The sequence below is a fragment of the Enterobacter cloacae complex sp. IR5401 genome, assembly GCF_049238425.1.
Classification (GTDB): domain Bacteria; phylum Pseudomonadota; class Gammaproteobacteria; order Enterobacterales; family Enterobacteriaceae; genus Enterobacter; species Enterobacter hormaechei_C.
Genome location: NZ_JBMKHN010000008.1, coordinates 1 through 56,210, shown reverse-complemented (window position 1 = coordinate 56,210; position 56,210 = coordinate 1). Strand labels below are relative to the sequence as shown.

58 protein-coding genes are annotated in these 56,210 nt (G+C 56.2%); 40 read left to right on the top strand and 18 right to left on the bottom strand.

Annotation, left to right across the window (positions count from 1 at the left end):
- The first annotated feature begins 371 nt into the window (after window positions 1–371).
- A complete protein-coding gene (locus ACOTX1_RS13645) occupies window positions 372–2,129 on the top strand; it encodes a DUF4153 domain-containing protein (RefSeq protein ID WP_023314956.1) in 1,758 nt (585 codons plus the stop codon).
- Between the two features lie 122 nt (window positions 2,130–2,251).
- On the opposite strand, the gene hslO is transcribed toward ACOTX1_RS13645, so the two are convergent.
- From hslO to ACOTX1_RS13625, 4 genes are all read right to left on the bottom strand, one after another.
- The gene (gene hslO / locus ACOTX1_RS13640; RefSeq protein WP_006812239.1) at window positions 2,252–3,136 is read right to left on the bottom strand and encodes an Hsp33 family molecular chaperone HslO; all 885 of its coding nucleotides are present in this window, start codon (window positions 3,134–3,136) and stop codon (window positions 2,252–2,254) included.
- Between the two features lie 18 nt (window positions 3,137–3,154).
- Window positions 3,155–3,556 (bottom strand): ribosome-associated heat shock protein Hsp15, encoded by a 402-nt coding sequence (gene hslR, locus ACOTX1_RS13635; protein WP_003861618.1) that lies wholly within the window; start codon window positions 3,554–3,556, stop codon window positions 3,155–3,157.
- On the bottom strand, window positions 3,553–4,236 hold the full coding sequence (gene yrfG, locus ACOTX1_RS13630; protein WP_023314955.1) for a GMP/IMP nucleotidase: 684 nt from the start codon (window positions 4,234–4,236) through the stop codon (window positions 3,553–3,555). Before yrfG ends, hslR begins: the two co-directional genes overlap by 4 nt.
- Window positions 4,237–4,300: 64 nt before the next feature.
- Window positions 4,301–6,439, bottom strand: coding sequence for an intracellular growth attenuator family protein (locus ACOTX1_RS13625; RefSeq protein WP_023314954.1), 2,139 nt, complete (start codon window positions 6,437–6,439; stop codon window positions 4,301–4,303).
- A gap of 327 nt (window positions 6,440–6,766) precedes the next feature.
- On the opposite strand from ACOTX1_RS13625, the gene nudE reads away from it, so the two are divergent.
- The gene (gene nudE, locus ACOTX1_RS13620; RefSeq protein WP_003861622.1) at window positions 6,767–7,327 is read left to right on the top strand and encodes an ADP compounds hydrolase NudE; all 561 of its coding nucleotides are present in this window, start codon (window positions 6,767–6,769) and stop codon (window positions 7,325–7,327) included.
- Between the two features lie 94 nt (window positions 7,328–7,421).
- Here nudE and mrcA read toward each other — a convergent pair whose 3' ends face one another.
- Window positions 7,422–9,974, bottom strand: coding sequence for a peptidoglycan glycosyltransferase/peptidoglycan DD-transpeptidase MrcA (mrcA, locus tag ACOTX1_RS13615; RefSeq protein WP_023314953.1), 2,553 nt, complete (start codon window positions 9,972–9,974; stop codon window positions 7,422–7,424).
- Between the two features lie 120 nt (window positions 9,975–10,094).
- Between mrcA and pilM the strand changes: the two genes are divergently transcribed.
- From pilM to trpS, 12 genes are all read left to right on the top strand, one after another.
- Window positions 10,095–10,868 carry a pilus assembly protein PilM gene (gene pilM / locus ACOTX1_RS13610; protein ID WP_023314952.1) on the top strand — a complete coding sequence of 258 codons (774 nt, stop codon included), beginning with the start codon at window positions 10,095–10,097 and terminating at the stop codon, window positions 10,866–10,868.
- Window positions 10,868–11,359: a PilN domain-containing protein gene (locus ACOTX1_RS13605; protein ID WP_023314951.1), complete on the top strand. Its 492-nt coding sequence runs from the start codon at window positions 10,868–10,870 to the stop codon at window positions 11,357–11,359. The genes pilM and ACOTX1_RS13605 overlap by 1 nt, the downstream gene beginning before the upstream one ends.
- Window positions 11,360–11,635: 276 nt before the next feature.
- A complete protein-coding gene (locus tag ACOTX1_RS13600; protein WP_022651950.1) occupies window positions 11,636–11,815 on the top strand; it encodes a hypothetical protein in 180 nt (59 codons plus the stop codon).
- Window positions 11,805–12,209 carry a HofP DNA utilization family protein gene (locus ACOTX1_RS13595; RefSeq protein ID WP_003861627.1) on the top strand — a complete coding sequence of 135 codons (405 nt, stop codon included), beginning with the start codon at window positions 11,805–11,807 and terminating at the stop codon, window positions 12,207–12,209. Before ACOTX1_RS13600 ends, ACOTX1_RS13595 begins: the two co-directional genes overlap by 11 nt.
- Window positions 12,121–13,359: a DNA uptake porin HofQ gene (gene hofQ, locus ACOTX1_RS13590; protein ID WP_023314949.1), complete on the top strand. Its 1,239-nt coding sequence runs from the start codon at window positions 12,121–12,123 to the stop codon at window positions 13,357–13,359. Before ACOTX1_RS13595 ends, hofQ begins: the two co-directional genes overlap by 89 nt.
- 286 nt (window positions 13,360–13,645) lie before the next feature.
- The gene (gene aroK / locus ACOTX1_RS13585) at window positions 13,646–14,167 is read left to right on the top strand and encodes a shikimate kinase AroK (protein WP_003861630.1); all 522 of its coding nucleotides are present in this window, start codon (window positions 13,646–13,648) and stop codon (window positions 14,165–14,167) included.
- A gap of 57 nt (window positions 14,168–14,224) precedes the next feature.
- Window positions 14,225–15,313: a 3-dehydroquinate synthase gene (gene aroB, locus ACOTX1_RS13580; RefSeq protein ID WP_003861631.1), complete on the top strand. Its 1,089-nt coding sequence runs from the start codon at window positions 14,225–14,227 to the stop codon at window positions 15,311–15,313.
- 92 nt (window positions 15,314–15,405) lie between these two features.
- Window positions 15,406–16,695, top strand: a complete 1,290-nt coding sequence (damX, locus tag ACOTX1_RS13575) for a cell division protein DamX (protein WP_023314947.1) — start codon at window positions 15,406–15,408, stop codon at window positions 16,693–16,695.
- 67 nt (window positions 16,696–16,762) lie between these two features.
- Window positions 16,763–17,575, top strand: coding sequence for an adenine-specific DNA-methyltransferase (gene dam / locus ACOTX1_RS13570; RefSeq protein WP_003861633.1), 813 nt, complete (start codon window positions 16,763–16,765; stop codon window positions 17,573–17,575).
- A 39-nt stretch (window positions 17,576–17,614) separates the two neighbouring features.
- A complete protein-coding gene (gene rpe, locus ACOTX1_RS13565; protein ID WP_003861634.1) occupies window positions 17,615–18,292 on the top strand; it encodes a ribulose-phosphate 3-epimerase in 678 nt (225 codons plus the stop codon).
- Window positions 18,285–19,046 (top strand): phosphoglycolate phosphatase, encoded by a 762-nt coding sequence (gene gph, locus ACOTX1_RS13560; RefSeq protein ID WP_023314946.1) that lies wholly within the window; start codon window positions 18,285–18,287, stop codon window positions 19,044–19,046. The genes rpe and gph overlap by 8 nt, the downstream gene beginning before the upstream one ends.
- Window positions 19,039–20,043, top strand: coding sequence for a tryptophan--tRNA ligase (gene trpS, locus ACOTX1_RS13555; RefSeq protein WP_022651949.1), 1,005 nt, complete (start codon window positions 19,039–19,041; stop codon window positions 20,041–20,043). The genes gph and trpS overlap by 8 nt, the downstream gene beginning before the upstream one ends.
- Window positions 20,044–20,115: 72 nt before the next feature.
- Here trpS and ACOTX1_RS13550 read toward each other — a convergent pair whose 3' ends face one another.
- From ACOTX1_RS13550 to tsgA, 5 genes are all read right to left on the bottom strand, one after another.
- On the bottom strand, window positions 20,116–20,286 hold the full coding sequence (locus tag ACOTX1_RS13550; protein WP_003861638.1) for a YhfL family protein: 171 nt from the start codon (window positions 20,284–20,286) through the stop codon (window positions 20,116–20,118).
- A 143-nt stretch (window positions 20,287–20,429) separates the two neighbouring features.
- Complete coding sequence (gene cysG / locus ACOTX1_RS13545; RefSeq protein WP_023314945.1) at window positions 20,430–21,803, bottom strand: siroheme synthase CysG; 1,374 nt, start codon at window positions 21,801–21,803, stop codon at window positions 20,430–20,432.
- A gap of 134 nt (window positions 21,804–21,937) precedes the next feature.
- Window positions 21,938–22,264 (bottom strand): nitrite reductase small subunit NirD, encoded by a 327-nt coding sequence (gene nirD, locus ACOTX1_RS13540; protein WP_022651948.1) that lies wholly within the window; start codon window positions 22,262–22,264, stop codon window positions 21,938–21,940.
- Window positions 22,261–24,804 carry a nitrite reductase large subunit NirB gene (nirB, locus tag ACOTX1_RS13535; protein WP_023314944.1) on the bottom strand — a complete coding sequence of 848 codons (2,544 nt, stop codon included), beginning with the start codon at window positions 24,802–24,804 and terminating at the stop codon, window positions 22,261–22,263. Before nirB ends, nirD begins: the two co-directional genes overlap by 4 nt.
- Before the next feature lie 260 nt (window positions 24,805–25,064).
- A complete protein-coding gene (gene tsgA, locus ACOTX1_RS13530; protein WP_023314943.1) occupies window positions 25,065–26,249 on the bottom strand; it encodes an MFS transporter TsgA in 1,185 nt (394 codons plus the stop codon).
- Window positions 26,250–26,527: 278 nt separating this feature from the next.
- Between tsgA and ppiA the strand changes: the two genes are divergently transcribed.
- The 4 genes from ppiA to argD all read left to right on the top strand — a co-directional run bounded on the left by ppiA (window position 26,528) and on the right by argD (window position 29,692).
- The gene (ppiA, locus tag ACOTX1_RS13525) at window positions 26,528–27,100 is read left to right on the top strand and encodes a peptidylprolyl isomerase A (RefSeq protein WP_003861649.1); all 573 of its coding nucleotides are present in this window, start codon (window positions 26,528–26,530) and stop codon (window positions 27,098–27,100) included.
- Between the two features lie 105 nt (window positions 27,101–27,205).
- Window positions 27,206–27,790: a putative adenosine monophosphate-protein transferase Fic gene (locus ACOTX1_RS13520; RefSeq protein ID WP_003861652.1), complete on the top strand. Its 585-nt coding sequence runs from the start codon at window positions 27,206–27,208 to the stop codon at window positions 27,788–27,790.
- A 30-nt stretch (window positions 27,791–27,820) separates the two neighbouring features.
- Entirely contained in the window at window positions 27,821–28,384 is a 564-nt protein-coding gene (gene pabA / locus ACOTX1_RS13515; RefSeq protein ID WP_003861654.1) for an aminodeoxychorismate synthase component 2, read from the top strand.
- Between the two features lie 87 nt (window positions 28,385–28,471).
- Window positions 28,472–29,692 (top strand): bifunctional acetylornithine/succinyldiaminopimelate transaminase, encoded by a 1,221-nt coding sequence (gene argD / locus ACOTX1_RS13510; protein WP_003861656.1) that lies wholly within the window; start codon window positions 28,472–28,474, stop codon window positions 29,690–29,692.
- Here the strand turns inward: argD and ACOTX1_RS13505 are convergent.
- Entirely contained in the window at window positions 29,689–31,776 is a 2,088-nt protein-coding gene (locus ACOTX1_RS13505) for a YccS/YhfK family putative transporter (protein ID WP_003861657.1), read from the bottom strand. The two genes, argD and ACOTX1_RS13505, sit on opposite strands and share 4 nt — an antisense overlap.
- A gap of 57 nt (window positions 31,777–31,833) precedes the next feature.
- On the bottom strand, window positions 31,834–32,466 hold the full coding sequence (gene crp, locus ACOTX1_RS13500; RefSeq protein ID WP_000242758.1) for a cAMP-activated global transcriptional regulator CRP: 633 nt from the start codon (window positions 32,464–32,466) through the stop codon (window positions 31,834–31,836).
- Window positions 32,467–32,776: 310 nt separating this feature from the next.
- Between crp and ACOTX1_RS13495 the strand changes: the two genes are divergently transcribed.
- Window positions 32,777–33,181: an OsmC family protein gene (locus ACOTX1_RS13495; protein ID WP_022649609.1), complete on the top strand. Its 405-nt coding sequence runs from the start codon at window positions 32,777–32,779 to the stop codon at window positions 33,179–33,181.
- Window positions 33,182–33,247: 66 nt separating this feature from the next.
- Here ACOTX1_RS13495 and ACOTX1_RS13490 read toward each other — a convergent pair whose 3' ends face one another.
- From ACOTX1_RS13490 to ACOTX1_RS13480, 3 genes are read right to left on the bottom strand one after another with little or no spacing between them, the layout of a single operon-like run.
- Window positions 33,248–34,117 carry a phosphoribulokinase gene (locus tag ACOTX1_RS13490; RefSeq protein WP_003861663.1) on the bottom strand — a complete coding sequence of 290 codons (870 nt, stop codon included), beginning with the start codon at window positions 34,115–34,117 and terminating at the stop codon, window positions 33,248–33,250.
- A 30-nt stretch (window positions 34,118–34,147) separates the two neighbouring features.
- Window positions 34,148–34,366 carry a YheU family protein gene (locus ACOTX1_RS13485; RefSeq protein ID WP_003861664.1) on the bottom strand — a complete coding sequence of 73 codons (219 nt, stop codon included), beginning with the start codon at window positions 34,364–34,366 and terminating at the stop codon, window positions 34,148–34,150.
- Window positions 34,363–35,385, bottom strand: a complete 1,023-nt coding sequence (locus ACOTX1_RS13480; RefSeq protein WP_023314942.1) for a hydrolase — start codon at window positions 35,383–35,385, stop codon at window positions 34,363–34,365. The genes ACOTX1_RS13485 and ACOTX1_RS13480 overlap by 4 nt, the downstream gene beginning before the upstream one ends.
- 228 nt (window positions 35,386–35,613) lie before the next feature.
- Here ACOTX1_RS13480 and mdcA point away from each other — a divergent pair, with 228 nt between their 5' ends.
- From mdcA to mdcH, 8 genes are all read left to right on the top strand, one after another.
- Entirely contained in the window at window positions 35,614–37,269 is a 1,656-nt protein-coding gene (gene mdcA / locus ACOTX1_RS13475) for a malonate decarboxylase subunit alpha (RefSeq protein WP_023314941.1), read from the top strand.
- Window positions 37,269–38,126: a triphosphoribosyl-dephospho-CoA synthase gene (locus ACOTX1_RS13470; protein ID WP_023314940.1), complete on the top strand. Its 858-nt coding sequence runs from the start codon at window positions 37,269–37,271 to the stop codon at window positions 38,124–38,126. Before mdcA ends, ACOTX1_RS13470 begins: the two co-directional genes overlap by 1 nt.
- 9 nt (window positions 38,127–38,135) lie before the next feature.
- Entirely contained in the window at window positions 38,136–38,435 is a 300-nt protein-coding gene (gene mdcC / locus ACOTX1_RS13465; protein WP_000411786.1) for a malonate decarboxylase acyl carrier protein, read from the top strand.
- On the top strand, window positions 38,428–39,261 hold the full coding sequence (locus ACOTX1_RS13460; RefSeq protein ID WP_003861672.1) for a biotin-independent malonate decarboxylase subunit beta: 834 nt from the start codon (window positions 38,428–38,430) through the stop codon (window positions 39,259–39,261). The genes mdcC and ACOTX1_RS13460 overlap by 8 nt, the downstream gene beginning before the upstream one ends.
- On the top strand, window positions 39,261–40,061 hold the full coding sequence (gene mdcE / locus ACOTX1_RS13455; RefSeq protein WP_032634616.1) for a biotin-independent malonate decarboxylase subunit gamma: 801 nt from the start codon (window positions 39,261–39,263) through the stop codon (window positions 40,059–40,061). Before ACOTX1_RS13460 ends, mdcE begins: the two co-directional genes overlap by 1 nt.
- Before the next feature lie 123 nt (window positions 40,062–40,184).
- Complete coding sequence (locus ACOTX1_RS13450) at window positions 40,185–41,144, top strand: AEC family transporter (protein ID WP_023314938.1); 960 nt, start codon at window positions 40,185–40,187, stop codon at window positions 41,142–41,144.
- Between the two features lie 2 nt (window positions 41,145–41,146).
- Window positions 41,147–41,764, top strand: a complete 618-nt coding sequence (locus ACOTX1_RS13445) for a malonate decarboxylase holo-ACP synthase (RefSeq protein ID WP_126497760.1) — start codon at window positions 41,147–41,149, stop codon at window positions 41,762–41,764.
- Window positions 41,764–42,660: a malonate decarboxylase subunit epsilon gene (gene mdcH / locus ACOTX1_RS13440; RefSeq protein ID WP_003861680.1), complete on the top strand. Its 897-nt coding sequence runs from the start codon at window positions 41,764–41,766 to the stop codon at window positions 42,658–42,660. Before ACOTX1_RS13445 ends, mdcH begins: the two co-directional genes overlap by 1 nt.
- A 39-nt stretch (window positions 42,661–42,699) precedes the next feature.
- Here the strand turns inward: mdcH and ACOTX1_RS13435 are convergent, their stop codons facing one another.
- Together ACOTX1_RS13435 and ACOTX1_RS13430 are read right to left on the bottom strand one after the other, a co-directional pair.
- Complete coding sequence (locus tag ACOTX1_RS13435; RefSeq protein ID WP_023314936.1) at window positions 42,700–43,632, bottom strand: LysR substrate-binding domain-containing protein; 933 nt, start codon at window positions 43,630–43,632, stop codon at window positions 42,700–42,702.
- Window positions 43,633–43,647: 15 nt separating this feature from the next.
- Window positions 43,648–45,552, bottom strand: a complete 1,905-nt coding sequence (locus ACOTX1_RS13430) for an ABC transporter ATP-binding protein (protein ID WP_023314935.1) — start codon at window positions 45,550–45,552, stop codon at window positions 43,648–43,650.
- Window positions 45,553–45,681: 129 nt separating this feature from the next.
- On the opposite strand from ACOTX1_RS13430, the gene kefG reads away from it, so the two are divergent.
- The 4 genes from kefG (at window position 45,682) to slyD (ending at window position 48,940) form a co-directional block, all read left to right on the top strand.
- Window positions 45,682–46,236: a glutathione-regulated potassium-efflux system ancillary protein KefG gene (gene kefG / locus ACOTX1_RS13425; RefSeq protein WP_059288194.1), complete on the top strand. Its 555-nt coding sequence runs from the start codon at window positions 45,682–45,684 to the stop codon at window positions 46,234–46,236.
- Window positions 46,236–48,041, top strand: coding sequence for a glutathione-regulated potassium-efflux system protein KefB (kefB, locus tag ACOTX1_RS13420; protein WP_003861688.1), 1,806 nt, complete (start codon window positions 46,236–46,238; stop codon window positions 48,039–48,041). Before kefG ends, kefB begins: the two co-directional genes overlap by 1 nt.
- A gap of 13 nt (window positions 48,042–48,054) precedes the next feature.
- The gene (locus ACOTX1_RS13415) at window positions 48,055–48,255 is read left to right on the top strand and encodes a YheV family putative zinc ribbon protein (RefSeq protein WP_003861689.1); all 201 of its coding nucleotides are present in this window, start codon (window positions 48,055–48,057) and stop codon (window positions 48,253–48,255) included.
- Between the two features lie 94 nt (window positions 48,256–48,349).
- Window positions 48,350–48,940: a peptidylprolyl isomerase gene (slyD, locus tag ACOTX1_RS13410; RefSeq protein WP_003861691.1), complete on the top strand. Its 591-nt coding sequence runs from the start codon at window positions 48,350–48,352 to the stop codon at window positions 48,938–48,940.
- A 51-nt stretch (window positions 48,941–48,991) separates the two neighbouring features.
- On the opposite strand, the gene ACOTX1_RS13405 is transcribed toward slyD, so the two are convergent.
- The gene (locus tag ACOTX1_RS13405; RefSeq protein ID WP_003861693.1) at window positions 48,992–49,210 is read right to left on the bottom strand and encodes a protein SlyX; all 219 of its coding nucleotides are present in this window, start codon (window positions 49,208–49,210) and stop codon (window positions 48,992–48,994) included.
- A 238-nt stretch (window positions 49,211–49,448) separates the two neighbouring features.
- Between ACOTX1_RS13405 and fkpA the strand changes: the two genes are divergently transcribed.
- The 9 genes from fkpA to ACOTX1_RS13360 all read left to right on the top strand — a co-directional run.
- Window positions 49,449–50,267, top strand: coding sequence for an FKBP-type peptidyl-prolyl cis-trans isomerase (fkpA, locus tag ACOTX1_RS13400; RefSeq protein ID WP_003861695.1), 819 nt, complete (start codon window positions 49,449–49,451; stop codon window positions 50,265–50,267).
- A 167-nt stretch (window positions 50,268–50,434) separates the two neighbouring features.
- The gene (locus ACOTX1_RS13395; RefSeq protein ID WP_003861697.1) at window positions 50,435–51,157 is read left to right on the top strand and encodes a helix-turn-helix transcriptional regulator; all 723 of its coding nucleotides are present in this window, start codon (window positions 50,435–50,437) and stop codon (window positions 51,155–51,157) included.
- Window positions 51,157–51,543, top strand: coding sequence for a sulfurtransferase complex subunit TusD (gene tusD, locus ACOTX1_RS13390; protein ID WP_003861699.1), 387 nt, complete (start codon window positions 51,157–51,159; stop codon window positions 51,541–51,543). Before ACOTX1_RS13395 ends, tusD begins: the two co-directional genes overlap by 1 nt.
- A complete protein-coding gene (tusC, locus tag ACOTX1_RS13385; protein ID WP_003861700.1) occupies window positions 51,543–51,902 on the top strand; it encodes a sulfurtransferase complex subunit TusC in 360 nt (119 codons plus the stop codon). Before tusD ends, tusC begins: the two co-directional genes overlap by 1 nt.
- A 7-nt stretch (window positions 51,903–51,909) precedes the next feature.
- Entirely contained in the window at window positions 51,910–52,197 is a 288-nt protein-coding gene (tusB, locus tag ACOTX1_RS13380) for a sulfurtransferase complex subunit TusB (protein ID WP_003861702.1), read from the top strand.
- Window positions 52,198–52,321: 124 nt separating this feature from the next.
- Window positions 52,322–52,696, top strand: coding sequence for a 30S ribosomal protein S12 (gene rpsL / locus ACOTX1_RS13375; RefSeq protein WP_000246815.1), 375 nt, complete (start codon window positions 52,322–52,324; stop codon window positions 52,694–52,696).
- A gap of 96 nt (window positions 52,697–52,792) precedes the next feature.
- A complete protein-coding gene (gene rpsG / locus ACOTX1_RS13370) occupies window positions 52,793–53,263 on the top strand; it encodes a 30S ribosomal protein S7 (protein WP_003861706.1) in 471 nt (156 codons plus the stop codon).
- Window positions 53,264–53,359: 96 nt separating this feature from the next.
- On the top strand, window positions 53,360–55,474 hold the full coding sequence (gene fusA, locus ACOTX1_RS13365; protein WP_022651946.1) for an elongation factor G: 2,115 nt from the start codon (window positions 53,360–53,362) through the stop codon (window positions 55,472–55,474).
- A gap of 69 nt (window positions 55,475–55,543) precedes the next feature.
- On the top strand, window positions 55,544–56,210 hold a 667-nt coding region (locus ACOTX1_RS13360), incomplete at its 3' end, for a GTP-binding protein (protein ID WP_180238619.1).

The following is a 56,210-nucleotide window of genomic DNA, read 5'->3' as shown; positions in this document are numbered from 1 at the left end:
TGCTCCTTAGCCAATATGTACTGCCTGAAATTGTAGGGTTTTTCTGGGGATGTTAACCGCGACGGGGCTCATAGATTTACGTATCTGGTCAAAACCCTTACTAACGGAAAACGCTGCGACTCCAGTCACAGGGCGGGCAGATTATCGCAGGAATCGCTTTTTGGATGGGGAAAATGTTCTTAAAAGGTTAATCTCTGGTGAATTTATCCAGAAGAATGTGAATGTAATCGCATACATGTAAGAAAATTACGTAAGGGTTACACTGGGAAAACGATTCAGGTCTCTTGGGTCAGCTATTTTCAGAGTTTGAGGTGGGGGCCAGAGTTTTGCTTTGATGAGACAATAGATTTTTCATGAACAAGGGATGAGAAATGGAAAACCGTGAGACGTTATCCGCTTTAACGCGCGTAGCCGTCGTGCTGGCGGGGGCTCTACAGGGCGTAATTTGCTATGTAATCACGTGGTATATCGAGTACGCAAAATTGCCATCGGATACGCTGTGGCTGATGTGTGTAGTACCTGCCACCGTGGTAATGACAACCACGTTGTCTCTTGCCATGACGTCATTCAGAAAGCCATTTTTGTGGCTGTCACTCGGGATGATCGGCGCGGCAGTCGCGGGTATGGGCGGCTGGCTTAAGTGGAGCGTTGCAGGACTCGAAAGCTGGAATCTCAGAGATGAGATGCTCGTTTTCGGCTTTCATCTGCTGCTGATGACGCTGTTCGTGTTGCCATGGCTTCAGCGGCGTCTGGATCCCGTCCCGACTACCTCGTTCTACAGCGACTTTTATCAACGAAACTGGCATAACGCGCTGACACTGCTCATTATTTTTGTTTCGAATGGTCTCTTCTGGCTGGTGCTTTTCCTCTGGGCCGAGCTTTTCGAACTTATCGGCATCGGCTTTTTTGATCGGCTTTTCTTTCATTCTGACGGGTTTATTTCAGTGGCGATTGGCGTGGTTTCAGCCAGTGCGGCTGTGCTCACGCGTATGCAGGTAAGGTTAATCCTTGCCCTGCAAAATCTGCTGACCCTCATCGCCACCGGTCTGCTTCCCCTGATGGCGGCGCTGGCGCTGCTCTTTATTGGCGCGTTGCCTTTTGTCGGCTTTGAATCCATTTCAGCCAGAATATCCGCCGCGGGCTTGCTGACCACCTTAGCGCTGCTGCTGTTATTCCTGGTGACGATAGTGTGGCATCCACAGCGTCAAACACTGCCTTACTATGCCCCGCTGCGAGGGATGATTCGCCTCGCTGTGGCTATCGTACCCGCGTATCCGGTTCTGGCGGGGTGGGCGCTGTGGCTACGCATTTCGCAATACGGCTGGTCACCCGAGCGTCTGTACGGGGTATTGATAACCATCGTGGCGCTGGTCTGGGCGATCGGTTTTTGCGCCAGCGCTCTGATTCAGCGCCGTGAACCGCAGAAGATCCATGCGTACGTCATCCCGGCGACCGGGCTGCTTTCCCTCATTTTCCTGGCGTTGGTCCATACCCCCGTGCTGGATCCGTGGCGAATAAGTGTTGCAAGCCATATGGCCCGCTATCAGGACGGCAGAATAACTGCGGATCAAGTCAGCCTGTATATGCTCAGTAACGCTGGACGAAAGGGGCGGGAGGCGATGCTCACGCTGCAAAACGATCCGCAGTTTATCTCTAACCCAAAACGCCAGCGTGAAATAAATGGTCTTCTCTCCAGGAATGCTGGCGGAGCAGGTAAGATGACCGCCGCGATGCTGGAAAAACAGGTCCAGCTCGCACCGGGAATGGCTCATCCTGATAAGACATTGTGGCAAGCCATGCTCAGCAATCAGTATCGCTTCGAGAGCTGCGATAGCGCCCAGAGTAACTGTTTACTTATGCCGCTGGATCTTAACAGCGACGGCAAGCCGGAAGCCGTGCTATTTCAATTTACCGATCGCACGATCGTGGCTTACACACAAACTAACACGGGCTGGAGGATCGCCGGGGACGCGTGGAAAATGCCGGAGGCATTGACCAGAGGAGAACTTGACCGCGCATTAAGGCAGAGGAAAGTGAAATCTGTCGTGAAGCCCTGGGCGGATATTGAGATTTTTGGGGAGCGTGTCGATATGAGCTACGACAGTTACAATAATGCGCAGTGGCGTTAGTGCTTTTTCTTGCCGGGTGGCGCTACGCTTACCCGGCCTACAATTAGCAATCATATCAAAAAATTGCACAATTCATTGTAGGCCCGTGCGAGCATAGCGCCGCCGGGCATCAGGCTCAGAGCTTAGTGAACCTGCGGATCCGCCGGAGAGGCGTTATTGCGGATCTCCGCGATATCCATCGAATTGAACACGTAGTGCGTACCGCAGTAGTCACAGTGCATATCGATTTCACCGTCTTCCGCCATGATGCTGTCGATCTCTTCATCCGGCAGCGTTTTCAGGGCACCAGCACAACGCTCGCGGGAGCAGGTGCACTTAAATTCCACCGCCTGCGGATCGTAAACCGTCACTTCTTCTTCGTGGTAGAGACGCCACAGCACGTCGGTCGCCGACAGGGTGAACAGCTCTTCCGCTTTGATGGTTTCCGTCAGCGTTGCCAGATGCTCGAAATCATTGGTCTGTGCATCCTGCGCAGGCAGAACCTGAAGCAGCATACCACCGGCAGCAGGCTGACCATCTACTTCACCGGTGCGGATGAACAGGCGGGTTGGCAGCTGTTCGGAACGCATGAAGTAATCTTCCAGGCAGGCGGCAAGCGTATCGCCTTCCAGACCGACAACGCCCTGATAGCGCTCACCCTCTTCAGGCGAAATCGTGATAACCAGGTAGCCATTTCCGACCAGCGTTTTCAGATCCGCATTTTCAGGGATATCGCCCTGAACGCGCGCCACGCCGCGCATTTGCTGCTGGTTATTACCGTTGATCACCGCCAGCGACATCGGGCCATCACCCTGCAACTGAACGGTAATATCGCCAGCGAACTTCAGCGTGGCGGTCAGCAGGCTGGTGGCCACCAGCAGTTCGCCCAACAGGGTTTTCACCGGCAGCGGGTAGTTGTGGTTTTCCAGAATCTGTTTCCAGGTTTCGGATACGGTGACCAGCTCGCCGCGCACGGCGAATTGTTCAAACAGATAGCGGTGTAATTGGTCGTGTTGGGCCATTTTCATCTCTCGTGCAGGTGAGGGTTACTCGCTCTCACCGTGTTTAAATTTCATCAGATCGCGGCGCTCTTTTTTATCCGGTCGCCGGTCCGGGTGAGGCATAGTTAGCGCGTTCATTTTGCGCGCCAGCGCGGTTTTCTCGCGCTTCTCTATGCTTTCGGCCGTCTCTTCATACAGCAAAACGGCTTCGGTTGCGGGCCGCCGTTGTTCGGTAATGGCTTTCACCACCACCGTTTTCTCATCGTTGCCCTGGCGAAGCGTTAACGTGGCATTCAGTTCAACCAGCTTGCTCGGTTTGCTGCGCTGACCGTTGTAATGCACCTTTCCGCCGTCAACCATTTCACGGGCAAGGGCGCGCGTTTTGTAAAAACGGGCGGCCCACAGCCATTTATCCAGTCTTACCCCATCAGAGGGTTTTTCTTTCATGGCGTCTCCTTCACGGTGAGTGAGGGGATCATCCGGCGATAGTCGTTCAGCCCCGGATGTCGCAGATAGCTTTTTTCAGCCAGGCCGGAATCCGGATTAGTCACGCCCAGACAATAGCGAATGCCAAAAGCGGCCGCAGAATCCAGAATCGGCTCGCTGTCGTCAATAAACAGCGTGCGTTCCGGCTGTAAACCGGTCTCTTCCACCACGGCATGCCACAACCGCTGATCCTCTTTCGGATAACCAAATGTGTGGGTGGAAAGCAATAAATCAAGGTGCGAAGCAAGACCGGTATGTTCCAGCTTCACGGCCAGGTTATGGGGATGCGCATTTGTCAGCAAAATACGGCGCTTACCGCAGGCTTTCAGCGCGTCCAGGAACGGGACCGTATCTTCGCGCAGTACGGCGCGTGCGCCCTGGGCGGTGGTCATGGCACAAATATCCAAACCGAGTCGCTCGCTCCAGTAGTCAAGACAGTACCAGTTTAGCGTATGCTGCACCGCGCTATATTGCGAACGAATGAATTCCTGCGCTTCTGCCGGGGAGATCCCCTGCTGTTCACCGTAAGTTTCCGGGACCAGCTTTTGCCAGAAATAGTTATCAAAGGCGAGATCAAGCAGCGTGCCGTCCATATCAAGCAGGACGGTATCGACCGCCTGCCAGTCGATATCAAGATGCATAAGGGGGAACTCCAGCCAGAAGAAACGTGCGCGACAGGGTAGCACAACTTGTCGCGCAGGGACGTTATCCGATCAGGCTCTCAGAAGAGGAGATCAGTTTCGGGTTAAGGCAATTTTCGTAGTAGGCCTGGATTTCTGCCAGCCGCGTGCGGGAACGCTGATAGCGGCGTACGGCCTGATAACCGTTCCAGACGATGCACGCCAGCATCGCAATCAGCAGCAGGGATGTCCCTATATAGCGCCACAGGCCAGCGCTATCCGGCATACGGTGCAGGCCAATATGACGCGTGCCGTTGGCGTCGGTGAAGAGGGTGGTGACGATCCCTTCCGCGCTGAATGGCGTCTGCATCAGCATCTGCGCCAGACGCTGGAATTCGCTCCACTGCTCCTGGGCAGGATAGTCATACAGCGAAACCTGCGGATAAGGTTGATCCACCAGGTCGCTGCCTTCATCGCTGGCAATCACAAAACCGCCCGGCGCCGGGCTGTTAAGCGCCTGGGCGGCACGGGTGGTTTCACGCATCACGAAGGGGGCGGTAGAGGTCGCCACCAGATTATCCAGCGACTCGGCGCTGACCGGACGCAGAAGCACGTTCACACCGTCCAGGCGTCCCGCTTCGGCGCGTTTCACCAGCGCGTCCCAGTCTTTGCTGTTGCCGAGGTTGACCAGCGCGTTCTTCAGCCGGATACAGTCATCCTGGGCGGAACAGAGATCCTCGGTTTTCAGGACGATTTCGCCAAAGTCATCCAGCAGCACCATGCCCGACTTCTGAATAGCCGAACGCAGGGCAGGGCTGACGCGAGAATCATCATCCGGTTTTGGATGGAGCTGGCGATTAATCGTCTGGGTGAGCGCAGTGGCCTTATTGACCACATCCGATTCCGGCAGCGGCAGCGGAGAGGCGTCATTCCAGATGATCTGAGAGCAGTCGAACGGCGCGAACGGCGAGTTCTGGCGCGTGTTCCAGGCACCCGGTGAGTGGATATTACACATCCCGGTGCCTTTCAGCCGCAACGTATCCCCCACGCGTACACCCGCTTCTTCGAGCTGCTGTACGCTGGTGGCTTCCACGGTTTGCGCCCCTTTAATCCATGACAGGGTAAATTTAATTGGCATATCCAGCGGCACGAAAAGCAGCAGCATGAGGAAGATTAACGCGGCGCCACCGGCAATCACCGCGCTGCGAAGCCAGTGCTGAAGCGGGAAGTTTTTTACTTCGTCGTGCAGGGATAAGTAACGTCCCTGGCGTACAACGTGGCGGTCGAGATAGATATCAATATCCGTTTTGTGGCCCAGGTCCTGCGCAATCCACGGCTGCCAGTGGCGTGGATAGATAAGATCGATGATCCCGAGCGAGATATTGTTGATATGTTCCTGATCGTTCTCACCGAACAGTCCCCAACGTTTTGGGGTTCCGCGCAGGCAGTGAATTTCGCGTAATGACGTTTTTGCCGGCGGGGCAAATATGCCCCACAGCCCGGCGGCCAGAAGCAGTACTGCGCCACCCGCGAGCCACGGAACAAACACGTCCGGCGTCAGCAGGCAGATGAAAAAGAGCAGGAACGAGACGACAATCAGCACCGCTTCGCGAATGCCATCCGGGCGGCTCAGGACGTACTCTTCATGCGTTTCCTGGCGGATGTTGAGCAGTTCAATCTGCTCTGTCTCTTCACCACGAATAGAGGCCTGCGTTCCGCTCGCGCGTTCCAGCGCAAAGCGTGGCGCTTCCTGAACATATTCGCTCAGAGTATGACCATTGAGGGAGATAACCAGCGGCAGCGTATCGGTATGGATGAGCTCGACGCTGTTTTCGTCGTTAATATACTGTTCCCAGAAGGGAGGCAGGTGTACTTCAACAGAGTCGAGATAGTAACGCCATTTGTTGGGATCGTCGGTTGTGATGCCATAGCGGGTAATGGAGCGCGTCACGCACAGAACGGTGTCGCTTTGGGCGTTAAGGTTGAGCGATACGGGGGCGGTGCTGGCGCCGGTAGGGCCAGGCGAAAGCCGGGATCGGTTCAGCGTGTCGAGATACTGCTCAACGGTGCTGCGTTCCTCTGGCGAAAGCTTGCGCGTGTTTGCCCCGGCGAACGCGTTTAAAAAGGGCAGCCGATAACGGCGATGTACGCGGCGCCTGAATACCCACACCGCAATCGACGCGCAGGCCAGCACAGCAGCGAGAAAAATCAAAATGGTGCTCATGCTTTCCCCATCTTACTTATCTTCTTACAGGTGTTGTCAGTCGCACCTTTTGTACAATGAATGAGATTCTGTGGTCGGCTATCGGCAAGTATGGAGTCTAACTTGAGCATGTTGACGCGCATCCCAGTGACCGGTAATGATAACAAAGCCTGTTCCGGCGCGATATCAGCAAATTCCTGGAAACATTTCAACCTCTTGACATTTGTTTTGAAATGAGAATCGCATTCAATTACGTTGCATAAATGTAAATAAAGAGCAATTGACATTGCCGAAACCGTGCGGCGTATCGCACAATAAAGCCAGTTCACCCAGCAAAGACCCGTCAAGATGACCAAACCCTTACAAAAGCCCACCATTCTGAATGTTGAAACCGTCGCGAAATCGCGTCTGTTTAATGTCGAAAGCGTGGATCTGGAGTTCAGCAACGGTGTGCGTCGTGTTTATGAGCGTATGCGCCCCTCCTCGCGTGAAGCGGTGATGATAGTGCCTATCGTCGACGAGCACCTGATCCTCATTCGTGAATACGCCGTGGGCACTGAATCCTACGAGCTGGGCTTCTCCAAAGGACTGATCGATCCGGGCGAAACGGTGTTTGAAGCGGCAAACCGGGAGCTGAAAGAAGAGGTCGGCTTTGGCGCGAAAGAGCTGACGTTCCTTAAAAAGCTGAGCATGGCGCCGTCCTATTTCTCCAGCAAAATGAACATCGTTGTCGCGGAAGATCTCTATCCTGAATCGCTGGAAGGAGACGAGCCGGAACCGCTGCCGCAGGTTCGCTGGCCGCTGGCTCATCTGATGGATTTGCTGGAAGATCCTGACTTTAACGAGGCACGCAACGTGAGCGCACTGTTCCTGGTACGAGAGTGGCTGAAGGGGCAGGGGCGTTTGTAGCGCCACCATTAAAAACGGCAACCGAAGGTTGCCGTTTTGCATTGATGTTGTAGGCCGGGTCAGGCGTAGTCGCCACCCGGCTTTTTAGTTGGCGTCAGAACAGTTCGTGCGTCTCGCCGTTATCAATGATCTCTGTACCCACCTCATGCACCGCCTGCGTGGTTGGCTGCGTACCCTCGATGAAATACTCGGCACGGCTATTACCGCCATTCGCGAGCTGTCCAGTGCTGCGGTCAATATTGATCGTGACAATGCCCGGCGGAGGCGTTAGCGGCTGCTCCGGCACGCCCTCGAGAGCGGCCTTCATGTAAGCATCCCAGGCCGGTTGCGCACTCTTAGCCCCACCCTCGTAACCGGAAATCTGATCTTTAATCGCGCCAGAAGCGGTTGTGCGCCCCAGAGTGCGGCGGTGATCGTCAAAACCAATCCAGACCGAGGTGACAACGCCCGGGCCATAACCTGAGAACCAGGCATCTTTTGAACTGTTGGTTGTCCCGGTTTTGCCGCCGATGTCGTGGCGCTGCAAATCGCGGCCCGCTCGCCAGCCGGTGCCTTGCCAGCCCGGTTCGCCAAAGATGTTGGTGTTCAGTGCGCTCTTAATCAGGAACGACAGCGGCGTGCTGATCACGTGCGGGGCGTACTCCTGCGCGCCACTCTGGGCGACCAGCGCCTGATTGGCCTGTTCCAGCTGAGGCTGCGGCACCGCCAGATTCTGACGTTCCTGAGAGATCGCCACATCTTCCATATCCTTGTTTTCCAGGACATTGGATTTTGGCGTGTCGCCGTAAATCACCGGAATATCGCATTCAGGGCAGGCAATTTTCGGTTTCGCTTCAAACAGTACGCCGCCCTGATCGTTCTCGATTTTGCTGATGAAATACGGATCGACCAGGAATCCCCCGTTCGCCATCACCGAGTAGCCACGAGCGACCTGGAGCGGCGTAAAGGACGCGGAGCCGAGCGCCAGAGATTCGGTATGAACAATGTTTTGCGCCGGGAAGCCGAAGCGTTGCAGATACTCTGCCGCATAATCAACGCCCATCGCACGCATCGCGCGAACCATGACCACGTTCTTCGACTGGCCAAGGCCCTGACGCAGACGGATAGGGCCAGCGTATTGCGCCGGAGAGTTCTTCGGCTGCCAGTCAGAGCCCGCACCGGCATCCCAGCGGGAAATTGGCACGTCGTTGAGAATGCTGGCGAGCGTCAGCCCCTTATCCATCGCCGCGGTATACAGGAACGGTTTGATGTTCGAACCAACCTGACGCAGTGCCTGGGTCGCGCGGTTAAATTTGCTCTGGTTGAAATCGAACCCGCCAACCAGCGCCATCACGGCACCGTTCTGCGGATTGATGGAGACCAGCGCAGAGTTGACGTCCGGCACCTGCGCCAGCCACCAGGCATCACCGACCTGACGGACCCAGATTTGTTGTCCGGTTTGTACCACATCGGTCACTTTACGTGGCGTCGGGCCCTGAAGAGTGTCAGAGCGGTACGGACGCGCCCAGCGGACACCCTCCATGCGCAGCGAAACGGATGTGCCATCGGCCATCATCGCCACCGCTTCCTGTGGATCGGCCTGGGTGACGACAGCCGGACGCAGCGGGCCATAGGTCGGCAGCGCTTTCAGGGAATCAGTGATTTTTTTACTGTCCCATGCGCCTTCCCCCACTTTCCACAGCACGTTGGACGGGCCGCGATAGCCGTGACGCATATCGTAATCCATCACGTTATTACGCACCGCCTGCTGGGCAGCCTGCTGCACTTTGCGGGTCACGGTGGTATAGACGCGATAACCATCTTCATACGCTTTATCACCGTAGCGACTCACCATCTCCTGGCGAACCATTTCAGTGAGATACGGTGCAGAGAAGGCGATTTCCGGCGCATGGTAATTGGCGTCAATAACGTCGCTGCGCGCCTTATCGTACTCAGACTGACTGATATAGCCTTCGCTCAACATACGCGACAGCACCACGTTACGGCGCGCGGTGGCGCGGTCCTGCGAGTAGAGCGGGTTAAACGTGGATGGCGCTTTTGGCAGGCCGGCAATGGTCGCCATTTCGCTCAGCGTGAGCTGATCGATCGGCTTACCAAAATAGACCTGAGCCGCAGCCCCTACGCCATAGGCGCGGTAGCCCAGATAGATCTTGTTGAGGTAAAGCTCAAGGATCTCGTCTTTGCTCAGCAGTTGCTCAATGCGGATCGCGAGGAACACCTCTTTGATCTTACGCATCAGCGTCTTTTCCGGGCTGAGGAAGAAGTTACGCGCCAGCTGCTGAGTAATAGTACTTGCCCCCTGAGAGGCATGACCGGAGAACAGCGCCACGCTTGCCGCACGGAAAATACCGACCGGATCGACACCGTGGTGCTCGTAAAAACGGCTGTCCTCGGTGGCGATAAAAGCCTTCACCATCACGGGTGGAATTTGATTTAAGGTCAGTGGGATACGACGTTTCTCGCCGTATTGCGCCATCAGTTCACCATCGGCGCTATAGACCTGCATAGGGATCTGAAGCCGCACATCACGAAGCGTGGCGACATCAGGGAGTTGCGGCTCGACATATTTGTACAAACCAATAATCGAGCCTGCTCCCAGCAGAATGCAACAGACTGCAAGGATCAATAAATACTTTACGAACTTCACCGGAGATTTCCCATTTGGTTTAGCCTGGGCAGTTTCTAAACAATCGCGCGGTAGTATAAAGGCAAGCCTGATTCATTGATATAGCCGTCACTCCGACGGGCGATAAGGAGATCGTGAAGCATGGCTTTTAAAACGTGGCAAACAGGTGTTCATATTCAACAGGATAAGGTGGTTGCGGTAGCGCTGACCAGAGAGCGGGCCGGATGGCGTTTACGGCGCTGGTGGGCGGTGCCGCTGTCGGACGGCGTTATCGGGGAAGGCAAAATACTTAAGCCAGAAGAGCTGGTTAACGCATTACGTGGCTGGCGGAAAACATTGCCGCACTCGCATCGGGTATTCCTCTCATTTCCGGCAACGCGCGTTCTGCAACGCGCGTTGCCCCGTCCATCCGTTACCTTGCGTGACAGCGAACAGCTCACCTGGGTAGGCGCCGCATTAGCGCGTGAGCTGGAGATGCCCGCCGATACGCTCTGCTTTGACTACGCGCAGGATACGTTCAGCAACACTTTTCAGGTTACCGCAGCGCAAAACAGAGAGGTCGATACCCTGTTGACGCTGGCGAACGCGCTGCGTTTGCGTCTGGCAGCAATCGCCCCCGATGCCGGCGCGCTGGCTAATCTTCTCTCTGCTGTTGCCCCCGCCCGGTGCGTCGCCTGGAGAGATCAACACCAGTGGCTATGGGCGATGCGTCACCAGTGGGGGCGGCGCTACACCACAGAAGCGGCGACGGTGAATGAACTGGCGGCGCTGCTTGCGCTTTCTTCTTCTGATATCGCCGTGTTTGATGCTGCCCGCGATCCCTGGGAAGCGGTGACGCTGTGCCAGCCGCCGCTGCCGGAATGCGGTGCTGATTACACCGTCGCCCTGGCGCTGGCCATGAGCGAGGCGCCGTAATGAGCATGCCCAATCTTTTACCCTGGCGTCGGCAGCAACGTAATCAGCGCCTGCGTTTCTGGGGGCTGCTGTTTGCCGCCTCATTGCTGGTGATGCTGGCGGGTGGTTTCAGTCTGCGGGCGACGCAGTCTCTCGCGTTACAGGCGTTGCAGAGCGAACTGGCGGGGACTCGGGCGGTGCAGAAAGTATTGAGAGCCCGTCAGCCGCAGTCAGCGGGGCTGAAAACCCCTTCGCCGCCGTCTGATCCGGCCTGGCAACCCGCGCTGGAATCGCTTGCCAGCGCAATGCCCCGGCAGGCGTGGCTGACGGCGCTGCGTTATCAGCCACCCTCGCTGACCCTGACCGGCTATACCACTTCACTGCCAGCGCTCGCAGCCATGACCGATGCGCTGAAAAGGGTGACGGGATTTAACCCCGGACCGGCAGGCGAACTGCAACAGGATAGCCTGGGGCGATGGATGTTCTCTTTTAAACTGCATAGCCGGAGGTAGCCGGTGGGTATCTGGTATCAACGCTGGGCTGATGCACGTCCTTCCCGGCGCGTCCTTTGCTGGTTGATCGCGTCGGGGCTTGTTGCGTGGGCAATTTGGGGACTGCTGCTCAGGCCCGCTGCTCTGCGTTACGCCGATGTTCAGGCGCAGGCCATCAGTGCGAAGCGAATCAACGCCTCGCTGTGGCCAGAGGCCGGACGGCAAGCAGTGTTTACGCAAGTGACGCCCTCGCGGCCCTTTTCTCCCCTGGCATTTCAGCGTGAGGACGCAAGACTGGTGTACTGGAAGCCGCAGCAGAGTGGGGGAGAGCTGGCGCTGGATGCCTCATGGGGCGCGGTTCCGGCGCTCTTTTCCCGGCTGGCGCTTGAGAACGTGCGGGTGAGTGCGTTTTCCATCATCCCACAGGGCAAACAGTTACGCCTCAGCCTGCAACTGGAGATCGGTCATGCGCAGTAAAGCCCGTTTAGTCATCCTGCTTTCTCCGCTTTTCCTGACCGGGATGCGGGATCCCTTCTCTGTGCCGGAAGAGCGTTGCGCAGCCGGGCAGCTCAGCCAGTGGCGGTATCAGGGGATAGTCAGCGGCAGCAGGGATATCGGCCTTATGCAGGACGGGCAGAAACGCTGGCACCGGGTAAAAACGCAGATGCGGTTACCGACAGGCTGGCGGGTGAGCGCGATAGATAGACAACAACTGACCGTTGATGTCGGCGATATGTGCGAGCCGAAGCGATGGACATGGCAACGAGAAGGAACGAAAAAAAGTGAAGATAAGGATAGGGCTGTTACTGGCGGTACTCAGCCAGCCCCTGTGGGCCGCGACGCCAAAACCGGTCACCCTGCTGGTGGATGATGTCCCGGTGGTGCAAATATTACAGGCGCTGGTAGCGCAGGAGGATCGCAATCTGGTGGTGTCGCCGGATGTCAGCGGTTCGCTTTCGCTGAATTTAACGCGGGTGCCCTGGAGGCAGGCGCTTCAGACGGTAGTGAACAGCGCCGGGCTGGTATTGCGGGAAGAGGGCGGCATTTTTTATGTGCATACGGCGGCCTGGCAACGGGAGCAACAGACGCGTAAAGAGCAGGAGCGGGCCCAGCGTCTGCTCGACGCCCCGCTGCACTCTCACAGCATTCCGTTTGCTTATGCGGATGCGGCCGAATTGCAAAAAGCGGCGGAAAAGCTCTTAAGCCCGAAAGGCAGTCTCTCCGTCGACAAGCGCACCAACCGTTTCCTGGTCAGGGATAACCAGACGGTGGTGGATATGCTCCAGCGCTGGGCTGTGCAGATGGATCTGCCCGTCGAGCAGGTGGAACTGGCGGCGCAGATTGTGACCATCAGTGAAAAAAGCCTGCGTGAACTGGGGGTGAAATGGAACCTCGCTGACGCAACGGAGGCCAGTAAAGTGGGTCAGGTCACGACGCTGGGTGCGGACCTGTCGGTGGCCAGTGCGACCACCCACGCAGGGTTTAACATCGGGCGCATCAACGGCAGGATGCTGGATCTTGAGTTGTCGGCGCTTGAGCAAAAGCAGCAGGTGGATATCATCGCCAGCCCGCGGCTGCTGGCATCGCACATGCAGCCGGCCAGCATCAAGCAGGGCAGCGAAATTCCGTATCAGGTTTCCAGCGGCGAGAGCGGGGCGACATCCGTTGAATTTAAAGAAGCGGTATTAGGCATGGAGGTCACGCCGGTGGTTCTGCCGGGTGGTCGTGTGCGCCTGAAATTGCATATCAGTGAAAATATGCCCGGCCAGGTGCTGCAACAGGCAGACGGCGAAACGCTGGCGATCGATAAGCAGGAGATCGAAACGCAGGTTGAGGTAAAAAGTGGGGAAACGCTCGCGTTGGGCGGGATCTTTTCGCAAAAGAATAAAACCGGACGCGACAGCGTGCCCGTGCTGGGCAACATTCCGTGGCTGGGGCAGCTGTTCCGCCATGACGGAAAAGATAACGAACGGCGCGAGTTAGTGGTGTTTATCACGCCACGTCTGGTCAGTATTCAGTAATGGATAACGATCCCCGCAATGATTTTGCATTCAGTTTGTTGCAGATGTTTGACGTGGGGCATGAATTAGCATACAAGGAGTACCGATTTGAGTTGGACTTACGTCTTATTTCCTTATGCGCCGGGAACGGTGATTTAATCAGTTGCCAAACAAGCCGGAGTATTGAGATAATTTTTCGTCTGACTCTCGCTCTATTGCAAATGAGGTTTCAGTTCATGTCCTGCTACGCCGGGTGTCTGCGCAGCGGGGATTACCATTAACGAATAGTCTTAGTAGTACCGAAAAAATGGCAGAGAAACGCAATATCTTTCTGGTTGGGCCTATGGGTGCCGGCAAAAGCACTATTGGGCGTCAGTTAGCTCAACAACTCAATATGGAATTTTACGATTCTGATCAAGAGATTGAGAAACGAACCGGAGCGGATGTGGGCTGGGTCTTCGACGTAGAAGGCGAAGAAGGTTTCCGTGACCGAGAAGAAAAAGTGATCAACGAACTCACGGAAAAACAGGGCATTGTGCTGGCAACTGGCGGCGGCTCTGTAAAATCTCGCGAAACCCGCAACCGTCTCTCCGCCCGTGGCGTAGTGGTCTATCTTGAGACGACCATCGAAAAACAGCTGGCACGCACGCAGCGTGATAAAAAGCGCCCGTTGTTGCAGGTTGAAACACCGCCACGTGAAGTTCTGGAAGCTTTGGCCGATGAACGCAATCCTCTGTACGAAGAGATTGCTGATGTGACCATTCGTACTGACGATCAAAGCGCTAAAGTGGTTGCAAACCAGATTATTCATATGCTGGAAAGCAACTGATTCTGGCTATATATACACTCGCCTGCGGGTAAAAGCATTTAAGGTGGATGTCGCGTCATGGAGAGGATTACAGTTACTCTCGGGGAACGTAGTTACCCTATCACCATCGCGGCTGGTTTGTTTAACGACCCAGCTTCCTTCTTACCACTGAAAGCGGGTGATCAGGCGATGCTGGTCACCAACGAGACGCTGGCTCCGCTTTATCTCGACCGTGTACGTCACCTGCTTGAGCAGGCGGGCGTGAAGGTCGACAGTGTGATTCTGCCCGATGGCGAGCAGTACAAAAGCCTGACGGTACTAGATACCGTCTTTACCGCACTTCTGCAAAAACCGCACGGTCGTGATACAACACTGCTTGCCCTTGGCGGCGGCGTTGTGGGCGATCTGACCGGTTTTGCAGCCGCCAGCTACCAGCGCGGCGTGCGCTTTATTCAAATTCCAACCACGTTGCTCTCACAGGTCGATTCTTCTGTGGGCGGTAAAACGGCGGTTAACCATCCGCTCGGCAAAAACATGATTGGCGCGTTCTACCAGCCTGCCTCGGTGGTGGTGGATCTCGACTGTCTGAAAACCTTGCCAGCGCGCGAACTGGCGTCCGGCCTTGCAGAAGTGATCAAATACGGCATTATTCTTGACGGGGAGTTCTTCACCTGGCTGGAAGAGAATATGGATGCGCTGCTGCGCCTCGACGGGCAGGCAATGGCCTACTGTATTCGCCGTTGTTGTGAGCTGAAAGCAGAAGTCGTTGCCGCAGATGAGCGTGAAACCGGCTTACGTGCTTTACTGAATCTGGGGCATACGTTTGGTCATGCGATCGAAGCCGAAATGGGCTACGGTAACTGGCTTCACGGTGAAGCTGTCGCTGCCGGAATGGTTATGGCGGCGCGTGCCTCTGAACGTCTGGGGCAGTTCAGGCCGGAAGAGACAGCACGTATCATCGCGTTGCTTAAACGTGCTGGCTTGCCGGTAAGTGGTCCGCAGGAAATGTCTGCGCAGGCGTACCTTCCCCACATGATGCGCGATAAAAAAGTATTAGCAGGTGAGATGCGTCTGGTACTCCCGCTTGCAATAGGGAAAAGTGAAGTGCGCGGCGGAGTGCCGCACGAAGTCGTACTTGGCGCTATTGCTGATTGTCAGCAAGCGTAACAACTAGAAAGGTCAGACCGCTGTAACAGGTGGTCGTTTTAGCTTCAGGTTAATGCAGAGTCGTTGGCAGAAGCCTTTGAGTGGGGTGTTAAATGGATGAATTCAAACCAGAAGACGAGCTGAAACCCGATCCCAGCGATCGTCGTACTGGTCGTTCTCGTCAATCTTCAGAACGTGATAACGAGCCGCAGATCAACTTTGACGATGTCGATCTGGATGCAGACGATCGTCGCCCTTCGCGTAGCCGCAACGCGCGCAATGAGCGTGAAGACGAGGAGTTTGAATCCGAAGAAGAGTTAATGGATGAACAGCCTGTTGAACGTCGACCGCGCAAGCGTAAAAAAGCGGTAGCGGCAAAACCGGCCTCCCGTCAGTACATCATGATGGGCCTTGGCGTTCTGGTGCTGGTATTGCTGATTGTCGGCATTGGTTCCGCGCTAAAAGCCCCTTCTACCCATTCTACCGAGCAGACCGCGTCTGCCGAGAAGAGCATCGACCTGTCTGGTAACGATGCGAGCAACCAGGCGAATGGCGCTCAGCCTGCGCCGGGCACCACTTCCGCAGAGCAGACCGCAGGCAACACCAGCGCCGGTCAGGATATCTCTCTGCCGCCTGTCTCTTCTACCCCGACTCAGGGCCAGGCGCCAGCTACGCCTGAAGGCCAGCAGCGTGTTGAGGTTCAGGGCGATCTGAACAACGCGCTGATGCAGCCGCAGAATCAGGAACAGGTTAACGCTGCCGTGGTGAACTCCACGCTGCCAACTGAACCAGCCACCGTTGCGCCAGTTCATGGCAGCAATGCCCAGCAGCAGACGGCGGCAACGGAAACCAAACCGCGCCAGACGCAGACTGCACCACGCCAGGAGCGTAAGCAGGCTGTGATTGAGCCGAAGCGTGAGACGAAACCACAGGCCGTGGCAAAAGCGCCAGAAACGAAAGCGCCAGCGCAGACAAAACCTGCGGTGAGCCAGCCGGTTAAAGCGCCAACGCCTGCGGCAACCCCTGCACCGAAAGCAACGGCGACCACAACCGCACCTGCTGCAACAACACCTGCGGCTCCCGCAGCCAAAACGGGCGCTTCGCCAGGTAAAACGACGGGCAACGTGGGTTCTTTGCAGTCGGCCTCTTCCAGCAACTACACCCTTCAGCTGAGCAGTTCGTCTAACTATGACAACCTCAACGCCTGGGCGAAGAAATCGAATCTGAAAAACTACGTGGTTTATCAGACGACCCGTAACGGTCAACCGTGGTATGTGCTGGTGAGTGGTATTTATGCTTCCAAAGATGAAGCAAAACGTGCCGTTTCCACGCTGCCAGCCGACGTGCAGGCGAAAAACCCGTGGGCGAAGCCGATTCATCAGGTGCAGGCCGATCTGAAGTAATGTTTAAAGCGCAGGATGCTGTCGGAGCTTTCTCCACAGCCGGAGAAGGTGTAATCAGTTAGTCAGCATGAAAAAAAATCGCGCTTTTCTGAAATGGGCAGGGGGGAAATACCCCCTGCTCGACGATATTAAAAAGCACCTGCCGAAAGGCGAGTGTCTTATCGAGCCCTTCGTGGGTGCTGGATCGGTGTTCCTGAATACCGATTTTTCTCGTTATATCCTGGCGGATATCAACAGCGACCTTATTAGCCTCTATAACATCGTCAAACTGCGTACCGATGAGTATGTGGAAGAGGCACGGAAGCTGTTTACGCCAGAGAACAACAACCCGGACGTCTACTATCAGTTCCGCGCTGAGTTTAATCAAAGCCAGGATCCGTTCCGTCGCGCGCTGTTGTTTCTTTATCTCAACCGCCATGGCTACAACGGTCTGTGCCGGTATAATCTGCGTGGCGAGTTTAACGTGCCGTTTGGCCGCTATAAGCGTCCCTATTTCCCGCAGGACGAGCTGTATCACTTTGCTGAAAAAGCACAGAATGCCGAGTTCTACTGTCTCTCGTATGAAGAGTGCATGGAGCTGGCGGGCGTAAACTCGGTGGTCTACTGCGACCCGCCTTACGCGCCGCTGTCTGCCACGGCAAATTTCACCGCCTACCACACCAATAGCTTCAGCCCGGCCGAGCAGGCTCGTCTGGCTGAGATGGCGGAAAAGCTGGTCAGCAAAAGAATTCCGGTGTTAATTTCGAATCACGACACGCCTGATACGCGCGAATGGTACAAAGCCGCGAAGCATTTTCAGGTAAAAGTGCGGCGTAGCATTAGCAGCAACGGCGGCACACGTAAAAAGGTGGACGAACTTCTGGCGCTTTATCGACCCTGAGCCTTTGCCCGCCGGTAAACACATTTCAAGGAGATGCGGATGAAACAGTTTTTGATTGCCCCCTCAATTCTGTCGGCCGATTTTGCCCGCCTGGGTGAAGACACTGCCAAAGCTCTCGCGGCTGGCGCGGATGTCGTCCATTTCGACGTTATGGATAACCACTACGTTCCCAACCTGACCATCGGTCCGATGGTGCTTAAAGCACTGCGTAACTACGGGATCACCGCGCCCATTGACGTGCATCTGATGGTGAAACCGGTTGACCGCATCGTACCCGATTTCGCCGCGGCGGGTGCCAGCATCATCACTTTCCACCCGGAAGCCTCCGAACATGTTGACCGCACGCTACAGCTGATCAAAGAGAACGGCTGTAAGGCGGGACTGGTCTTTAACCCGGCGACCCCGCTGAGCTATCTCGACTACGTGATGGACAAGCTGGACGTGATCCTGCTGATGTCCGTCAACCCAGGCTTTGGTGGTCAGTCATTTATCCCTCAGACCCTCGACAAACTGCGTGAAGTGCGCCGCCGTATCGATGAGTCTGGCTATGATATTCGTCTGGAAGTGGACGGCGGTGTGAAGGTCAATAACATCGGTGAGATTGCGGCGGCAGGGGCGGATATGTTCGTCGCAGGCTCCGCCATCTTCGATCAACCGGATTACAAAAAAGTCATTGATGAAATGCGCCGTGAACTGGCGAAGGTAAGTCATGGATAAATTGCAGGCTATTCGGGGTGTAGCATTTGACCTCGACGGCACGCTGGTCGACAGCGCGCCAGGATTAACCCGCGCCGTCGATCAGGCGCTATATGCCCTTGAACTCCCCGTTGCAGGCGAAGAGCGCGTGGTGACGTGGATTGGTAACGGTGCAGACGTGCTGATGGAGCGCGCGCTGACCTGGGCTCGTCAGGAGCGTGCCTCTCAGCGTTCCGCGCAAGGTAAACCGAGTGTTGACCACGCGGATATTCCCCAGGATGAGCAGCAGCGTATTCTGCGCAAACTGTTCGACCGTTTCTACGAAGAGACCGTCGAAGAGGGCAGCTTCCTGTTCCCGGATGTCGCTGAAACGCTGAGCGCGCTATATGCTAAAGGCATCCCGCTGGGGCTGGTGACTAACAAGCCGACACCGTTCGTTGCGCCTCTGCTGGAAGCGCTGGATATCGCGAAATACTTCTCCGTGATTGTGGGCGGCGATGACGTACAGAATAAAAAGCCGCATCCGGAACCGCTATTGCTGGTGGCAGGAAAATTATCCTTAACGCCTGCGGAGCTGCTCTTTGTCGGGGATTCCCGCAATGATATTCTGGCTGCCAAAGCGGCAGGTTGCCCGTCGGTTGGGTTGACCTACGGCTACAACTACGGTGAAGCCATTACGCTGAGTGAGCCGGACGTTGTGTTCGACCACTTCAAAGATTTGTTGCCCGCACTCGGGCTCTCGCACAGTGAACATCAGGAATTGAATAATGACTAAGCCCATCGTTTTTAGTGGCGCACAGCCTTCAGGTGAACTGACCATTGGTAATTACATGGGTGCGTTACGTCAGTGGGTGAGCATGCAGGATGACTACCACTGCATTTACTGCATCGTGGATTTGCATGCTATCACCGCGCGTCAGGATCCCGAGAAGCTGCGCAAGGCGACGCTCGATACGCTGGCGCTGTACCTGGCGTGCGGTATCGATCCAGAGAAGAGCACCATTTTCGTTCAGTCTCACGTACCAGAGCACGCGCAGCTGGGCTGGGCGCTGAACTGCTACACCTATTTCGGCGAGCTGAGCCGCATGACCCAGTTCAAGGATAAGTCTGCGCGCTACTCTGAGAACATCAACGCCGGTCTGTTTGACTATCCGGTGCTGATGGCGGCCGACATTCTGCTGTACCAGACCAACCAGGTGCCGGTGGGTGAAGACCAGAAGCAGCACCTGGAGCTGAGCCGCGATATTGCCCAGCGCTTCAATGCGCTTTACGGCGACGTGTTCAAAGTGCCTGAGCCGTTTATTCCGAAATCCGGCGCGCGCGTGATGTCCCTGCTGGAGCCGACCAAAAAGATGTCCAAGTCTGACGATAACCGCAACAACGTTATCGGCCTGCTGGAAGATCCGAAATCGGTGGTGAAAAAGCTCAAGCGTGCGGTGACCGACTCCGATGAGCCGCCAGTGGTGCGCTACGACGTGCAGAACAAAGCGGGCGTATCCAACCTGCTGGACATTCTCTCCGGTGTGACCGGACAGAGCATCCCTGAGCTGGAAAAACACTTTGAAGGCAAGATGTACGGCCACCTGAAAGGCGAAGTGGCAGACGCCGTTTCCGGCATGCTGACCGAGTTGCAGGAGCGCTATCACCGTTACCGTAACGACGAAGCTTTCCTGCAAAAAGTGATGAAAGAGGGCGCAGAAAAAGCCAGCGCGCGCGCGTCGGAAACCCTGACAGCGGTGTACGAGGCGATTGGGTTTGTGGCGAAACCTTAAGCCGCCACCCGACAAATACGGACTCAATAAAAAAACCGGGAAATTCCCGGTTTTTTTACGCCTGAAAAACGCTTACTGCTGTGCCGCCGGGCCGCAACCGCCGATGATCTTCGAAATGGAGATCGCCGGATGCAGCAGGTAATCGTAACTGCAATTATTTTTAGTATTTTGAACGTGACCGGTGCAGGCCGTCAGAGTTGTTAACAGGCCGACCAGTACGGCAGCTTTTGCCAGTTTGAACATACGCATTCCTTGTCTAAAAATCTAAAATTGGATGTAACACGAGGGAATAAATGGAAAAGTTCCATTATGCGGGCGGTATGTTATCGACTGAGGTATGAAGGGAGTAGTCCGCATAAGGACTACTCCAGGAAGAGAGACTATGGTTAGTGGTTTGAGAACCAGTTCAGCTTTTCGCGCAGCTCAACCACGCGTCCAACAACGATCAGCGCCGGGCTTTGAACCTGCTGCGCCAGCTCACCCAGCTGCGTCAGCACGCCATCGACCACGCGCTGCGTAATGGCGGTGCCGTTTTCCACCAGTGCGACCGGCATATCTGCTTCCATGCCGTGCTCCAGCAGTTTCGCCTGAATCGTGGCTGCCTGATTTAGCCCCATGTAGAAGACCAGCGTCTGCTTTTCAGCGGCCAGATTATGCCAGTCCAGCTCGCTGCCGGTTTTCAGGTGGCCCGTCACCAGGCGCACGCTCTGGGCATAGTCGCGATGGGTTAACGGAATGCCGGAATAGGCAGAACAGCCGGATGCCGCCGTAATACCCGGCACCACGGAGAATGGAATGCCCGCGTTGCAGAGAGTTTCCAGCTCCTCGCCGCCGCGACCAAAGATAAAGGGATCGCCCCCTTTCAGACGCACCACACGCTTACCTTTCTGCGCTTCCCGCAGCAGGATCTGGTTGATCTCCTCCTGCGGTACGCAGTGATAACCTGCCCGTTTGCCGACGAACACGCGGTCAGCATCGCGGCGTACCAGATTCATGATGTCATCAGAGACCAGACGGTCATACACCACGATGTCCGCCTGCTGGATCTGCTGGAGACCCTTCAGCGTCAGCAGGCCCGCATCGCCGGGACCTGCGCCCACCAGTACCACTTCACCGCGATGGTCCAGCGGCTCGCTCAGGAGCTGTTCGGTCGTCTCTTCAACGGCTTTGGTGTCCTGATTGGCAAGGGACTGCGCCAGCCTGTCGTTGACAAAGAACTTCTCCCAGAAGCGACGGCGTTCGCCCACGGTTGCGAAGGTTTGCTTCACGCGGGAGCGCAGCTCTCCGGCGTATTGGGCAATCTGACCAAGATGCTGCGGCAGCACGGCTTCCAGTTTTTCCCGCAGCAGACGGGCAAGAACGGGCGAGCGGCCACCGGACGACACCGCAATCATCAGCGGTGAACGGTCAATAATCGACGGCATGATAAAGCTCGCCTCTTTCGGCGCATCCACAACGTTACAGAAGATGCGGCGCGCTTCGCAGGCGTCGCTGACGCGCTGGTTAACGTCATCGTTATCCGTTGCGGCGATGGTCAGCCAGCAGGTATCCAGCAGGGATTCATCAAATTCGCCCTGCACCTGGGTGAGCATCCCTTCCTGCGCCCAGACGTCAAACTGTGGGGCGAAGGTGAGGGCGTTAACGGTCAGTCGGGCGCCCGCCTCTAACAGCAGGCGCGCCTTGCGTTCAGCCACATCGCCGCCGCCCACGAGCAGGCAGTCGCGGTTGCGTAATTGACAAAAAATCGGCAGGTGATCCACGACGTTACCTCACAGCATTCATGGCGGGGGAAGAATTGACGTCAGGATAACAGCAGGAATCGTACAGAACATACGGTTTTTCCTGCCGTTACCCATAAGGGGTCATAAGCCTTTCCTATTGAAAAGGCGAGGGGTTACCCTTTCAGCTGCACCTCGCCGTCCTTCACGCGGACGTCGTAGTGTTTGACCGAGAAGCTTTCATCTTCCATGCAGCGCCCGTCGGTTAAGCGGAAGCGCTGCTTTTTCAGCGGGCTGGCAACCCACAGTTCGCCCTGGTGCTCCGCAATCAGACCGCGGGAGAGCACGCTGGCCTCGAAGAACGGGTCGATATTGCTGATGGCATAGACCTGTTCATCGTGGCGAGGGCGGAAAATCGCCACCTGCTCGTTGCCCAGCAGGGCACAGACGCCGGTTGCTGGCAGAATGTCGTTAATATTGCAGATGTTTACCCACTGGCTCATGCGTTTTCCTCCACCAGCATCACCGGAATACGTTCATACGGGGTCGCTGGACGATGCTGTTCACGCTCCGGCACCACCTGCACGTTCGGGTCGCGCTGGGTGCTGTTGATAAAGTGTTTGAAGCGCGTCTGCGCCGCTGGCGTGTTCACGGTTTCGGTCCACTCGCAAATCACCGCCTCGCGCAGTCGAGTCATCTCGGATTCCAGCTGTTCATTCAGGCCCAGCTTGTCGTCGATAATGACTGACTTCAGGTAGTCGATGCCGCCTTCGAGATTATCCAGCCAGGACGCGGTACGGGTCAGCTTATCGGCGGTACGAATGTAGAACATCATGAAGCGGTCGAGGTATTTGATCAGCGTATCGCGATCGAGATCGGCGGCCAGCAGATCCGCGTGGCGAGGTTTCATCCCGCCGTTGCCGCACACGTACAGGTTCCAGCCTTTCTCGGTGGCAATAATACCCACGTCTTTACCCTGCGCTTCCGCACATTCGCGGGTACAGCCGGAGACGCCGAACTTCATTTTGTGCGGGGTACGGATGCCTTTGTAGCGGTTTTCCAGCTCAACGCCGAATCCCACGCTGTCGCCGACGCCGTAGCGACACCAGGTGCTGCCCACGCAGGTTTTCGCCATGCGCAGCGCTTTGGCGTACGCGTGGCCGGTTTCGAAGCCCGCTTCAATCAGCTGACGCCAGATTTCCGGCAGGTCGTCCTTCTGCGCGCCGAACAGGCCGATACGCTGGGAACCGGTGATTTTGGTGTACAGGTTAAACTCACGGGCGATACGACCCACGGCGACCAGCCCTTCCGGGGTGATTTCCCCTCCGGCAGAACGCGGGATCACCGAGTAAGTCCCGTCTTTCTGAATATTGGCCAGGAAGTTATCGTTGGTGTCCTGAAGCGGAGTGTGTTCTGGTTTGAGCACATATTCGTTCCAGCAGGACGCCAGCAGCGAACCAACGGTAGGCTTACATACCTCACAGCCATAGCCCTGGCCGTGTTTCTCCAGCAGTTCGTCAAAGGACTTAATGCCTTCCACGCGGATCAGGTGGTACAGCTCCTGGCGAGAGTAAGCGAAGTGCTCGCACAGGTTGTTGTTCACTTCAATGCCCTGTTTTGCCAGCTCGGCGTTCAGTACCTGGGTGACCAGAGGAATACAGCCGCCGCAGCCGGTCCCGGCTTTGGTTTCCGCCTTCAGCGCCGCAACGGTGTGGCAGCCTTTGTTAATGGCGGAGATCAGCATGCCTTTGGTGACGTCGAAGCAGGAACAGATTTGCGCGCTGTCCGGCAGTTTATCCACACCGATGGACGGCTTACCGCTGGAGGCGTGCGCCGGGAGGATCAGCGCGTCCGGGTTTTCCGGCAGCTCAATGGCGTTCAATACCAGCTGGAGCAGGTTGCCGAAGTCGCTGGTGTCGCCCACCAGCACCGCCCCGAGCAGGGTTTTGTTGTCCTGGCTGACGATAAGACGTTTGTAGACTTCTTTGCATTCGTCCAGATAAACATAGCTGCGGGAGTTCGGGGTGCGACCATGCGCATCGCCAATACCGCCCACGTCCACGCCCAGCAGCTTCAGCTTGGCGCTCATGTCTGCGCCGGTGAAGGCGTTTTCGCTGCCCAGGATATGATCCACGGCGACCTGCGCCATTTTGTACCCAGGCGCGACCAGGCCGAATACGCGGTTGTTCCAGCTGGCGCATTCGCCGATGGCGTAAATATCCGGGTCGGAGGTCTGGCAGGTGTCGTTAATCATGATCCCACCGCGCTGCGCGACGGCCAGACCGCATTGCGTTGCCAGCTTGTCGCGCGGGCGGATACCGGTGGAGAAGACGATGAAGTCCACTTCCAGCTCGCTGCCGTCGGCAAAGCGCATGGTTTTGCGTGCTTCAGTCCCTTCCTGAACGATCTCTTTGGTGTTTTTGCTGGTGTGAACTTTCACGCCCATGCTTTCGATCTTACGGCGCAGCTGATCGCCACCCATGTGGTCGAGCTGTTCGGCCATCAGCATCGGGGCAAATTCGATAACGTGGGTTTCAACGCCGAGGTTTTTCAGCGCGCCTGCCGCTTCCAGACCCAGCAGACCACCGCCGACAACCGCGCCGCGTTTGCTTCGACGTGCGCAGGATTCAATGGCGTTGAGGTCTTCAATGGTACGGTAAACGAAGCAATCCTGGGTTTCCGACCCTTTAATAGGCGGGATCCACGGATACGAGCCCGTCGCCATGATCAGCTTATCGTAAAAAACCGTACGTCCGGCGCTGGAGTGGATTACTTTCTCCTGACGGTTGATGGTGATAGCGCGTTCGCCCACCAGCACTTTTACGCCATGCTTCTCGTAGAACCCTTCACGCACCAGAGAGAGCTCTTCGGCGGTATGGTGAGAGAAGTAGGAAGACAAGTGCACACGGTCGTACGCCTTGCGGGGTTCTTCACAGAACACGGTAATATCGAACTGCTCAGCATCGGCTTTATCGAGAAGATCCTCAATAAAGCGGTGGCCGACCATGCCGTTACCGATGATAGCGAGTCTGACTTTGCTCATTTTTGCCTCGATTTCTTTTCTATTACTGCCTACCTTAACGATTCAGCAGGGGCACTTATTGATGCAAATCAAATACGCCTTCACCTACCCCTTAGGGGGTATATCTATGATTTGTCAGGATTTTTATAAGTGACGGATATTGTTTGATTTTTGTGCTTGTTCGTTTTTCGCACAAAATTAATGGGGTTTTTACCCATCGGCGGGCAGGGCGGGTGAGCACAGGGGAAACCCCTTTGCAGCTCGCAAAGGGGTTATGGCGATTAGTGGGTAGCTGTTGACGGGTTGTGTTGACGGTGACGGGTCACAAAGCCCAGCACGAAGCACATGATAAACACCACGGCGTATAGACCGTTAGCGGTATGCAGCGCCGCCAGCGGGCCGCTGTGCGCAACAATCGGGCCCGTGACCACGAAGGTCAGCATGGTGCCGATGGTGCCGCAGGTCAGCACGAAGTTCACCAGCTTTGGCGAGGCCACTTTGGTCTGAAGAGAGCCAAGGGTGATGATCGAGGTATAAATCGCGCTGGAGAAGAAGCCCAGGGTCAGGATGAACCACGGCATATGCTCCGGGGAACCGTTGATGAACAGATACATCAGCACGGTCGCCAGACCCGCCAGAACGGTCAGGATCCGTTGCAGGTCGAAGAAGCGCAGGATAAAGCTAAATGCCCACATGCCGAACATGTAAGACATCCAGAAATCGCTCACCAGTTTACCCGCGTCGTTCAGGCTCATGCCCAGACCTTTAGCATACTCTGGAACCCAGGAGATAAAGCCCAGCTGGCCGAGGATGTAACACAGCGCGGCGATGGAGAGGAACAGTACGCCGATACCCCATTTTTCTTTCGCAACCGGCTCGGATGTAGTCTGCGCTTTTTTGCCCAGCACCGGGAACTCGCAGCCGAAGGTGAGAATAAAGATCGCGACATAGACCAGACCAATGCAGGCATATACCCAGTACCACTCAATGCTGCGCGCCAGAAGATACGCGGCGACCATCGGGAAAATCATCCCGGCCATGCTGAAGAAGGAGTCGGTGAACAGCAGACGTGCGCCGCGCTGGCGGCCTTCATACATGTGCGTAATCAGAAACGTACCGATCGACATGGTGATCCCGCTCACCAGGCCCAGTACGAACATGGCGGCAGAGAAGAGGGCGATGCTGTGGCTCAACATCAGGCCCGCCACGGCGGCAACCATCAGCACGAAGCCAAAACGCAGCTGCGTTTTCAGCGGCACGATTTCCATCAGCCATGCATTAAGGAAAATAGAGATCAGGATCCCCGCGTTCAGGAAGGTGAAGGTGTTACTCATGCTGGAAACGGGCAGCTGGAAGTAGTCTGCGATATTTCCCATCACCATCCCGGTGACGATCACCAACGCGCCGGTCAGGGCGTAAGAGAAGAAGCTGATCCATGTGAGCTTGATGCGATTGCTGTTAGTCATGTCTGGCCTGTTAAAAGTAAAGAAAAACGCAATGACTGCGTTTGAGCGGGCAGATTTTAGTCGCGAAAGTGATCTAATTAAATCTTTTCAGAAAATTTTGAGCACAATTGCAGGTTTTAACGTGATGCAGATCACATTATGTTGCGGGGTGAACAATCGTTTGCGCGGTAATAATTGTTTCAATTTGGTAAAATTAGGTAAAAGACTGGTCTGGGTTCATACTGCTCTTTAGAATCAAGCCATTCGCTTTTTATACTGCGCTTTGTTAAGGAATTCTCATGCTCAAATCAACACTGGCGGCTGTTGCAGCTGTGTTTGCTCTTTCTGCCGTTTCCCCTGCTGCGCTGGCAGCCAAAGGAGACCCTCACGTCCTGCTGACTACCTCTGCGGGGAATATTGAGCTGGAGCTGGATAGCCAGAAAGCCCCTGTTTCGGTGAAAAACTTCCTCGACTACGTGAACAGTGGTTTTTATAACAACACCACATTCCACCGCGTGATCCCGGGCTTTATGATTCAGGGTGGCGGTTTTAACGAGCAGATGCAGCAGAAACAGCCTAACCCGCCCATCAAAAATGAAGCTGACAACGGCCTGCTGAACAAGCGCGGCACCATCTCGATGGCGCGTACGGCGGACAAAGACAGCGCCACCAGCCAGTTCTTCCTCAACGTGGCTGATAACGCCTTCCTGGACCACGGTCAGCGCGACTTTGGCTACGCGGTGTTTGGCAAAGTGGTGAAAGGCATGGACGTGGCGGATAAGATCTCTCAGGTTCAGACTCACGATGTCGGTCCATACCAGAATGTGCCGACTAAGCCTGTCGTCATTCTCTCCGCGAAAGTGCTGCCGTAATCGTTCGTCCACACGGGCATATCCTGCCCGTGTCTTTCCGCCCTCCCTGCGAAAGCGCGTTTTGCTGCTTATACTTGTGGCAAACGGACTATTCAGGGAGGCGTAGTGAAAAAACTCACCGACAAGCAAAAATCCCGTCTCTGGGAGCAACAACGTAGTGTCAATTTTCAGGCCAGCTGCCTCCTTGAAAAAGGTAAGGGGCCCGCTGAACCCGATATCGAGACGCTGGAACTGGGGCCTTCCGCACCGGGTTTACCCCATCTGTGTCTTATTCACCGCCATTTATTCCGCAACGAAATGAAAGGCGCGGGCGAGCTGCGCACCGCCGATATTTCCAAGGGCGACATTCCTTTTTGCCATTTCGAGTACATCGAGAAAGTGGGTAATGAGCTGATGGCTTCGCTGGAAAGTGATAAATATCTGGTAGGCCTTCAGAAAGAAGAGTTTACAGACAGAATCAGTCATTACTACTGTGAAATCAACATGCTACATCCGTTTATGAGCGGTAATGGCGTGGCCCAGCGGATCTTCTTTGAACAACTGGCTATTCATGCGGGCTACGTGCTGAACTGGCAGGGGATCGACCCGGACGACTGGGCTGCCGCCAACCAGAGCGGGGCGATGGGGGATTTGACCGCCCTGAACGTCATCTTCGCCAAAGTTGTGAGCGAAGCGCGGGAATCTGCGTAAAATAGGGCGGCCATTTTTTCAGGAGCCGCCATGATTCTGCTGATTGATAACTATGATTCCTTTACCTGGAACCTCTACCAGTATTTTTGCGAGCTGGGGGCAGAGGTGGTTGTCCGCCGTAACGATGAGATCGCGCTGGATGACATTGACGCGCTGGCACCTCAGAAAATCGTGATTTCGCCCGGGCCGTGTACCCCGTCGGAGTCCGGCATCTCGCTGGCGGTAATCCAACACTATGCGGGCAAACTGCCGATTCTGGGCGTCTGCCTGGGTCACCAGGCCATTGCGCAGGTCTTTGGCGCCACCATTGTCCGTGCCGCGAAAGTCATGCATGGCAAAACCTCACCGATCACACACACCGGTACCGGCGCATTCCTGGGGCTAAACAATCCGTTAACCGTGACGCGCTACCATTCTCTGATTATTGATCCGCCGACCCTGCCGGCCTGCTTTGAGGTTACCGCCTGGAGCGAGACGCAGGAGATCATGGGCATTCGCCACCGCGAGTACGATCTGGAAGGTGTGCAGTTCCACCCGGAAAGCATTCTCAGCGAACAGGGGCACGCGCTGCTGGCCAATTTCCTTAATCGCTGAATATCGGTTGCCTTGCTGTGATTTTTTATGCATATTTTGTGATTATATTTTCACAATAACTGTGACATAAAAATGGATGGTCATGACATGGCAACTGAACAACCAGCAATTACCCGCGCGACATTCGATGAAGTGATCCTGCCGATTTATGCACCGGCTGAGTTTATCCCGGTGAAAGGGAGAGGCAGCCGCGTCTGGGATCAGCAGGGCAACGAGTATGTTGATTTCGCAGGCGGTATTGCGGTGACGGCACTGGGCCATTGCCATCCTGCGCTGGTGGACGCGCTGAAAACGCAGGGCGAAACGCTGTGGCACACCAGCAACGTGTTCACCAACGAACCGGCGCTGCGTCTGGGGCGTAAGATCATCGATGCCACCTTCGCCGAACGCGTGCTGTTTATGAACTCCGGCACCGAAGCCAACGAAACTGCCTTTAAGCTGGCGCGCTACTACGCAACCACGCGTCATAGTCCGTACAAAACCAAAATCATCGCCTTCCATAACGCCTTCCACGGTCGCTCGTTCTTTACCGTTTCCGTGGGCGGCCAGCCGAAGTATTCCGACGGCTTTGGTCCGAAACCTGCGGATATCATCCACGTGCCGTTTAACGATCTGCACGCCGTTAAAGCGGTGATGGACGATCACACCTGTGCCGTGGTGGTCGAGCCCATTCAGGGGGAAGGCGGCGTCACGGCGGCCACCCCGGAATTTCTGCAAGGGCTGCGCGAACTGTGTGACGAGCACCAGGCGCTGCTGGTGTTTGATGAAGTGCAGTGTGGGATGGGGCGTACCGGGGATCTGTTCGCTTATATGCACTACGGCGTAACGCCGGATATTCTGACCAGCGCGAAAGCGCTCGGCGGCGGTTTCCCGGTCAGTGCGGTACTCACTACCCAGGATATCGCTTCCGCATTTCATGTGGGCTCACACGGCTCCACCTACGGCGGTAATCCGCTGGCGTGTGCCGTGGCGGGTGCGGCGTTCGATATCATTAATACGCCGGACGTCCTGAATGGCGTGAATGCGAAACGCGATCTGTTTGTGAAACATCTTCAGCAGATTGACGAACAGTTTGATGTCTTCAGCGAAATCCGCGGAATGGGGCTGCTGATTGGCGCCGAGTTGAAGCCTCAGTATAAAGGCCGCGCGCGCGATTTCCTGCACGCCGCCGCGCACGAAGGCGTCATGGTGCTCAATGCCGGGCCGGACGTGATGCGCTTTGCGCCATCGCTTGTGGTGGAAGACAAAGACATCGAAGACGGATTAACCCGTTTTGCCGCGGCGGTCGCGAAGATCGTCAGCGGCTAATACGCGGTTCGTTTTAACCGGCGCGTTAACCAAATCCCGTGATGCGGGCGCTGACGCCATGCCACCGACGAAATGGTGTGCATGGTGTTCAGGTGGCCGAGAACGCGCTGTAAATGCTGCTCAAGGGTGCTCATCGGCCCGTGGGTCAGCGTCTCCGGCGCTTCCAGAATGTTCGAATCACCTGACTCGCCCGGTGCATCATACTCCAGGCGCTGCTGACAGCGCTGCAACGCAATTTCACACGACTGCAAATAGCGCTGCGCCAGATCCGGCGTCAGCATCGTGTGCTCCCGCGCCAGCGTCGTCATGGCATTGATGTGCTCGACGATAAACTGGCTGTGCGTGACCCACAGCTTCATGTCAGCCAGATAGTGCGCGTTAAAGCCCGGCTCCTGCATGGCCTGGTTAAGGGAGTTGAACAGGGCGTTATGCGCCTGGTTGACCTTCATGCGCTCGTAGGCCAGCGGAGAGGGTTGTGGGTCATCGCTCAGGATCAGACGAATGGCCTGCTGGTCAGCTTCCAGCGCGTCGTGGGCGTTCTGCCTCAACAGCCCACTCTGCCACTGCGGCCACAGCCAGACCATGCCGCCAAAGGCGATCAGGCAGCCAATCAGCGTATCGACCAGACGGGCAATAATAAACTGTTCCCCGTTAAGCGTGAGCAGTTGAAGGGTATACACCGCCGTCACCGTAAAGCCCACCATCGCCCAGCCGTAGTTTTTGCGGATAATCAGATAGCTCACCAGCGTGATTGCCAGCATACCGGCCAGGGTATAGCCCTCCGGCACGTGGAAGTGCAGCGTCACGCCCGCGATAATCAGCCCCGCCATCGTGCCGCCCGCCCGATGCAGAATACGGACCCGCGTGGCGCCATAGCCGTTCTGGGTAACAAACAGTACGGTCATTAAGATCCAGTAGGGTTTCGGCAGGTGCAGGGCCATTCCCATCAGGCTGGCGATGCTCAGCATCACACTGATCCTTGCGGCATTGCGCAGGGCAGAAGATTTTAGTGAAAGATAGCTTTTGAGCGCGGGCAGCAGCGGCAGCCGTTTTTGCTTATCGGCCATCAGGTCGCGGGCATAAAGCGGGCGCTGGGTGCGTAACACCCGGGCGATGCGGCTGAAATGCCAGGCAGCAAATTGCCCGACCGGGTTATCCGCGTGCTGACGCGCAATCTTTTCCAGCGCGCCGAGCTGTTTGTCCATGTTAAAGCGCGTCGGGTAGCGGTGATAGAGGATATCGTCAGCCAGCACCCGCAGGCGGGCCGCGACGGTCTGCGCGTTCCAGCGGATCACCGCTTCTGCATGGCTGCGCTCCACCAGCTTTTGCACCTCTTCCGGATTATGAAGGCTGACGGAGATATGCTCCTGCAAATCCAGCCCGACCTGGAAGATTCGCAGCAGCCGCTTGTATTCATGATTTTTGTTGGCGGCAAGCATGTGCAACTGCTGATAGCACTGGCTGATCAGATCCACCACTTTTTGCTGGCGCGCCAGTAGCGGCGGCAGGGATTTTTCCGGGTCGGTATGTTGAGTGAGCAGGGTGTATTTTGCTTCGCAGTATTCAGCAAGCTGCACGTAGAGCAGGCTCAGGGATTCGCGCAGCGGCTGTTCCCGCCACAGCCAGAACCAGAACCAGTTAAACAGCCCGTACCACAGCGTGCCGAGGGCGTAGATCAGCAATGGCTCCCACACCGGCATATTACCTGCAAGGCTTAAGGTGAAGATGGCGGCAATCAGCGACGCGGGAAGCAGGCGGGCGTGCAGCGAGCTGATTTCGGCGGTGACGCCGAGCGTCATCGCCAGCACGGTCAGGATCAGCGGCAGAGGAATGTCGCGGGCCAGTAAGAGTTGTACGGCAAGGCTACAGCCGGCAAACAGGCAGCCGCCAATAATCAGACGTTTAAAAAAGCGTTTATGCGGCGTATCCAGACCGGCAATGTTGCAGCAGGCGGGCACGAGGGAAAACAGCAGGCCTTGCTGAAGATGTCCGAGGAGCAGGCCCACGGCCACGGGAAGACACAACACCAGCGTTTGTCGTAGTGCGTAGTTAACTTCCGGGTGATAGATCAGCCTGCGCCACATGAGGAGTAGAGACAAAAACGGCGTGCCACCCTGCGGCGGCACGCCGTTTGACCGGAATTATCGGGTCCCGTAAACCACGATGGTTTTACCGTGGGCGGAGATCAGGTTCTGATCTTCCAGCATCTTCAGGATACGGCCCACTGTTTCACGGGAGCAGCCGACGATCTGACCGATTTCCTGGCGGGTAATTTTAATTTGCATACCGTCAGGGTGAGTCATGGCGTCTGGCTGTTTCGCCAGGTTCAGCAGCGTCTGCGCGATACGACCGGTTACGTCCAGGAAGGCGAGGTTACCTACCTTCTCAGAGGTCACTTGCAGACGGCGTGCCATCTGGGAAGAGAGACGCATCAGGATGTCAGGGTTGACCTGAATCAGCTGACGGAATTTCTTATAAGAAATTTCAGCCACTTCACATGCTGTTTTTGCACGAACCCAGGCGCTACGTTCCTGGCCTTCTTCAAACAGGCCCAGTTCACCGATAAAATCGCCCTGGTTCAGATAAGAAAGGATCATCTCTTTCCCTTCTTCATCTTTGATCAGCACGGCCACCGAGCCTTTAACGATGTAATACAACGTTTCCGCTTTTTCACCCTGGTGAATCAGCGTGCTCTTTGATGGGTACTTATGAATGTGGCAATGAGACAAGAACCATTCGAGAGTCGGGTCTGTTTGCGGTTTGCCAAGCACCATGCGCTGTTATCCTCTGTTATAAGCTGTCACCAGAGTCATAAGATGCATCCGGACTCTGGGGTTGCAATCGAATTCTTACCCATACCTGGGAAGTCGGCTGTCGTAACGTTTCGCAGCCAGTAAAGTTTGATGTCCTCTGCATACATGTGTAACGTCAATGTATTACTGTAGCATCCAGAGTGTTTTAGCATAGCTTTCGCCGCGTGTCTCCTGGTGTCTCGCTTCAGCATGACGCAGGTCGCCTTCCGTTGCGAGAAATGTAACGTACACGTAATCTGTCATAAAAAATGCAACGTTGGAGTGAGTGAATATGCAAGCGCGTGTGAAATGGGTTGAAGGGTTAACGTTCCTGGGCGAGTCTGCTTCCGGGCACCAGGTTTTGATGGATGGCAACTCCGGCGATAAAGCGCCAAGCCCGATGGAGATGGTGCTGATGGCGGCGGGCGGATGCAGCGCGATCGACGTGGTGTCGATCCTGCAAAAAGGCCGTCATGACGTGACCGATTGTGAAGTGAAGCTGACGTCAGAACGTCGCGAAGAGGCGCCACGCCTGTTCACGCATATTAATCTGCACTTTATCGTCACTGGCAAAGAACTGAAGGATGCGGCGGTCTCGCGTGCGGTTGACCTGTCTGCGGAGAAATACTGCTCTGTGGCGTTAATGCTGGAGAAAGCGGTAAACATCACCCATTCGTATGAAGTGATAGAGGCTTAATTATTGGGGCATCGTGCGTGTTGATGCCCTCACCCTAACCCTCTCCCACGGGGAGAGGGAACATGTTCACGCGATTTGCTTTCCTTCCATCAGCCGCTGCACCAGCGGTGTCATGATAAGTTCCATTGCCAGCCCCATTTTTCCCCCGGGCACCACTAACGTATTCATGTGCGAAATAAACGAACCCTGTAGCATCGCCAGCAACCAGGGGTAATCAATGCCTTCCAGGTTGCGGAAGTGGATCACCACAAAGCTCTCGTCCAGCGACGGGATGCTTTTTGCGGCGAACGGGTTGGAGGTGTCCACGGTGGGGACGCGCTGGAAGTTAATGTGGGTTCGGGAGAACTGCGGCGTCAGGAAGTTGATGTAATCTTCCATGGAGCGCACCACCGAATCCATTACCGCCTCTCGCGAATGGCCGCGCTCGCTCATGTCACGCGTCAGCTTCTGGATCCACTCAAGGTTAACAATCGGCACCACCCCCACCAGCAAATCCACGTGGCGCGCCACGTCGTGCTGAGGCGTCACCACGCCGCCGTGCAATCCTTCGTAAAACAGCACGTCAGTCGGTTCCGGCAGCGGCTGCCAGGGCGTGAACGTGCCGGGGACCTGGTTCCAGGGCACGGCTTCATCGTAGGTGTGGAGATACTTGCGGGACTGCCCGGTACCGCTTTGCCCGTATTCACGGAAGGTTTGCTCCAGCAGGCCGAAGTCATTGGCCTCCGGGCCGAAGTAGCTGATGTGTTTACCCAGATCGCGCGCCTTGCGGATGGCCATATCCATCTCCGGGCGCGTGTAGCGGTGAAAGCTGTCGCCTTCTACCTCGGCCGCCCGTAAGTTAAGCTGGGCGAAGATCTTGCGGAAGGCGAGGCTGGTGGTAGTGGTTCCCGCCCCACTCGAACCCGTAACGGCAATAACCGGATGTCTGGCAGACATAGCAACTCCCTGACTGGAAAAGTGTAAAGATCAGCCATGAAACGCGTTGCGGGGCATGATATTGACCGTCTCATGCAGTTCGGACCATACCAGCACCACGTCGCCGCTTTTAAGCTGGCGCTTAACATCGTTGACCTTTTGTTCAAGCGAACGTTCATGTTCACCATAATCGGTGCCTTCGCGCAAGACAAAGCTTTCAATCAGATTATCGAGCGTTTCGGGAGAGAGATCCTGCCAGGGAATAATCATTTTTTACCGTCCAGATAGGCCGTTAACCAGTCGGGTATACGCGTCTCAAGCCACATTTTTGGCCGACGCAGCGTGCCGCCAACAAAGCCGACGTGCCCGCCGAACTCGGTGAGCTGATACTCCACGTTATCCGGCAGATAGTCAGGGGCGGGGATCGAGTGATGATCCATAAACGGATCGTCTTTGGCGTGGATAATCAGCGTGGGTTTCGTGATTTGATTCAGTAAAGGCATGGCGCTGCACTGACGGTAATAGTCAATCGCATCGGCAAAACCGTGAATTTTCGAGGTGATCAAATCATCAAACTCGCGCAGGCGCTTCACGCGTTTGAGCTGTTGCAGCGTCACAGGCAGCGTATCCGGATAGGCCTTCAGCTTGCGCGCGGCGTTGGCTTTCAGCAGGTTGAGCAGGTAGCGCTGGTACACTCGCGAAAAGCCCTTTTCCATATGATAGCTGCACTGCTCCAGCATAAACGGCGCAGAGACAATCACCGCCGCATCCAGCGGTACGGCGTCGCTCTCCTTCGCCAGCAGACAGGCCAGCATATTGCCGCCCAGCGAATACCCCACCGCTGCCGTTGGCGCCTCGCCGAAATTGTCTCTTAGCCAGCGCAGGAACCAGGTGCCGTCCTCGGTTTCACCCGAGTGATAAATGCGTTTCTGACGATTAGGCTCGCCGCTGCATCCGCGAAAATGCATCACCACCCCAAGCCAGCCGCGGGCTTTCGCCGCCTCAATGAGTCCGTGTGCGTAAGGGCTGTGCAGGCTGCCTTCCAGACCGTGAAACACTACCAGACGGGGTTTATGTCTGGCCCGATCCGGATCTTCGCTCCAGGCGAGATCCAAAAAGTCGCCATCCGGCAAATCCAGGCGTTGCCAGTGCGGGGTGAACTGTACCTTGCGGCGGATCAGGCGCGGCAGCATGGTTTGCAGGTGAGGGTTAGCCACACCGCGCATGGGCACGAACTCTGCGCTCTCTTCGGCTGCAATGTCGAAGTCTGAGGGAATGATTTGGGTCATAAGGGCGATGCTGATTCTTGTCAGAAATTAACTATACCTTCCGAATTGTACCCCGTTTAGCCCGTTTTTCCGAAACATGAACTGATCCCGATCACAAATATTTACCTTGATTATTACTCTCAGGCTAATGATTTGCCTCTACGCTTAATTGATGCCTTTCTCACCAGAGCGCACACTTTACTCAACGTTAAGCAAATCAGAATGATGTGCTGAATCAGGAGGTTAATAATGTTATCTGGGCAAACACCCACCCGGCAATGGAACACCCGACGCAGTGAGAAAGCGCGTCGTCTGGCGTCCGTACCGGTGCAGGGCAAGGTACTGCCAACCGGCGATCTTGTCGCCATGCTGGAAAAACTGATCGCACCAGGCGACAAAGTCGTTCTGGAAGGCAACAACCAGAAGCAGGCGGATTTCCTTTCCCGTTCACTGGCGGAAGTGAACCCGCAAATCGTGCACGATCTGCATATGATCATGCCGAGCGTGGGCCGCAGCGAACATCTGGACATCTTTGAGAAAGGCATCGCCCGCAAGCTGGACTTCTCCTTCTCCGGTACGCAAAGCCTGCGCATTTCGCAGCTGCTGGAGGATGGTCAGCTCGAAATCGGGGCGATTCACACCTACATCGAACTCTACTCACGTTTATACGTCGACCTTTCGCCAAACGTGGCGCTGATTGCCGGTTTTAAAGCGGACCGCAAAGGCAACCTCTATACCGGGGCGAGTACCGAAGATACCCCGGCGCTGGTGGAAGCCGCCGCGTTCCACGACGGCATCGTCATCGCGCAGGTGAACGAGCTGGTGGATGACGAGTGCGACCTTCCGCGTGTGGATATTCCGGGCTCGTGGATTGATTTTGTGGTGGTTGCCGATAAGCCGTTCTTTATCGAACCGCTTTTCACCCGCGACCCACGCCTGATCAAACAGGAACACATCCTGATGGCGATGATGGCGATTAAAGGCATCTACGCCGAACACCAGGTGCAGTCCCTGAACCACGGGATTGGCTTTAACACCGCAGCGATCGAGCTGCTGCTGCCAACTTACGGCGAACAGCTCGGACTCAAAGGCAAAATCTGTAAACACTGGACTTTGAACCCGCATCCAACGCTGATCCCGGCCATCGAAAGCGGCTGGGTGGAGAGCGTCCACTGCTTCGGCGGCGAGCTGGGGATGGAAGAGTACATCCGCGCCCGTCCGGACGTGTTCTTTACCGGTGCTGACGGCTCCATGCGCTCTAACCGCGCCTTCTGTCAGCTGGCTGGTCAGTACGCGGTCGATATGTTTATCGGCTCCACGCTACAGGTTGATGGTTACGCTAACTCCTCAACCGTGACTCGCGGCCGTCTTTCCGGCTTCGGCGGCGCGCCAAACATGGGCCACGATCCGCACGGTCGTCGCCACGCCACACCGGCCTGGCTGAACATGATCACCGAGCCTGACCCGATGCAACGCGGTAAAAAGCTGGTTGTGCAGATGGTGGAAACCTTCCAGGCGGGCGTGAAGCCAACCTTCGTGGAAAAACTCGACGCTGTTGACGTCGCGAAAGCCTCCGGTATGCCGCTGGCGCCGGTCATGATTTACGGCGATGACGTCACCCACGTGCTGACGGAAGAGGGGATTGCTTACCTCTACCGGGCGAAAGATCTGGAAGAGCGTCGCGCCATGGTCGCCGCCGTGGCGGGTATCACCGATATCGGTCTGGGCGTTGACGCCAAACGCGTGGCGGAACTACGTCAGAGCGGCAAGGTTGTGTATCCGGAAGATATGGGCATTCGTCGTACCGATGCCACTCGCTCTCTGCTGGCTGCGGGCAGCGTGGCTGACCTCGTTGAGTGGTCCCGTGGTCTGTATAACCCACCTGCGAAATTCCGGAGCTGGTAATGAAACTTCTGCCCCAGATCCAGGTTGAAGGCGGTGCCGAATGGCTGGCGCGAACCGCCACGCAGTGTCTGATTGACGAAGCACGTTTAAGCCCGAAGCCCGGTCTGGTGGACAGCCGGGGGAACGGCGCGCACCACGATTTATCGCTTGCGCTGATGGAGCGCTCCGCTCGCAGCCTGACCCCCACGTTTCAGGCGCTGGCACAGCAGAGCTGGCAGCGTCCGGCGGATATTGCCCTCCGGCAAACCGTTGGCCGCCTGGGTCGCGAAGGTGAACGGCAGATGATGGCCGCTACCGACGGCGTGAACACGCACCGTGGCGCGATCTGGGCGCTGGGATTGCTGGTGAGCGCGGTGGCGATGCTGGGCGGCGATGCCCGGGCGCAAACCGTCGCGAACACCGCCGCTCAGCTGGCGAAGCTGCCGGATGACGTGGCGCCGAAAGTGTTCAGCAAGGGGTTACGCGTCACGCACCGCTACCGCGTGCCGGGCGCGCGTGAAGAGGCTCAGCAGGCGTTTCCGCACATCATGCAGCGCGCGCTGCCGCAGCTTCGCCTCAGCCGTCTCAAAGGCAGCAGCGAAACGCAGGCCAGACTCGACGCGCTGATGGCGATCATGACCTCGCTCACCGACACCTGCGTGCTGTCGCGCGCCGGCATGGAGGGGCTGGACGCCATGCAGAACGGCGCCCGTGCAGTGCTGAACGCCGGAGGATGCGCAACGCTCGCCGGGCAGCAGGCGCTGGCGCGGTTAGACCGTCAGATGCTGGCGCTTAACGCCTCGCCGGGCGGAGCCGCAGACCTGCTTGCCGCCACGCTGTTTCTTGACCGCGTCGAAACGCCCTATTCAAAGCATTAAGAGGATGTTATGGAAAAAATCACATTGACCGTGCCCGCCAGCCGCGAAGTAAGCGGCAGGGCGCTGGCAGGGGTAGTCGGTTCCGGGGATATGGAGGTGCTTTTCACCGCCGAACCGGGCCAGACCTTAACCATTGATATCACCACCTCCGTCGACAACAGCCGCGGGCGCTGGGAGGCGTTGTTCAACCGCCTGCAAACCGTCAGCAGCCTGCCCGCAGGTAAGCTGACCATCCACGACTTCGGCGCGACGCCGGGCGTGGCACGCATTCGTATCGAACAGGTCTTTGAAGGGGTGAATCATGCGTGATGACAGCAGCTTTATCGAACTAAAAGCGCGCCAGCGTGCACAGGCGCTGCTCGACGACGGCAGCTACCGCGAACTGCTGGATCCGTTCGAAGGCATTATTTCTCCATGGCTTGGGCCACAGGGGATTGTTCCTCAGGCTGATGATGGCATGGTGGTCGCGAAAGGGACCATCAACGGCCAGCCTGCGGTGGTGGTGGCGATTGAAGGCACCTTCCAGGGCGGCAGCATGGGCGAAGTGTCCGGCGCCAAAATGGCGGCGGCGCTGGAGCTGGCGGCGGAAGATAACCGCAACGGCATTCCGACTCAGGCGGTACTGTGCCTCGAAACCGGTGGCGTACGTTTGCAGGAAGCCAACCTTGGCCTGGCGGCGATTGCCGATATCCACGCCGCGATCGTTGACCTGCGTCGCTATACCCCGGTCGTCGGGATTGTCGCCGGGACCGTAGGCTGCTTCGGCGGGATGTCTATCGCCGCGGCGCTGTGCAGCTATCTGATTGTGACCCGCGAAGCGCGTCTTGGCCTCAACGGCCCGCAGGTTATTGAGCAGGAAGCGGGCATTGAAGAGTACGACTCCCGCGACCGTCCGTTTATCTGGAGCATGACCGGCGGCGAAGTGCGCTATGAAAGCGGGCTGGTGGACGCGCTCGTCGGCGACGGCGTGAACGCGGTGAAAGCCGCGATGAACGAGGCCATCGCCAAAGGCGTACCGGCGAAACATCGCACCGATAACTACGACGATTATCTGAACCGTCTGACGAATTTCGACACCCGCAAACAGGCCGATGCCGAACAGATTAAAGCGCTTTTTGCCCGGGAGGTGAAATGATGACTAACTCAATTAGCCGTGGCGAACTCTGGCTGGAAACTCTGGCCCCGAACGCGAAACGTCTGGAGGGGTTATGCCCGTCCGTGCAGGCCGCAGACGGCGAGCTGAACGGTGAAACGGTGCGTTTTGTCGCCGTGGTGCCGGACGTCAACAACCACTTCCCGCGCGCGGCGCAAGGGGAAGTCGGCCTGCTGGAAGGCTGGACGCTGGCAAAAGTGGTCAGCGAAACCGTCGCCGCTGATGCAGATAAAGCCGTGAAGCGCCCGATTGTGGCGGTGATCGATGTCCCAAGCCAGGCCTATGGCCGTCGCGAAGAGGCGTTTGGCATCCACCAGGCGCTGGCCGGCGCCGCTGCCGCCTACGCTAATGCGCGGCTGGCAGGTCATCCGGTGATTGGTCTTATCGTCGGTAAGGCCATGTCCGGCGCGTTTCTGGCGCACGGCTACCAGGCTAACCGTCTGATTGCCTTCAACGATAAAGGCGTGCTGATCCACGCCATGGGCAAAGAGTCTGCGGCGCGCATTACGCTGCGTACCGTTGAGGCGCTGGAAAAACTGGCGGCAACCATTCCGCCAATGGCGTACGACATCAGCAACTACGCCACGCTGGGGCTGCTTTCCGACCTGCTGGATATCAGCAATCCGGATGCCCCTTCCGAAAGCGATCTGACGCGGGTGAAAACCACCCTGCAACAGGCCATCAGTGACGCTCGTCAGGACACCACGTTGAAAAACCGTCTGGGTGCTGACAACCGCCGCAGCTCAGCGCTCGTACGTGAACGTATGCGAGCCAGCTGGTAAGTAAAAAGAGACCTGCCAGATGCATCACCCCGTGGGCGCGCCCGTTGCGTCCACGCGGGAACCTGCATCCTGAAAATAATAAACATCGCGCCAGTGCTTAAACTTTTTTACTACAGGTGATTTATGACTTACGTAATTGTTCATGCTCTTGCACCGATTTTCGTCATCATGCTGCTGGGATTCTGGGCCGGTAAGGCAAAGATGGTCGATAACAAAAATGTTTCCCTGCTGAATATCTTCGTGATGGATTTTGCACTCCCGGCCGCGCTATTCAGCGCCACCGTGCAAACCCCGTGGACCGGCATCGTGGCGCAGTCGCCGCTGATCCTGGTGCTCACCCTGGCGATGTGGATCACCTATGCGGTCATCTACTTCCTCGCGACAAACGTATTTAAAAAATCCCCGCAGGATGCGGCCGTGCTGACGCTTACCGTCGCCTTGCCAAACTACGCGGCGCTTGGCCTGCCGATTCTGGGCAGCGTGCTGGGCGAAGGCTCTTCAACGTCGCTGTCCGTGGCGGTCTCCATCGCCTGTGGTTCAGTGCTGATGACCCCGTTCTGCCTGCTGATTCTGGAGCGTGAGAAAGCGCGCGCCGAAGGCAATAACTCCGGTTCAACGCTTTCCATGCTGCCGGTGCTGATGTGGCGCTCCATTAAAAAACCGATCGTGATGGGCCCGCTGTTGGGTGTGATCCTGTCCGCTATCGGCATCACAATGCCGGAGCTGGTGCTGGCGGCGATTAAACCGCTGGGACTGTCCGCGACCGCTGCGGCGCTGTTCCTGACCGGCGTGATCCTCTCTGCCCGTAAGCTCCAGATCAACACCATGGTGATCACTTCTACTATCGCCAAGCTGCTGATCCAGCCAGCGATTGCCTGGGGTATCGTTTTAATCTTCGGTCTGCACGGCTCCGTGGCTATCACCGCCATCCTGATGATTGCGCTGTCTGCGGGCTTCTTTGGCGTGGTGTTCGGTAACCGCTTTGGCGTGCAGTCGCCGGATGCTGAAGCCGTGCTGCTGTTGAGCTCCATACTGTGTATCCTGTCGCTGCCGCTGTTTATCTCGCTGACTTCAGGAATGTAATCATGACCACAACATTACGCCCACACGACATCATCTGGCTTACCGCGCGCGACGCCCTGGAAGGGATTACTGAATCCTGGGTGGACGCGGCCTGGCATACCGGGCTGCCGGTAGTGGTGCGGCGTGATGTTGATAATGAAGGCCGTATTCCCGTTGGCGTGCGCGGATTGCGCCGCGACCAGCGGGCGGCCGGATGGGTGAAGCCTGAGAACGTGTTGCGCGTGGTGTCGCCCGAAGATTTGAGCGTTGCCGCCGACCTGCTGCGTTCGCCGTTTATCACCCAGCCGCCGGTTCAGGTGGCGCTTCAGCTTGCGCAGCAGTCATGGCCGTGGACGTGGGGGATAACCGGCAGTACGGGTTACGCGCTGGCGACCGGCATTCCGGTGATCCACGCCGACAGCGATCTCGATCTGCTGATCCGCGCCCCGCGTACCGTTTCCCCTGAGGCGTTTACTGACTGGCAGGCTCAGCTCAGTCGTGCGTTATGCCGGGCGGATACACAGGTGGATACGCCCGAGGGCGGATTCGCGCTGGCGGAATGGTTACGCGACGGCAAAACGCTGTTAAAAACGCAATATGGGCCGCGCCTGGTGGCGGATCCATGGCACAGGGAGGAGTAATGAAAATACTGTTTACCTTTCCAGGGCAGGGCACACAGCATGAAGGTATGCTGCAAAACCTGCCGGGAACAGAGCTGGAGCAGGCCCGTGCTGTGCTGGGGGCGGAAGTTGATACCCTGGACAGCGCATCCTCGTTAACCCACACCCGCGCGGTTCAGCTTTCGCTGTTGATTGCAGGCGTGGCTTGGGCGCGCGAGCTGGAACGTCGCGGCGTGTCGCCGGATATCGTCAGCGGGCTGTCCATTGGCGCTTATCCTGCGGCGGTTATCGCCGGTGCGCTGGACTTTACGGACGCGCTGAAGCTGGTGGCGCTGCGCGGCGATCTGATGGAGCAGGCGTATCCCCACGGCTACGGCCTGACGGCGATAATGGGGTTGACCCTGCCCCAGGTGGAAAACCTGATTCAGGGGACAGGAACCTATATCGCTAACCTGAACGCCGAAACGCAGATCGTGATTGCCGGAGCCGATGACGGCATGGCGCAGGTAGCCGAACGCGCGCTGGCGAAGGGCGCGAACAAGGCCAAACGGCTGGCGGTAAGCGTGCCGTCGCACTGTGAATTGCTGGCGGAACCGGCGCAGAAGCTGGCCGCGGCGTTTGAATCAGTCACGCTTTCACGCCCCCGCTGCGCGTACCTGAGCGGCAGTACCGGGCGCGTGCTTTGGCAGCCGGAGAAAATTGCCGACGACCTGGCGATGAATATGGCGCGAACCGTGCGCTGGCAGGAGGCGGTGATTTCCGCTAACGAGCGCGAAGCGCGTCTGGCGATTGAGATGCCGCCAGGGGGTATTCTGACCTGTCTGACGCGGCAGGCGGCGTGGGAAGGCGAATCCATTTCGCTGGAGCGCAGCGGAGTGGACGTGGCGGTGCATCTGGCGGGTCGGCTTCAGCGGTGACTTTTTGCCCGGTAAGCGTAGCGCCACCGGGCAATAACATCAGGCACTATCCTGCAAACTTCTGGCATACATCCGCCCTTCCGCGGCCAGCGCCCGCAGGCTCGGATCCTGCTCGCGGTTGCGGGCAAAGACGATCGCAATCAGCTGCTGCATCTGGTACGGCTGCGCCAGCTTCAGTAGCTGCACCGAATTTTCGTACACTTTCTTCATCCTGCCCGGCATCAGCGTAAACCCGACCCCCGCCTGCACCAGGCTCAGCATCGAAAAGATATCGTTCACGCGCGTCACAATCTCCGGCTCGAAACCGGCGATATGAAACGCTTCCTGAAACCCGGCGTAAGTGGCGAACCCTTCCGCGAGGGCGACAAACTTCCGATCTTTATAGTCGCGCAGATCGGCGGGGCCGCTGGTATTCAGCGTGGCAGAAGCCGGTGCGGCAAGGAAAATATCGTCATGGAACAGAGGAAGCACTTCGAGGCTGTTACGGTCGATATCGCTTTCGGAGATAGAGATTAAAATCGCATCCAGCGATCCCTCACCCAGCATATGGAGCAGGGTTTCGTTCGAGCCCATCGTCAGATCCATCTCCAGATCTGGACGGCGCAGCTTCATGCCCATTATCAGGCGCGGCACGGTTTCCAGCGTTAGCGAGTAGAGCGTGCCGACGCGTAACCGCCCCTGACCAATGCCGGCGACCTTACGCGACTCTTCCAGCCCGCGCTCCATCACCTGCATCACCTCCTGACAATACTCCAGCAGCGTCCACGCGGAGGGGAGGGCAATCAGGTTACGCCCTTTGTGGGTAAAGAGCGGGCAGCGGACATTCTCTTCCAGGGTATGCAGCGCGCGGTGCACGCTGACGCCGCTCAGGCCGAGCGTTTCGGCGGTACGTGCGATATTGCCCTTCTCCATGAACGTCATGAAGATGCTGAGCTTACGGAATGTAATCTCGCTCGTGGTATCGAAGCTCATAACCCTCCCGGCGTGTTAGTCGGCTTGCAGCATCGCTTCCAGCTGTTCCTGCGCGTCCAGCCATGCCATTTCGCACTCTTCGAGGCTGGATTTGGTTTTCGCCTGAGTTTGCAGACAGTCCGTCAGCTCCGCTTTGCGGCTCTGATCGTACAGTTCGCTGTCGCCCAGCTTCTCTTCGACGGCAGCAAGCGTGGCGTTGAGCTTTTCCATCTCTTTTTCGAGGCGGGCAATCTCTTTACGCAGCGGTTGCGTCTGGGTGCGCAGCTCCGCTTCACGGCGCTTCTGGTCTTTACGCGCCTGGGCGCTGTTGGCGTTGTCTTTCGCTGACTCTTCCGGCTGGTTTTCCTGCTTCTGCACGTCCGTCAGCCACTGCTGGTAGTCTTCCAGGTCGCCGTCAAACGGTTCGACTTTGCCGCCGTGTACCAGATAGAGATCGTCGGTGGTGGAGCGGATCAGGTGGCGATCGTGCGACACGACAACCAGCGCCCCTTCGAACTCAATCAGCGCTTCGGTCAGCGCCTGACGCATGTCGAGATCGAGGTGGTTGGTTGGTTCATCAAGCAGCAGCAGGTTTGGACGCTGCCAGACGATCAGCGCCAGTACCAGACGCGCTTTTTCACCACCGGAGAAACGCGCTGTATTTTCAGTCACCTTATCGCCCTGGAAGCCAAAGCCGCCGAGGTAGTCGCGCAGCTTTTGCTCCATTTCCTGCGGCGCCAGGCGCGCCAGGTGCTGGATCGGCGATTCATCCGCGCGTAAAAATTCCAGCTGATGCTGGGCGAAGTAGCCAAGCTTGATGCCTTTCGCCAGGCCGATTTCGCCGCTGACCGGGTTAAGCTCGCCCGCCAGCAGCTTGATCAGCGTCGATTTACCGGCGCCGTTACGCCCCAGCAGGCCAATGCGTGAACCTGGCACCAGGTTGAGCTTGATAGAGTCGAGGATAATGCGATCGCCATAGCCCGCGCTCACTTTTTCCATTTTCAGCAGCGGGTTCGGCAGGCTCTCCGGCTCGCGGAAACTGAAGTGGAATGGGTTATCCACATGCGCGGGAGCGATCATCTCCATGCGTTCCAGCATCTTGATGCGGCTCTGCGCCTGCTTGGCTTTTGACGCCTTGGCCTTGAAGCGATCCACAAAGCTTTGCAGGTGCGCCACGCGCTGCTGCTGGCTTTCATACATCGCCTGTTGCTGGGCAAGGCGCATCGCGCGCTGGCGCTCGAAAGAGCTGTAGTTGCCGGTGTATTCGAACATGCTTTGCTGTTCGATATGAATGATTTTATCCACCACCGGATCGAGGAAGTCGCGGTCGTGGGAGATCAGAATCAGAGTGCCCTGATAGCTCTTGAGCCACTTCTCCAGCCAAATAACCGCATCAAGATCGAGGTGGTTGGTGGGTTCATCGAGCAGCAGGAGGTCGGAGCGGCAGATCAGCGCCTGCGCCAGGTTAAGGCGCATACGCCAGCCGCCGGAGAAATCGCTCACCGGGCGTTCAAGCTGTTCGTTGCTGAAACCCAGGCCGTGCAGCAGGCTGGAGGCGCGGGAGCGAATGGTCCAGGCATCGATGGCGTCCAGCTTGCCGTGGACGGTGGCGATGGCGTGGCCGTCGTTGCGTTCGTTGGCGGCGTTGAGCTCTGCTTCGAGCTTGCGGTATTCACGGTCGCCGTCGATAACATAGTCGAGCGCAGGTTCGCTCAGCGCGGGCGTCTCCTGGTTCACCCAGGCGAGCTGCCAGTTGCCCGGGAAGGTAAAGTTACCGCCATCCGCGCTTATCTCGTTTTTCAGCAGTGCCAGCAGGGTGGATTTACCGCAGCCGTTTTTGCCGACCAGCCCCACTTTCTGGCCCGGGTTGATGGTAGCAGTCGCGTTATCCAGCAGGACGCGCACGCCGCGACGAATTTGTAACGAGGAGAAAACAATCATAGAAGCGCCGTATGTTCCGACTATGTTAATTTGTCATTATGATAATGTAAGGTGTGGGCCATTTTCCCCACCGGGCCGCCATGGTAGCCCAAAACGACAACAATACACAAAAACAGAACCGGGAGGGGAATGATGTCTCAGACAGCGAAAGTGCTGCTGCTGTATGCCCATCCGGAATCACAGGACTCGGTGGCGAACCGGGTGCTGCTTAAGCCGGCCACACAGCTCAGTAACGTAACGGTGCACGATCTCTACGCGCACTATCCCGATTTTTTTATCGATATTCCTTACGAGCAGGAACTGCTGCGTCAGCACGACGTGATTGTGTTCCAGCATCCGCTTTATACCTACAGCTGTCCGGCACTGCTGAAAGAGTGGCTGGACCGCGTGCTGAGCCGGGGCTTCTCCAGCGGGGTGGGGGGCAACCAGCTGGCGGGAAAGTACTGGCGGAGTGTCATTACCACCGGTGAGCCGGAAAGCGCTTACCGTCACGACGGGCTGAACCGTTACCCCATGAGCGACATTCTGCGGCCGTTTGAGCTGACGGCGGCGATGTGCCGTATGCACTGGATGAGCCCGATTATTATCTACTGGGCACGGCGGCAGGATCCGAAAGCGCTGGCGAGCCATGCCAGGGCCTATGGCGAATGGCTGGCGTCACCGATTCCGGCGGGAGGACGCTAATGGACGGTTCGAATTTACTCCTTGCCGGGGTGCTGTTTTTGTTCGCCGCCGTCGTCGCGGTCCCGCTTGCCGCGCGTCTCGGCATTGGCGCGGTGCTGGGTTATTTGCTGGCGGGGATAGCCATTGGCCCCTGGGGGCTTGGGTTTATCAGCGATGTGGATGAAATTCTCCACTTCTCTGAACTGGGCGTGGTCTTCCTGATGTTCATCATTGGCCTTGAGCTGAACCCCTCCAAGCTGTGGCAGCTGCGGCAATCTATTTTTGGCGTCGGGGCGGCGCAGGTGTTACTCAGCGCCGCCATTCTGGCGGGCCTGCTGATGCTGACGCAGTTTTCCTGGCAGGCCGCGGTGATTGGCGGGATCGGTCTTGCGATGTCGTCGACGGCGATGGCGCTTCAGCTGATGCGCGACAAAGGGATGAACCGCAACGAGGCGGGGCAACTGGGCTTTTCGGTGCTGCTGTTCCAGGATTTAGCGGTGATCCCGGCGCTGGCGCTGGTGCCGCTGCTGGCGGGATCCGGAGACGATCATTTCGACTGGATGAAGATCTCCATGAAGGTGCTGGCCTTCGCGGGGATGCTGATCGGCGGTCGGTTTTTACTGCGTCCGGTATTCCGGTTTATTGCAGCATCCGGCGTGCGCGAGGTATTCACCGCCGCAACGCTGCTGCTGGTGCTTGGCTCAGCGCTGTTTATGGATGCGCTGGGGCTGTCGATGGCGCTTGGGACGTTTATCGCCGGGGTGCTGCTTGCGGAAAGCGAGTACCGCCACGAGCTGGAGACCGCCATCGATCCGTTTAAGGGGCTGCTGCTAGGGCTGTTCTTTATCTCGGTGGGTATGGCGCTTAATCTTGGCGTGCTCTATACCCATCTGCTGTGGGTTATTGCGAGTGTCGCCGTGCTGGTGGCGGTCAAAACGCTGGTGCTGTATCTCCTCGCGAGGATTTACGGGCTGCGCAGCTCGGAAAGAATGCAGTTTTCCAGCGTGTTAAGCCAGGGGGGAGAATTTGCGTTTGTGCTGTTTTCCACGGCGTCGTCTCAGAAGCTGTTCAAAGATGACCAGATGGCGCTGCTGCTGGTGACGGTCACGCTGTCGATGATGACCACCCCGCTGCTGATGAAGCTGGTGGACAAACTGCTGTCGCGCCGCCTGAATCCCGCAGACGATGAAGACGAAGCGCCGTGGGTGGAAGATGATAAACCGCAGGTGATCGTTGTGGGCTTTGGTCGCTTCGGACAGGTGATTGGTCGCCTGTTGATGGCAAATAAAATGCGCATTACGGTGCTGGAGCGCGATATCAGCGCCGTCAACCTGATGCGCAAATATGGTTATAAGGTGTACTACGGCGATGCGACGCAGCTTGAGCTGTTGCGCTCGGCGGGCGCAGAGGCTGCGGAGTCCATCGTCATCACCTGTAACGATCCGGAAGACACGATGAAGCTGGTGGAGCTGTGCCAGCAGCATTTCCCGCATCTGCATATTCTGGCGCGTGCGCGTGGACGTGTGGAGGCTCACGAACTTTTGCAGGCGGGTGTGAAACACTTCTCCCGCGAAACCTTCTCCAGCGCGCTGGAGCTGGGACGCAAGGCGCTGGTTTCGCTGGGTATGCATCCTCATCAGGCGCAACGCGCCCAGATGCATTTCCGCAGGCTGGATATGCGAATGCTGCGTGAACTGATGCCCGTGCACAGCGACACGGCGCAGATCTCCCGCGTGCGGGAAGCGCGTCGCGAACTGGAGGAGATCTTCCAGCGTGAGATGCAACAGGAACGACGCCAGCTCGACGGCTGGGATGAATTTGAATAAAGGGTAACGAAAGATGGCTGTACGTAAACGCTTTATCGCGGGCGCAAAATGCCCATCCTGCCAGGCGCAAGATACGCTGGCCATGTGGCGTGAAAATAATATCGATATCGTTGAATGTGTTAAGTGCGGTCACCAGATGCGTGAGGCCGACAAAGAAGCCCGCGATCATGTTCGCAAAGAAGAGCAAGTGATCGGCATTTTTCATCCAGACTAGCGATATGCTCTGAGTTTTTTTAAGCTTAAGGGTACACGGGTGCAGATTTCCGCTACAATCTGCGCCAGCAATTTTCCCACGCTCAGGAGATATCATGAAAGTAGCAAAAGACCTGGTGGTCAGCCTGGCCTATCAGGTACGTACAGAAGACGGTGTGTTGGTTGATGAGTCTCCGGTGAGTGCGCCGCTGGACTACCTGCATGGTCACGGTTCCCTGATTTCCGGCCTGGAAACGGCGCTGGAAGGCCATGAAGTTGGCGACAAATTCGACGTTGCTGTAGGCGCGAACGACGCTTACGGTCAGTATGACGACAACCTGGTTCAGCGCGTTCCTAAAGACGTATTCATGGGCGTTGACGAGTTGCAGGTTGGCATGCGCTTCCTGGCGGAAACTGACCAGGGTCCGGTTCCGGTTGAAATCACTGAAGTTGAAGACGACCACGTTGTAGTTGACGGCAACCACATGCTGGCGGGTCAGAACCTGAAGTTCAACGTAGAAGTTGTTGCGATCCGTGAAGCGACTGAAGAAGAGCTGGCTCATGGCCACGTTCACGGTGCGCACGGTCACGACCATGACCACGATCACGGCCATGACGGCTGCTGCGGTGGTCACGGCCACGACCATGGTCATGACCACGGCCACGGTAAAGGTGGTTGCGGTAACGGCGGCTGCGGTTGCCACTGATTCCGTACTGCGGAAAATAAAAAAGCGGGATAATCCCGCTTTTTTTACGCCTCAATAATGAGGTGGTGGCGTCTCTTCTGACTGAGAGGCAATGTTTGACGGCTGCGTGGCCTTCAGCTTTTCCGTCAGCAGGCGCATGTGATCGCGCAGTTTTGCCATTTCAAGCTCATGGGCCGTCACGGTCTGGTTCAGTTCTTCGATGGTGATGTCCTGAAAAGCCAGGCGGCTTTCCAGCTCAGCCAGTCTCGCTTCGATCGTTGTATCCTTCATCATTCACCTCGTTTATCTGTCGTTCGCCATAATGGACCAGCGGCGGCGAAGTTTAGCTGACTTTTTCCTTAAGTACAGTATCCATCTCCCTGACAAGAAACTTATTTAAACAAAAATAGTCTGAAAAGAAGCGACATTCGGGGGAGTCTGTCTGTAGATTTCTTCCACAACGTTTTATAGTACGTCACTCATTTACGTTTAACACTGGGGTGAGAGACCTCAGGTCCTGGAGATATGGATGAAATCACTGTTTAAAGTTACGCTGCTGGCGACCACTATGGCTGTAGCGCTCAATGCGCCGCTGTCTTTCGCTGCTGATACTGCTGCGAAGCCTGCTGCGACTACAGACAGCAAAGCGGCATTCAAAAATGACGACCAGAAATCCGCCTACGCACTTGGCGCGTCTCTGGGTCGTTACATGGAAAACTCTCTGAAAGAACAAGAGAAACTGGGCATCAAACTGGACAAAAACCAGCTGATCGCAGGGGTCCAGGATGCGTTCGCAGACAAGAGCAAACTGTCTGACCAGGAAATCGAGCAGACTCTGCAAGCGTTTGAAGCGCGCGTGAAAGGCGCCGCTCAGACCAAGATGGAAGCAGATGCTAAAGATAACGAAGCGAAAGGCAAAGCCTACCGCGACAAGTTCGCTAAAGAGAAAGGCGTTAAAACGTCTTCTACTGGCCTGATCTATAAGGTTGAGAAAGAAGGTACTGGCGACGCGCCTAAAGACAGCGACACCGTTGTGGTGAACTACAAAGGTACGCTGATCGACGGTAAAGAGTTCGATAACTCTTATACCCGTGGTGAGCCTCTCTCCTTCCGTCTGGATGGTGTGATCCCGGGCTGGACCGAAGGCCTGAAGAACATCAAGAAAGGCGGTAAAATCAAGCTGGTCATCCCACCGGATCTGGCTTACGGCAAAACCGGCGTTCCGGGTATCCCGGCTAACTCCACGCTGGTATTTGATGTAGAACTGCTGGACATCAAACCGGCGCCGAAAGCGGATGCGAAAACAGACGCACCGGCTGACGACAAAGCCGCAGCAGCTAAGAAGTAATGCTGAAAAAAACCGCCGCCTTTACAGGCGGCGGTTTTTTTATTGTGGGGCAGATATAATTAACACTGGAAAGCGTTATACACGCTGTATTAATTTAGTTGTCCGTGTAGATAATGAGCCTGCCCTGAAAACCTAACGACAGGCTCCTGAAAAGGAGTGTTTTTTTCATGTCCAGGTCGCTTTTAACCAACGAAACCAGTGAACTTGATTTGCTGGATCAACGTCCATTTGACCAGACCGACTTCGATATTCTGAAATCCTACGAAGCGGTAGTGGACGGGTTAGCGATGCTCATTGGTTCCCACTGCGAAATCGTATTGCATTCCCTGCAAGATCTTAAGTGTTCCGCTATCCGCATTGCGAATGGTGAGCACACTGGCCGTAAAATTGGTTCGCCAATCACCGACCTTGCATTGCGTATGTTGCATGACATGACCGGCGCGGACAGCAGCGTCTCAAAATGCTATTTCACCCGCGCCAAAAGCGGCGTGCTGATGAAATCAGAAACGATCGCGATTCGAAACCGCGAACACCGGGTAATCGGTTTGCTGTGCATCAACATGAACCTTGATGTGCCATTCTCGCAAATCATGAGCACCTTCATCCCGCCAGAAACGCCGGACGTGGGCTCATCGGTGAACTTTGCTTCTTCGGTTGAGGATCTCGTGACCCAGACGCTGGAGTTCACCATTGAAGAGGTGAATGCCGATCGCAACGTATCCAACAACGCCAAGAATCGTCAGATCGTCCTGAACCTCTATGAGAAAGGGATTTTTGATATCAAAGATGCCATCAACCAGGTGGCCGATCGCCTGAATATCTCCAAACACACGGTTTACCTCTATATTCGCCAGTTCAAAAGCGGCGACTTTCTGGGACAAGACAAGTAATGCGTTTTGCGTTAATGGTGACGGGCCCGGCGTACGGTACCCAGCAGGCCAGCAGCGCGCTACAGTTTGCCCATGCGCTGCTTGATGCCGGTCATGAACTGGCAAGCGTCTTCTTCTATCGTGAAGGGGTCTATAACGCGAACCAGTTTACGTCCCCGGCGAGCGATGAGTTTGACCTTGTGCGCGCCTGGCAAAAATTAAACGAAACGCAGGGCGTTGACCTGCATATCTGCGTCGCGGCGGCACTGCGTCGCGGCGTGACGGATGCGACCGAAGCCGAACGCCTTGGTCTGGCGGGGGCTAACCTGCAACCGGGCTTTTCCCTCAGTGGTCTAGGTGCCCTGGCACAGGCGGCGTTGACCTGCGACAGAGTGGTGCAATTTTGATGAAGCGCGTAGCGTTTGTTTTTACTTCTGCGCCGCATGGCAGCGCTTCAGGCCGGGAAGGGCTGGATGCATTGCTCGCGACATCGGCATTAACCGAAGATATCGGCGTCTTCTTTTTAGGCGATGGCGTATTCCAGCTTCTTGCAGGCCAACAACCGCAGGCCATTCTTGCGCGCGACTACATTGCGACCTTTAAAGTTCTGCCGCTCTATGACATTGAAACCTTCTATGTGTGCGCCGACTCGCTGGCCGCGCGTGGGTTAAACGAGAAAACACCGTTCGTGCTGGACGTGACGATCCTGACATCTGCTGCGCTGCGCGAACAACTCTCTCACTACGATACCGTTCTGACTTTCTGAGGCTGCCATGCTCCATACCCTGAGCCGTTCACCGTGGCAATGCGATATCGACACGTTACTGAGCATGCTGCGCGAAGGTGATGCTCTGCTGCTGATTCAGGATGGCGTGCTCGCGGCGCTTGAAGGCAGCCGTTTTGTTGAAATCCTCGCGAATGCCCCCATTACAGTCTCTGCGCTGAAAGAGGATCTGGATGCGCGGGGTCTTTCTGGTCAAATTTCAGCCAAAATTGACGTGGTTGGCTATACTGATTTCGTCAATCTTACTGTGACGCACGCCAGTCAAATGAACTGGTGATTTGAGATCGCTGTATATTTCTTGACACCTTTTCGACGTAGCCCTAAAATTTCGCGTCCTCATATTGTATGAGGTCGTTTTATTACGTGTTTACGAAGCAAAAGCTAAAACCAGGAGCTATTTAATGGCAACAGTTAACCAGCTGGTACGCAAACCACGTGCACGCAAAGTTGCAAAAAGCAACGTGCCTGCGCTGGAAGCCTGCCCGCAGAAACGTGGCGTATGTACTCGTGTATATACCACCACTCCTAAAAAACCAAACTCCGCACTGCGTAAAGTATGCCGTGTGCGTTTGACTAACGGTTTTGAAGTGACTTCCTACATCGGTGGTGAAGGTCACAACCTTCAGGAGCACTCCGTGATCCTGATCCGTGGCGGTCGTGTTAAAGACCTTCCGGGTGTTCGTTACCACACCGTTCGTGGTGCGCTGGACTGCTCAGGTGTTAAAGACCGTAAGCAGGCTCGCTCCAAGTACGGCGTGAAGCGTCCTAAGGCTTAATGGTTCTCCGTTAAGTAAGGCCAAACTGATTTATCTTAATGTCAAACTAAACTCGTAGAGTTTTGGACAATCCTGAATTAACAACGGAGTAATCCCATGCCACGTCGTCGCGTCATTGGTCAGCGTAAAATTCTTCCAGATCCGAAATTCGGATCAGAACTGCTGGCAAAATTTGTAAATATCCTGATGGTAGATGGTAAAAAATCTACCGCAGAAGCAATCGTATACAGCGCGCTGGAGACCCTGGCTCAGCGTTCTGGTAAAAATGAACTGGAAGCCTTCGAAGTCGCTCTCGACAACGTGCGCCCGACTGTAGAAGTTAAGTCTCGCCGCGTTGGTGGTTCTACTTATCAGGTTCCAGTTGAAGTTCGTCCGGTTCGTCGTAATGCTCTGGCAATGCGTTGGATCGTTGAAGCTGCTCGTAAACGCGGTGATAAATCCATGGCTCTGCGTCTGGCGAACGAACTTTCTGATGCTGCGGAAAACAAAGGTACCGCAGTTAAGAAACGTGAAGACGTTCACCGTATGGCAGAAGCCAACAAGGCGTTCGCACACTACCGTTGGTAATCCCTTCGGAGTCGTAGTCACCAGGCGGGCGCTTCAGAGAAGCCGCCCGCTCTGGGTAACTTAACTGAACGCCTAAAGATATAAACGAGGAATCAAATGGCTCGTACAACACCCATCGCACGCTACCGTAACATCGGTATCAGTGCGCACATCGACGCCGGTAAAACCACTACTACCGAACGTATTCTGTTCTACACCGGTGTAAACCATAAAATCGGTGAAGTTCATGACGGCGCAGCCACCATGGACTGGATGGAACAGGAGCAGGAGCGTGGTATTACTATCACCTCCGCAGCGACTACTGCATTCTGGTCAGGTATGGCTAAGCAGTACGAACCGCATCGCGTAAACATCATCGACACCCCAGGGCACGTTGACTTCACCATCGAAGTAGAACGTTCCATGCGTGTTCTTGACGGCGCGGTAATGGTTTATTGCGCAGTTGGTGGTGTTCAGCCACAGTCTGAAACCGTATGGCGTCAGGCAAACAAATATAAAGTTCCACGCATCGCGTTCGTTAACAAAATGGACCGTATGGGTGCTAACTTCCTGAAAGTTGTTGGCCAGATCAAAACCCGTCTGGGCGCGAACCCTGTTCCGCTTCAGCTGGCAATTGGTGCTGAAGAAGGCTTCACCGGCGTTATCGACCTGGTGAAAATGAAAGCCATCAACTGGAACGAAGCAGATGCGGGCGTTACCTTCGAATACGAAGATATCCCGGCAGAGATGCAGGACCTGGCTGACGAATGGCACCAGAACCTGATCGAATCCGCAGCAGAAGCTTCTGAAGAGCTGATGGAAAAATACCTGGGTGGTGAAGAACTGTCTGAGCAAGAGATCAAATCTGCTCTGCGTCAGCGCGTTCTGAACAACGAAATCATCCTGGTAACCTGTGGTTCTGCGTTCAAGAACAAAGGTGTTCAGGCGATGCTGGATGCGGTAGTTGACTACCTGCCATCCCCGATTGACGTTCCTGCGATCAACGGCATCCTGGACGACGGTAAAGATACTCCGGCTGAGCGTCACGCAAGTGATGAAGAGCCATTCTCTGCACTGGCGTTCAAAATTGCTACCGACCCATTCGTGGGTAACCTGACCTTCTTCCGCGTTTACTCTGGTGTGGTTAACTCCGGTGACACCATCCTGAACTCCGTGAAAGCGGCGCGTGAACGTTTTGGCCGTATCGTACAGATGCACGCTAACAAACGTGAAGAGATCAAAGAAGTTCGTGCGGGCGACATCGCTGCTGCTATCGGTCTGAAAGACGTGACCACTGGTGACACTCTGTGTGACCCGGATCACCCGATCATTCTGGAGCGTATGGAATTCCCTGAGCCGGTAATCTCCATCGCAGTTGAACCAAAAACCAAAGCTGACCAGGAAAAAATGGGTCTGGCTCTGGGCCGTCTGGCGAAAGAAGACCCATCATTCCGTGTATGGACTGATGAAGAATCTAACCAGACCATCATCGCTGGTATGGGTGAACTGCACCTGGACATCATCGTTGACCGTATGAAGCGTGAATTCAACGTTGAAGCGAACGTGGGTAAACCTCAGGTTGCTTACCGCGAAGCGATTCGCGCGAAAGTTACCGACGTTGAAGGTAAACACGCTAAGCAGTCTGGTGGTCGCGGTCAGTACGGTCACGTTGTGATCGACATGTACCCACTGGAGCCGGGCTCTAACCCGAAAGGTTACGAGTTCATCAACGACATCAAAGGTGGTGTAATTCCTGGCGAATACATCCCTGCCGTTGATAAAGGCATCCAGGAGCAGCTGAAAGCTGGTCCTCTGGCTGGTTACCCGGTTGTAGACATGGGTGTTCGTCTGCACTTCGGTTCTTACCACGACGTTGACTCCTCTGAACTGGCGTTTAAACTGGCTGCGTCTATTGCCTTTAAAGAAGGCTTTAAGAAAGCAAAACCAGTTCTGCTTGAGCCGATCATGAAGGTTGAAGTAGAAACTCCTGAAGAGAACACCGGTGACGTTATCGGTGACTTGAGCCGTCGTCGCGGTATGCTGCGTGGTCAGGAATCCGAAGTAACTGGCGTTAAGATCCACGCTGAAGTTCCGCTGTCTGAAATGTTCGGATATGCAACTCAGCTGCGTTCTCTGACCAAAGGTCGTGCATCATACACTATGGAATTCCTGAAGTATGATGATGCGCCGAACAACGTTGCTCAGGCCGTTATCGAAGCCCGTGGTAAGTAATCCACAGGATTAAAACCTAAGTCCCGTGCTCTCTCCGAAGGGGAGAGCACTATAGTAAGGAATATAGCCGTGTCTAAAGAAAAATTTGAACGTACAAAACCGCACGTCAACGTTGGTACTATCGGCCACGTTGACCATGGTAAAACTACCCTGACTGCTGCAATCACTACCGTACTGGCTAAAACCTACGGCGGTGCTGCTCGTGCTTTCGATCAGATCGATAACGCACCAGAAGAAAAAGCTCGTGGTATCACCATCAACACTTCTCACGTTGAGTATGACACCCCGACTCGCCACTACGCACACGTAGACTGCCCAGGCCACGCCGACTATGTTAAAAACATGATCACCGGTGCTGCGCAGATGGACGGCGCGATCCTGGTTGTTGCTGCGACTGACGGCCCTATGCCTCAGACTCGTGAGCACATCCTGCTGGGTCGTCAGGTAGGCGTTCCTTACATCATCGTGTTCCTGAACAAGTGCGACATGGTTGATGACGAAGAGCTGCTGGAACTGGTAGAGATGGAAGTTCGTGAACTGCTGTCTCAGTACGATTTCCCAGGCGACGACACTCCAATCGTTCGTGGTTCCGCGCTGAAAGCGCTGGAAGGCGAAGCAGAGTGGGAAGAGAAAATCATCGAACTGGCTGGCTACCTGGATTCTTACATCCCAGAACCAGAGCGTGCGATTGACAAGCCATTCCTGCTGCCAATCGAAGACGTATTCTCCATCTCCG

Bases quoted from the DNA above. Each gene is read 5' to 3' on its own strand.
- ACOTX1_RS13645 (WP_023314956.1), top strand. From the start codon at position 372: ATGGAAAACCGTGAGACGTTATCCGCTTTAACGCGCGTAGCCGTCGTG.
- hslO (WP_006812239.1), bottom strand. From the start codon at position 3,136: ATGAAAATGGCCCAACACGACCAATTACACCGCTATCTGTTTGAACAA.
- hslR (WP_003861618.1), bottom strand. From the start codon at position 3,556: ATGAAAGAAAAACCCTCTGATGGGGTAAGACTGGATAAATGGCTGTGG.
- yrfG (WP_023314955.1), bottom strand. From the start codon at position 4,236: ATGCATCTTGATATCGACTGGCAGGCGGTCGATACCGTCCTGCTTGAT.
- ACOTX1_RS13625 (WP_023314954.1), bottom strand. From the start codon at position 6,439: ATGAGCACCATTTTGATTTTTCTCGCTGCTGTGCTGGCCTGCGCGTCG.
- nudE (WP_003861622.1), top strand. From the start codon at position 6,767: ATGACCAAACCCTTACAAAAGCCCACCATTCTGAATGTTGAAACCGTC.
- pilM (WP_023314952.1), top strand. From the start codon at position 10,095: ATGGCTTTTAAAACGTGGCAAACAGGTGTTCATATTCAACAGGATAAG.
- ACOTX1_RS13605 (WP_023314951.1), top strand. From the start codon at position 10,868: ATGAGCATGCCCAATCTTTTACCCTGGCGTCGGCAGCAACGTAATCAG.
- ACOTX1_RS13595 (WP_003861627.1), top strand. From the start codon at position 11,805: ATGCGCAGTAAAGCCCGTTTAGTCATCCTGCTTTCTCCGCTTTTCCTG.
- aroK (WP_003861630.1), top strand. From the start codon at position 13,646: ATGGCAGAGAAACGCAATATCTTTCTGGTTGGGCCTATGGGTGCCGGC.
- aroB (WP_003861631.1), top strand. From the start codon at position 14,225: ATGGAGAGGATTACAGTTACTCTCGGGGAACGTAGTTACCCTATCACC.
- damX (WP_023314947.1), top strand. From the start codon at position 15,406: ATGGATGAATTCAAACCAGAAGACGAGCTGAAACCCGATCCCAGCGAT.
- dam (WP_003861633.1), top strand. From the start codon at position 16,763: ATGAAAAAAAATCGCGCTTTTCTGAAATGGGCAGGGGGGAAATACCCC.
- rpe (WP_003861634.1), top strand. From the start codon at position 17,615: ATGAAACAGTTTTTGATTGCCCCCTCAATTCTGTCGGCCGATTTTGCC.
- gph (WP_023314946.1), top strand. From the start codon at position 18,285: ATGGATAAATTGCAGGCTATTCGGGGTGTAGCATTTGACCTCGACGGC.
- trpS (WP_022651949.1), top strand. From the start codon at position 19,039: ATGACTAAGCCCATCGTTTTTAGTGGCGCACAGCCTTCAGGTGAACTG.
- ACOTX1_RS13550 (WP_003861638.1), bottom strand. From the start codon at position 20,286: ATGTTCAAACTGGCAAAAGCTGCCGTACTGGTCGGCCTGTTAACAACT.
- nirD (WP_022651948.1), bottom strand. From the start codon at position 22,264: ATGAGCCAGTGGGTAAACATCTGCAATATTAACGACATTCTGCCAGCA.
- nirB (WP_023314944.1), bottom strand. From the start codon at position 24,804: ATGAGCAAAGTCAGACTCGCTATCATCGGTAACGGCATGGTCGGCCAC.
- tsgA (WP_023314943.1), bottom strand. From the start codon at position 26,249: ATGACTAACAGCAATCGCATCAAGCTCACATGGATCAGCTTCTTCTCT.
- ppiA (WP_003861649.1), top strand. From the start codon at position 26,528: ATGCTCAAATCAACACTGGCGGCTGTTGCAGCTGTGTTTGCTCTTTCT.
- pabA (WP_003861654.1), top strand. From the start codon at position 27,821: ATGATTCTGCTGATTGATAACTATGATTCCTTTACCTGGAACCTCTAC.
- argD (WP_003861656.1), top strand. From the start codon at position 28,472: ATGGCAACTGAACAACCAGCAATTACCCGCGCGACATTCGATGAAGTG.
- ACOTX1_RS13505 (WP_003861657.1), bottom strand. From the start codon at position 31,776: ATGTGGCGCAGGCTGATCTATCACCCGGAAGTTAACTACGCACTACGA.
- crp (WP_000242758.1), bottom strand. From the start codon at position 32,466: ATGGTGCTTGGCAAACCGCAAACAGACCCGACTCTCGAATGGTTCTTG.
- ACOTX1_RS13495 (WP_022649609.1), top strand. From the start codon at position 32,777: ATGCAAGCGCGTGTGAAATGGGTTGAAGGGTTAACGTTCCTGGGCGAG.
- ACOTX1_RS13490 (WP_003861663.1), bottom strand. From the start codon at position 34,117: ATGTCTGCCAGACATCCGGTTATTGCCGTTACGGGTTCGAGTGGGGCG.
- ACOTX1_RS13485 (WP_003861664.1), bottom strand. From the start codon at position 34,366: ATGATTATTCCCTGGCAGGATCTCTCTCCCGAAACGCTCGATAATCTG.
- ACOTX1_RS13480 (WP_023314942.1), bottom strand. From the start codon at position 35,385: ATGACCCAAATCATTCCCTCAGACTTCGACATTGCAGCCGAAGAGAGC.
- mdcA (WP_023314941.1), top strand. From the start codon at position 35,614: ATGTTATCTGGGCAAACACCCACCCGGCAATGGAACACCCGACGCAGT.
- ACOTX1_RS13470 (WP_023314940.1), top strand. From the start codon at position 37,269: ATGAAACTTCTGCCCCAGATCCAGGTTGAAGGCGGTGCCGAATGGCTG.
- mdcC (WP_000411786.1), top strand. From the start codon at position 38,136: ATGGAAAAAATCACATTGACCGTGCCCGCCAGCCGCGAAGTAAGCGGC.
- ACOTX1_RS13460 (WP_003861672.1), top strand. From the start codon at position 38,428: ATGCGTGATGACAGCAGCTTTATCGAACTAAAAGCGCGCCAGCGTGCA.
- mdcE (WP_032634616.1), top strand. From the start codon at position 39,261: ATGACTAACTCAATTAGCCGTGGCGAACTCTGGCTGGAAACTCTGGCC.
- ACOTX1_RS13450 (WP_023314938.1), top strand. From the start codon at position 40,185: ATGACTTACGTAATTGTTCATGCTCTTGCACCGATTTTCGTCATCATG.
- ACOTX1_RS13445 (WP_126497760.1), top strand. From the start codon at position 41,147: ATGACCACAACATTACGCCCACACGACATCATCTGGCTTACCGCGCGC.
- mdcH (WP_003861680.1), top strand. From the start codon at position 41,764: ATGAAAATACTGTTTACCTTTCCAGGGCAGGGCACACAGCATGAAGGT.
- ACOTX1_RS13435 (WP_023314936.1), bottom strand. From the start codon at position 43,632: ATGAGCTTCGATACCACGAGCGAGATTACATTCCGTAAGCTCAGCATC.
- ACOTX1_RS13430 (WP_023314935.1), bottom strand. From the start codon at position 45,552: ATGATTGTTTTCTCCTCGTTACAAATTCGTCGCGGCGTGCGCGTCCTG.
- kefG (WP_059288194.1), top strand. From the start codon at position 45,682: ATGATGTCTCAGACAGCGAAAGTGCTGCTGCTGTATGCCCATCCGGAA.
- kefB (WP_003861688.1), top strand. From the start codon at position 46,236: ATGGACGGTTCGAATTTACTCCTTGCCGGGGTGCTGTTTTTGTTCGCC.
- ACOTX1_RS13415 (WP_003861689.1), top strand. From the start codon at position 48,055: ATGGCTGTACGTAAACGCTTTATCGCGGGCGCAAAATGCCCATCCTGC.
- slyD (WP_003861691.1), top strand. From the start codon at position 48,350: ATGAAAGTAGCAAAAGACCTGGTGGTCAGCCTGGCCTATCAGGTACGT.
- ACOTX1_RS13405 (WP_003861693.1), bottom strand. From the start codon at position 49,210: ATGAAGGATACAACGATCGAAGCGAGACTGGCTGAGCTGGAAAGCCGC.
- fkpA (WP_003861695.1), top strand. From the start codon at position 49,449: ATGAAATCACTGTTTAAAGTTACGCTGCTGGCGACCACTATGGCTGTA.
- ACOTX1_RS13395 (WP_003861697.1), top strand. From the start codon at position 50,435: ATGTCCAGGTCGCTTTTAACCAACGAAACCAGTGAACTTGATTTGCTG.
- tusD (WP_003861699.1), top strand. From the start codon at position 51,157: ATGCGTTTTGCGTTAATGGTGACGGGCCCGGCGTACGGTACCCAGCAG.
- tusC (WP_003861700.1), top strand. From the start codon at position 51,543: ATGAAGCGCGTAGCGTTTGTTTTTACTTCTGCGCCGCATGGCAGCGCT.
- tusB (WP_003861702.1), top strand. From the start codon at position 51,910: ATGCTCCATACCCTGAGCCGTTCACCGTGGCAATGCGATATCGACACG.
- rpsL (WP_000246815.1), top strand. From the start codon at position 52,322: ATGGCAACAGTTAACCAGCTGGTACGCAAACCACGTGCACGCAAAGTT.
- rpsG (WP_003861706.1), top strand. From the start codon at position 52,793: ATGCCACGTCGTCGCGTCATTGGTCAGCGTAAAATTCTTCCAGATCCG.
- fusA (WP_022651946.1), top strand. From the start codon at position 53,360: ATGGCTCGTACAACACCCATCGCACGCTACCGTAACATCGGTATCAGT.